The sequence below is a fragment of the Gellertiella sp. DMC107 genome (genome assembly GCF_056313605.1).
The window spans coordinates 453,075-509,793 of record NZ_JBQUZZ010000003.1 but is presented as its reverse complement, the minus strand read 5'-3'; the positions used below and the strand labels follow the sequence as shown (position 1 = coordinate 509,793).

Genomic DNA, 56,719 nt, shown 5'->3' with positions numbered 1-56,719 from the left:
AAGTGGTATCAGCCACGTTGAGATGGCTATTGGCAAGAGGGGCCGCTATGACGAATGTGTTGAATTCCGAATTCACCGCCTATGTAAACTACCTCAAGAACAAGGGGTTGGGCTCCGCGTATAATGTGGCCTTCAATCACACGACGATTTCGGTCAATCTCGAGGGCCTGAAGGACAATATGGCGCAGTACAATGCGGCCAAGAATGCACTGGGTCTGCTGTCCAAGTTCTCCGGCCTGAGCTTTGTTCTCACCACGTCTTCGGCCGCTGACATTATGACGGACAACCGCGATTCGAGCGGCGCCTACGCCACCCGCTACACGTCCGGCAACACGATCACCAAGTCGAATGTGAATGTGGCGACCAACTGGGTCAGCGACTGGAGCATCGGTGAATATGGCGTACAGACCTTCATCCACGAGTTCGGCCATGCCCTTGGCCTGAACCATGGGGGTCCTTACAACGGCAATGGCAGCTACGATACGGATGCCATCTTCAACATCGATACCTGGCAATATTCCATCATGTCCTATTTCACTCAGGACAATTACGACAATGCCAGCTACCTCTATCTGCTCGGTCCGATGATCGGCGATATCAAGGCTCTGAACGACCTCTACGGTCGCCTGGCCGTCAACACCGGCAACACGGTCTATGGTCGCGGCGAGACGGTTTACAGCGGTTGGACCGATTTCGGCAGGTATAGCCAGTCGACGTACTGCGTGAATGACACCGGCGGTATCGATCTTCTCGACTATTCCAACACCTATACGAACAACCTGATCGATCTGCGGGCGGGCTATTTCTCGAACGTCAATGGTTACAAGGGCAACGTATCGATCTCGCTCGGCACCGTTATCGAGAACGCCTATGGTGGTTCCGGCAACGACACGATCATGGGCAACGCCGTGGGCAACGTTCTGCGTGGCAATGCCGGCGCAGACACGCTTTATGGCTTTGCAGGAAATGACGCGCTGCGTGGCGGCGACGGCAACGATGCTCTCGTCGGCGGCCTTGGCGCAGATCTCCACGATGGCGGTGCGGGCATCGATACCGCCTATTACAGCGACTCTACGGTTGGCCTGCGGGTCAGCCTGCTGAGCCCGTCCACCAATACCGGTATTGCCGCCGGTGACACCTATATCAGCGTCGAGAATATCTATGGCAGCGGCTATAACGATACGCTGATCGGGGATAATTTCGCCAACACGCTGTGGGGCGCGAATGGCAATGACTATCTCTACGGTAACGGCGGCAACGATGCCCTGAACGGTGGCGCGGGCAGCGATTATCTCGTCGGTGGCGATGGCAATGATGCCCTGGTGGGCGGTGCGGGCCTCGACCGTCTCTTCGGCGGAAGCGGCGCGGACAGTTTCGTCTTCACGCTGACCTCCGATTCCACGGCATCGAGCACGGGCCGCGATATCATCTATGATTTCAGCTTCGCCCAGGGTGACCGCATCGATCTGCGCCTCATCGATGCCAACACCCGCGTTGCCGGAAATCAGGCATTCACCTACATCGGCACCGCAGCCTTCACCGGTGTGGCGGGCCAGCTGCATGTGGAAATGTCGGGTGGCAACACCTACGTCTTCGCCGACGTGAACGGTGACCGCATCGCCGATTTTGCGATCACCATCTCCGGCGTGAACGCACTGTCGTCCCTGAATTATTACCTCTGATCCCTCTTGCCGGGCCTCAGGGCCCGGCATTCCCCTTCGCGGGGACAGGCGCATGCGATTGCGCCTCCATCAGTTTTCAGTCGAATTCGCTGATTGACGAATGACTAAAATAAAAATACCTTTCCAGCCATGTTTGCTTGAAGGTATTTTTTATGGTCAATGTTTTGAATCCTACGTTCAGCGCCCTTGTGGACTATCTGAAGCAGGCCGATGACGGCTATTCCCTTGCTTTCGATCACACGACCATCAGCTGCGATCTCGAGGGACTGAGGGACTATCCGGAGCAGTATGACTGCGCGCTGCTGGCGCTTCAGATCATCACCGCCGTGACCGGCATAAGATTCACGCAAACAAGCGGCGTAAAGGCCGATATCACCTTCGACAACGAGGATTCCGGTGCATACAACATGCACGTGGAGACCACGTACACCCATATCGTGTCGACCATGGTCAATGTGGAGAAGACCTGGATGGACACGGCTCCCGAGGGTGAGCAGTGGTCTCTCGGCTCCTACGGCTTGCAGACCTTCATTCATGAAATTTGCCATGCGCTGGGACTGAACCACCCCGGCAACTATAATGGCTCTGCCAGTTACGATACCGACCGCAAGTTCGATATCGATACGTGGCAATACACGATCATGTCCTATTTCAGCCAGCCGAACTATTCGCAGAACCAGGCAAGCTTCCAGCATCTGATTTCACCGATGATCGCCGACCTGAAGGCGCTTCGCGATTTGTACGGCCCGCTTGCCGTCAATGAGGGCGATACGGTTTACGGCCATGGAGAAACAGTGTGGAGGGGCCTGACCGACCTCGGTGCTCACCCGCAGTCCACCTACTGCATCAACGACACCGGTGGTTACGATGTGCTCGATTACAGCAATCTCGACACGAATAATCTGATCGACCTTCGCCCGGGATACTTTTCAAATCTCAATGGGTTGAATGGCAACGTCTCGATCGCGCTGGAAACCTTTCTGGAAGAGGCGCGCGGCGGCGGCGGAAACGATACGATCAACGGCAACACCGTCGGCAATCTTCTTTTCGGGATGAAAGGCAACGATATTCTTTCCGGCTTTGAGGGCGACGATTACCTTGTCGGCGGCGACGGTGTGGATAGCTTCGACGGTGGAGCGGGCACGGATACGGTCGTCTATTCCGATGCGACAGCTGCCGTCATCGTCGATCTCCTCAATGCCGCCGCAAACAAGGGCCTGGCGGCGGGTGAGAAGCTTGCCTCTGTCGAGAATCTGATCGGTTCGGATTTCGCCGATCAGTTTGCTGGCGACACCGGAGACAATGTCCTGGAAGGCGGTCTTGGCGCGGACAAACTGGATGGGCGTCTCGGCAAGGATACAGCCAGTTACGAGCATGCCCTCCAGGCGGTCGTTGCAAGCCTCGCGGACACCACGTTGAACAAGGGGGAGGCGAGCGGCGATAGCTATCAATCCATCGAAAATCTGCGCGGATCTGATTTCGATGACGAATTGAGGGGCGATGCTGGCGACAACGAGCTGGAAGGCGGCGACGGAGCGGACAAACTTATCGGCGGCGGCGGTTCGGATACCGCGAGCTACGAGAACGCCTCGAAAGGTGTGTCGGTCAACCTCCTCAAGCCGGCCGGCAATACGGGAGAAGCCAAGGGCGACACCTATCTGGACGTGGAGAACCTGATAGGCAGCAGCTATGACGATAGTCTCACCGGCAATGGCGGCGCAAACAGCCTGTCGGGCGGTGATGGCAGCGACAAACTCGACGGCGGCGACGGCAACGATGTCTATATCTTGGAAGACGGCGCCGACACCGTTGCCGACAGTGGCGGTCTCGATACCGTCACGTCGACCATCTCCCGAAGCCTGCAGATCTATGCGACCATCGAAAATCTCACGCTGATCGGGCCCGGCGCCCTGGATGGCACGGGCAATAGCCTTGCAAATGTCATTATCGGCAACGACGCCGCCAATCGGCTGGACGGGGCGGCTGGCAGCGACCGGCTGATCGGGGGCGGCGGCAACGATACCTATATTCTGGGCGCCGAGAATGACGTGCTTGTCGATACCGCCGGCATCGATCTGATCACGACCACAATCAGCCGCAGCCTCGCGGCCTATACCGTCATCGAAAACCTCACTCTCGCCGGTTCCGACAATATCAACGGAACGGGCAATGCGCTGAATAACATCCTTGTCGGCAATGCTGGGGCAAACAGCCTCGACGGCGGTGCGGGGAAGGATAGCCTGAACGGGGGCGCTGGCAACGATACCTATGTGCTCGGCGCGGACAATGACACGGTTCTCGACAGCGCGGGGATCGATACGATCACCAGCACGATAAACCGCACTCTGAAGGACTACACTTCGGTCGAAAATCTCACACTTCTCGGCAGCGATAACATCAGCGGGACCGGCAATGCTCTGGACAATATCCTCACCGGAAACGCGGGAGCCAATCGTCTGGAGGGCGGGGCTGGAAAGGACACGCTGAACGGAGGGGCTGGGAACGACATTTTCGTGCTGGGGGCAGACGGGGATACGGTCATCGACAGCGCCGGAACGGATACGATCCTGTCCACGGTCACGCGCACGCTCGCCTCCTATCAGACCATCGAAAATCTGACCCTCCTGGGCACCGATACGGTCAACGCCACCGGAAATGCACTCTCCAACGCGCTGATCGGCAATACTGCGGCGAACCGGGTCGACGGCGGTCTGGGCAATGATGTCCTGACGGGCGGAGCGGGGAGGGACTCCTTTGTCTTCAGCAGCGCCTTCGGTGCCAGAAATGCCGACGTCATCACTGATTTTTCGGTGCCGGACGATACGATCCTGATTGCGAGTAGAATCCTGTCCGGCATGCGCGCCGGCGTGCTCTCGGCAACAGCCTTTGCCGCCAATCTGACAGGCATCGCCACGCGGGCCACCGATCGGATCGTTTATGAAACGGATACCGGCAAGCTGTTCTACGACGCGAATGGAAGCGCGGCGGGCGGCAGCGTGCTCTTCGCGACCGTTTCGAAGAATCTTGCCTTGACCGCGCTCGATTTCGTTATCATCTAGACGTTTTTCACGGACAGGCTGACCTCCTGAAGAAGTTCGCCCTGCAAGAAATGGAAATGTCGATGTATTTCGTTCGCACCGCGACGAGCCGGGATGTGAAGGCCGTTCAGGAACTGCTGGTCGCTGCCTACAGGGATACATACGAGCCGCTGCATGGAGCAGAAAAAGTTGCTGAGCTGAACGCCGCGTGGAATGCGGAAAACGTGTTGCGCGATCTGCTCTCCGACACGGCTGGTGAATTTCTGGTAGCCGACAATGGTACCAGAATCGGGGGTATGGCTTATGCGACACCGTCCCGTACCAAGGCGCGGACCATCGGACTGGTGAAGCTTTATGTGCATCCCGAACTGAAACGGCAGGGCATTGGCCAGGCCTTGCTGGCCGAGGTCGAGACCTGCTTTCCGACGGCCGAAGCCTTGCGTTTGCAGGTCGATCTCGGCAATGCAGATGCCATTTCTTTCTATCATGCGCATGGTTTCACCATTGTCGGTCGCACCGAAAATTGCGGTACGGACGAATCGGGCATTCCGGCGCACCTCATGGAAAAGGCGCTCATTCCCTACGGCTAGGGCCCGTTCCTGCGCAGCTTCTGAAAAGCGGCGGGGAAATTGCTGGAATCACTGGACAACAGGCGGTCGTGGCGGCATAAGCGAGAAAGAGACAGACGAGCTGCGCCCAGTGCATGGCGCAGCCTGCGAAGGACAGCAATATGAAGTTTCTTCTGCAAATCTTCACCTGGTGGAACGGCCAGACGATCGGCACGCGTTTCCATACCTGGCGTCATGGCAAGCGGGTGGGGCAGGACGAACTGGGAAATGTCTATTACCAGGGCGGAAAGGACAGCGAAGGCCGAACCCGTCGTTGGGTCATCTACGCCGATTATGCCGAAGCCTCCGCAATTCCGCCCGGTTGGCATGGATGGATGCATCACCGCACGGATACGCCTCCCAGCGAAGAGAACTATGTTGCGCGCGAGTGGCAGAAGCCGCACCGGCCGAATCCGACCGGAACGCCGGCAGCTTACCGTCCTCAGGGCTCTCTCCTGGCCAGCGGCGAGCGTCCGCGTGTGACGGGCGACTATGACGCCTGGACGCCTGGCGCGTAATCCCGAGGGAGCGCGCGGGCGCGCTTCCAACGGAATGCCAAGGACGGCCGGATGAAGATTAAACCGACAAGATTGTGGAAAAACGGGCTGCCTCTTCTGGCAGCGGTCGCTTGTTGGGCACAGCCCGCAGACGCCGCACGGATCAGCAACCCCGTTGCCTCCTTCTCCGGGCTGGACAAGATCACCGGTCGCATCACCACCTTTGACGTCTATATCGGCGAAACGGTTCAGTTCGGCGCCCTTCAGGTCACGCCGCGCGCCTGCTACAATCGCGACGAGACCGAAACCCAGCACGTGGACGCTTTTGTCGAAGTCGACGAGATCACGCTGGATCGCAAGATCAAGCGCATTTTTACCGGCTGGATGTTTGCGGATAGCCCGGCATTGAACGCGATCGAACACCCGATCTTCGACGTCTGGCTCAAGGAATGTAAACAGAAGACCGATGTGCCGCCGCCGAAGGATCTGAAGATCCCGCCAAACGGTCCGCCAACGCCGCCCAAGAATCCGGAGAACCAGCCGCGTAGCGAAAGCGACGGTCAGCCAGCCCCCGCGCCAGATGCGCCGGTAGGCGGCGAGCCGCCTCCGGAATTTGTCGATCCCACGCCGCTGCCGCCGCTTCAGGACGGTACCAATGTGGATCCGCTGCCGCAGCCGCCGGACGCTGGCCAGGTGGAGTCCGATCTTCCGCCGCTTCCGGATGCCGATCCCGGGGTCGAACTGCCGCCGGAGTCCGTTCCTCAGGATGACCCGTTCGGCGGGCCTCTGCCGGATAATGGAGATTTCCCCCCGCCGCCGGATGGCCAGACCGGGCAGCCGGGAGGCGGAGAGGGTGGCGGCTTCCAGTAAGCCGCCCTCAGGCCTGATCGGTGTCTGAGACTTAATCGAACTTGATGTCAGCGTTTGACATGGCCGCCTCGAGCAGCTGCGCGTATTCCTGTTTCGGAACATCGACCGCACCGAACGTCTTCAGGTGTTCGGTGGTGAACTGCGTGTCGAGCAGCGTAAAGCCCCGGTCTCTCAGCCGCTCCACCAGCGACACGAGGCAGATTTTCGAGGCGTTTGTCCGGCGGGAGAACATGCTTTCCCCGAAAAAGGCGGAGCCAAGGGAAACGCCGTAAAGCCCGCCCACAAGCGCATCGCCTTCAAAAGCCTCTACGCTGTGGGCGTGCCCGTAGCGGTGAAGCGCCGTATAGAGACTTCTGATTGTTTCATTGATCCAGGTCGAGGGCCGATCGGGCGCTGCTGCAGCACAGCCCGCCATTACGGCTTCGAAAGCCGTGTTGACGCGGATATCGAAAGGCCGTTTGCGCATGACCTTTTCGAGGCTGCGCGAGATATGAAAGCTGTCGAGGGGAATGATGCCGCGCATTTCCGGCTCGACCCAGAAGAGCTCCGGGTCGTCTGCCGATTCCGCCATCGGAAACAGGCCGATGGAATAGGCGCGCAGCAGAACATCAGGCGTGATGGGCTGATATTCGCTGCGCTTTTTTCCCATGGCGTTCTCAGGCCGGGTTGTTGGCCAGATAGTGTTCAAGCCAATGGATATCATAATCCCCATTGGCAATATCCTGGTTCGAAACCAGTTCGCGGAACAACGGCAGCGTCGTCTTGATCCCGTCGACGACGAATTCGTCCAGCACGCGGCGCAGGCGCATCATGCATTCCACACGCGTCCGCCCGTGCACGATCAGCTTACCGATAAGGCTGTCGTAATAGGGGGGGATCTTGTATCCCGCATAGGCACCCGAATCCACCCGGACGCCAAGGCCACCGGGCGCATGGAAATGGGTGATCGTACCGGGCGACGGCACGAAGGTCCGCGGATCCTCCGCATTGATGCGGCATTCGATGGCATGGCCGGAAAAGGTGATCTCCTCCTGCGTGACCGAGAGGCCCCGTCCGGATGCCACACGGATCTGTTCATGCACGAGGTCGATGCCGGTAATGGCCTCGGTGATCGGATGTTCAACCTGAAGACGAGTGTTCATTTCGATGAAATAGAATTCCCCGTTTTCATAGAGAAACTCGACGGTACCGGCGCCGCGATATTTCAGCTTCTTCATGGCATCGGCACAGATCTGGCCGATCTTCATGCGCTGGTCCACGTTGAGGGCAGGGGAATTGGCCTCTTCCCAGACCTTCTGATGGCGCCGTTGCAGCGAGCAGTCGCGTTCGCCGAGATGGATGGCATTGCCTTCCCCGTCGCCCACCACCTGGATTTCGATATGCCGGGGCTTGCCCAGATATTTTTCCATGTAGACCGCGTCATTGCCAAAGGCGGCAGCAGCTTCGGCCCGAGCCGTAGAAATGGCTTCGTCCAGCTCTTCTTCCGTCTTCGCAACCTTCATGCCACGGCCACCGCCACCGGCAGTGGCCTTGATCAGCACCGGAAAGCCGATCTTGCGGGCCACGTCCAGTGCCTGTTCGGGCTTCACTTCGCCATCCGAGCCCGGGACGACGGGAATGCCCAGTTCCTGGGCAGTTTTCTTGGCCGTGATCTTGTCGCCCATAATGCGGATGTGGTCCGCGGTGGGGCCGATGAAGGTGATGCCATGGGCATCCAGAATTTCGGCGAATTTGGCATTCTCCGAAAGGAAGCCGTAGCCAGGATGCACCGCATCCGCACCGGTGATCTCACACGCTGCAACGATCTGGTGAATGTTCAGATAGCTGTCGCGCGACGGGGGCGGACCGATACAGACGCTTTCATCGGCAAGGCGGACGTGCATGGCATCCGCGTCTGCGGTCGAATGCACGGCAACCGTCGGAATGCCCAGCTCCTTGCAGGCGCGCAGGACGCGAAGGGCAATTTCGCCGCGGTTGGCAATGAGGATTTTCGAAACCATGGCCAGAACGCCTTATTCGATCACGACGAGCGCTTCGCCGTATTCCACGGGACGACCGTCTTCTACCAGGATTTCCGTGACCTTGCCGGCACGCGGGGCCGGAATCTGGTTCATGGTCTTCATGGCTTCGATGATGAGAAGGGTCTGGCCTTCTTTCACGGTGGAGCCGATTTCGACGAAGGGACGCGCGCCCGGGGCCGGAGACATGTAGCACGTGCCGACCATCGGCGCCGAAACCACGTTCGCAGGATTGCGGGCGGGGGCAGCAGCGGCGGCCGGTGCCGCGGCCGCAGCGGGAGCCGCCGGGGCAGCAACCGCAGCCGGCGCTGCGGCCATCGGGGCCTGGATATAGTGGGGCGTCGCCGGCGTGCGCGATACGCGGATCCGGAGGTCGTCCTGTTCGACTTCGATCTCCGTGAGGTCCGTATCGTTCAGGATGTTCGCCAGATCGCGGATCAGCGTCTGGTCAATGCCGGATTTCTTGTCAGCCATGGATAATCCCTTTGTTCTTCTTATCGCGCGACATTGGCGAGCGCATGCAGCGCCAGAATGTAGCTGTATGGTCCGAAACCGCAGATGACGCCCTTTGAGACGGGTGCGGTCATTGTCTTGTGGCGGAACTCTTCCCGCGCATGAATGTTGGAAAGATGAAGCTCCACCACCGGAAGTCCGATGGTGCGGATCGCATCGTGCAGCGCTATGGATGTATGGCCATAGGCGCCCGGATTGATTGCTACACCGATGGCCTTGTCGGCCGCTTCGTGAAGCCAGTCTACCAGCACGCCCTCATGGTTCGTCTGGCGGAAGACCACCGCGAAACCCAGTTCCTTTCCGCATGCATGGCAGGCAGCCTCGATCTCGGCAAGCGTTTGCCCGCCATAGATTCCCGGCTCTCGCTTGCCCAGCATATTCAGGTTGGGACCGTTCAGCACATAAACTGATTGAGTCATACGATAATCCGACTGGTAACACGAAAGTCACCTATAGACCGCCTGTCCCGCAAGGGAAAGGGCCTTGCCCCGCTTGCAGCTTTGTCCACAAGCGGGGAGACCGGAAACGGGGCGGTGAAGCCGTGTATCAGCAGGTCGTCTTGCCGCAGGAGCGGACATTGGCGACCTTCGTGCTCAGTTCCTCGATGCCGATGGCGCCGAAAACGGGCTCGTTGCCGATGACATAGGAAGGCGTGCCGCTGACACCCAATTCCTGTGCGACCCGATAGGCTTCACGGATGGAATCGTCTGCCGGGCTCTTTTTCATCATCTCGCGGATTTCTGCTTCCGTAACGCCGAGCGAGCTTGCCACTTCGATCGCCCGTGCTTCGGTCGCCCGGCCGTGACCGCCAAGAAGCGCCTGGTGGAAATCATTGTACTTGTCCCGGTTCAGCTTGCGGAAAGCATCGGCGACGCGGTGCGCGGCGAGCGAATCCGGGCCCAGGATGGGGAATTCCTTCAGGACAAAGCGGATATTCTTGTCCTTCTCAAGCAGGGCGTTCATGTCGGGAAGCGCCTGTTTGCAATAACCGCAATTGTAGTCGAAGAATTCGACCACGGTCACGTCACCCTTCGGATTGCCCAGAGTGACGTCATCCGGGGCAGAGAAGATGGCATCCTTGTTGCGCTCGACGGCCTGCGTGCTGGCCTGCGCCTGCTCTTCCGCCTGCTTCTTCTCCAGTGCTGCCTGCGCTTCCTGAATGACTTCCGGATGGCTGATCAGATATTCACGGATGAATTCGCCGAATTCCTTCTTCTGCGCATCATCGAGCGCATAGGCAGCGAAGGGCGTGGCAGCGGCAAGGCCAAGCACCAGACAGGCGCCGCCCAGCAAAGACTTCAGTTTGAGAGCCATTCTTTCCTCGTTCCTAGAGATCGCAGGGGCCATCCGGCAACTATCGACTTCTATAGTCTCGTTTTATGCCCGCGCAAAACGAAAAGCGTTCGTGCGATGACCACTTCGCGGGAATGTGAAGGGCGCTCCAACGCTGCGATCCGATCGCGGTCGATGAACCGAAAGATGCATTGGAATCAGACATATATGCGGCAAACATGATTCTGGCGCTGAAGATATTGAATCAAAATCTGAATAAGATCGGGCAAAGAAAAAGGCCGCAACAGGTGCGGCCTTTTTGAGCAATTGTCAGGGGTGTGAAGCGATCAAAGGAAGCCGCGGCGCTGCCACCAGCCCGCCTTTTTCGGCTTGTCCGCCTCTTCTCCCGACTGCGAGGTGACCACCGGTTCGGAGCTTGCGACATTCGCGCCGCGATTGGCACGCGCAGGCTTGGCGTCTTCTTCTGCGGCGGGCTCGTCCTCAACAGCGCCGGCTGCAGCAGGCTCCTCTGGGGCGGCCGTAACCGGCGAAGTCTCTTCCGCCTGGGCTTCGGCTTCGGGCTGCGCCTCCGGGGTCGGTTCTGGTTCGACCGCAACAGCCTTCTTGCGGCTGCGGCGGGGCTTGGCGGGCTTCGCTTCCGCCACAACCGCCTCGACGCCCTCGACTGCTGCCGCAGCGTCCGACAGGTCGGTTGCGGCCTTCTCTGCAACCGCTTCAATCACTTCGGCTTCCGTCCGGTCTTCCGATGTCGCCGCCGCTTCCGATTCCTCCGAAGCGTCTGCGTCCTCGTCGTCCCCTCCGTCGGTCATGCCTTCGCCATTGACGCCATCCTCGCGGTTGCGTCGGCCGCCGCGCTTGCCCCGACGACGGCGCTTGCGACGCGGCTGATCGTCACCGTCAGCCGTCTTGGCCGAAGACCCGGATGCATCGCCATCGTTCTCGCTATCGCCCTCGGCTTCGTCCTCATCGCCATCCTCGGCGCTGCCGAAATCTGCATTGGACTGGTGCTCGGCCTGGAAACCGTTTTCCTCGCCCCGCTCGCCATTACCCTTTCCGCCACGCCGACGACGGCGGCGCTTGCGCTTGCGATTGCCATCGCTCTCGGCGCGCGCAGCCTGGCTGGTGTCCGATGCCTTCTCGACGACGACTTCCTCTTCGTCGGCCTCATCCTCGAAGACCACCGGTTCATCGTCTTCCGGCTCGGGCTCGAACTGGATCAGAGTTTCGATCTTTACGGGATTTTCAACCGGCTCGCCGCGTTCGATGGCGAAATGCTGGCTGCCCACATTGCCGTCCGCGCTGATCACGATGGAGACGCCGAAGCGCTTCTCGTAATCCGTGATGGTCGAGCGCTTCTGGTTGAGCAGATAGAGCGCAATATCCGGCGTGGTGCGCACGGTGATGTTATGGGTGGTGTTCTTCAGAAGATGTTCTTCGATGCCACGCAGCACATGCAGGGCGATCGACGACTGGGAACGGACATGGCCCGTGCCGCCGCAATGCGAGCAGACCTGGGTCGTGCTTTCCAGAACCGAGGCGCGAATGCGCTGGCGGGACATTTCCAGAAGGCCGAAATGCGAGATCCGCCCGACCTGGATGCGGGCGCGGTCGTTCTTCAGGCAATCTTTCAGGCGTTTCTCGACAGCGCGGTTGTTCCGCTTCTCTTCCATGTCGATGAAGTCGATGACGATAAGCCCGGCAAGGTCGCGCAGGCGCAGCTGTCGGGCTACTTCTTCCGCGGCCTCCAGATTGGTCTGGAGCGCCGTATCTTCGATGGAGTGCTCGCGCGTGGAACGGCCCGAGTTCACGTCGACAGCCACCAGCGCTTCCGTCTGGTTGATGATGATGTAGCCGCCGGATTTCAACGTGACCTGCGGCTGCAGCATGCGGTCCAGCTGGGCTTCGATGCCGTTGCGCGAGAAGATCGGGTGAATGTCGCGATAGGGCTGAACCACCTTGGCATGGCTCGGCATCAGCATCTTCATGAAGTCTTTCGCTTCACGATAGCCTTCCTCGCCGGCCACGATGATCTCGCTGATATCCTTGTTGTAGAGGTCGCGGATGGAGCGCTTGATCAGGCTGCCTTCCTCGTAGACAAGGCAGGGAGCCGTGGAGTTCAGCGTCAGCGTCCGGACATTTTCCCACAGACGCATCAGATATTCGAAGTCGCGCTTGACCTCGACCTTGGTGCGGTTGGCGCCAGCGGTGCGCAGGATGACGCCCATGCCCTGCGGCACTTCGAGTGCGCGGGCGATTTCCTTGAGGCGCTTGCGGTCCTGCGGATTGGTGATCTTGCGGGAAATGCCGCCGCCGCGGGCTGTGTTCGGCATCAGAACCGAGTAGCGGCCGGCCAGCGACAGATAGGTGGTCAGCGCAGCACCCTTGTTGCCACGCTCTTCCTTGGCGACCTGAACCAGCAAAATCTGCCGGCGCTTGATCACTTCCTGGATGCGATATTGCTTGCGGGGCTTGCGAACGATGCGATCCGGCACCTCTTCCATGGCGTCTTCTGCGCCCACGGATTCGATGACTTCCTTTTCGCCCTCGTCCTCGTCGTCGTCCTCATCCTCGTCGTCATTGCGCGGGCGGGCGTCTTCCGAGACGGAGTCGGTATCGACCATGGCGGCCATTTCGTCGGGGGTGGAGTCGTCGCCATCGATCGCTTCGGACGATGCGGCCTCGGCAGCCGGCGCGTCCTCCGTTTCGGCAACGGCTTCCTCGGTCACCTTCTTCTTGGCGCGCGTGCGCCGCGGCTTCTTCGGCTTTTCCACCTTCACTTCGACGGGGGCAGCCTCTTCGGCCTCGACGACCTCAACTGCTGCCTCGGCTGCAATCTCTACCGTTTCGGTCTCATCGGTGCCGTCGGATCCACCGAGATCGGTGCCGGTCTCGACATGTTCGATGTCATCGTCGCGGCGGTGTTCTTCGGCTTCCGCGCGGAGCAGGGCCTGACGGTCGGCCAGGGGGATCTGATAGTAGTCGGGATGAATTTCGGCAAATGCCAGGAAGCCGTGGCGGTTGCCGCCGTAGTCCACGAACGCCGCCTGAAGCGAGGGCTCCACGCGGGTAACCTTGGCAAGGTAGATATTTCCGCGGATCTGTTTCTTGTGCTGCGATTCGAAGTCGAATTCTTCTATGCGGTTCCCGCGAACGACAACGACGCGCGTCTCTTCCGAGTGAGACGCATCAATGAGCATTTTGTCTGCCATGTAACCTGTGCTCCTCGGCGCATCGGGCCGCGTGCATGCCTACCGGGCGTGAGAGCCCGATGGTGATATGCGACAGGTGATGCGCCGGAAATAAGAAATCCCGATGGAGAGGGGTGGCTGGCGGGCAGAAAAGCAGGGGCGGGGATTGTTTCACCCGAAGCGCTGCTCAACTGTGACAATATCTGCCGCGACACCATTTCGGTCCATACGAGACTGACTAAGTTTAGACCCTTTCGGGTCCGATGGATTGTGCTCCTTGGAGCGTTCGGTGGCTCGCCACCGAAAATTCTGTAAATCGGCTTTCGCCTGCGTTTTTGATCCAGTTCCGGAACCTTCGTGCCGTGACGGCTGATGAAGAGGGGTCAGATGGCGCCATTCGGTTGGCAGCCTTTTCGCCGCAATTCTATCCCGTTTACACTTTTTGTCCCTGTGTGCCTTGTATGTTCAAACCATGCCAATGGCAAGCGAAAAGCCTGTTTTGCCATATTATTGTAATAATTTCGCCCTTGCGGCATGCCAGCACTCGGCGGTCGAGATTTGGAATTGCGCTACGAATCCGCGATCATTGCTGGTAGGAAGACGCGATTTGCTTGGGTGGGGGAGTGCGATGAGGCGGTTTTGGGGCATTATGCTTGCGGCGGCGATGGGACTCGCTGCGGCGGCCCATACTCCCGTTCTGGCCAGCGAGACGCAAGCCGAAGCCGGCGTACAAGCGCTCGTTGCGTCGGATGTGCGACTCGCGGCGAAAGACGGGCGACTGTCGCTCGAGATGGATTTCGACAAGCCGCCGACCTTTTCCTTTCATTATGTCGACCAGCCGCCAAGACTGATCCTCGATCTGCCGCGGACCGTTTTCACCAAGCCTGACACGGAGGTTCACTCGACGGGGGTGGTGAAATCGGTGCGATACGGCACGATGTCCGAGGGGCAGGCGCGCATGGTGATAACCCTTGCCGCGCCGATGAAGGTGGTTCGGTCGGAAGCAAAGCCGCTGCCGTCCAACAAGGGTGCGGCGCTGATTGTCGAAGGCGAGACCGTTTCGCCGGAAGCCTTTCGCGCGCTTGTCGCCGCACAAACCTGGGCGGAAGAGCCTCCGTCCTCCCGCTCTGCCGGACAACCGGCACTGCTCAACTCGCCGGTGGCGGGCGAGCGGTTCCTGGTCGCCGTGGATGCCGGCCATGGGGGGATCGATACGGGCGCCACCAGCTCCGACGGCAAGACGGTGGAAAAGCATATCACCTTGCAATTTGCCCAGGCACTGGTCGCGGAGCTGAACCGCCAGCCGGGTGTTCACGCTTTCCTGACCAGGGATAAGGACGAATTTGTTTCCCTGAGCCGCCGCGTCGCCATCGCGCGCGAACATCAGGCCAATCTGTTCATCTCCCTGCATGCCGACAAGCTGAAGCAGGCCGATATCCGCGGTGCCACCGTCTACACGATTTCGGACCGGGCATCGGACACGCTGTCCGCTAGCCTGGCGGAGCGCGAGAACCTTTCGGACGAACTGGCCGGCATGGCCGCCAGCGACGAGCCGGAAGAGGTGGCCGATATTCTTCTCGACCTGACCCGCCGGGAGACCCAGGCCTTTGCGGTCACCTTTGCGGAACGCATCATCGACTCGTTCAAGGGGCAGGTGGAGCTGATCAATAATCCGCACCGTTCGGCCGGCTTCATCGTGCTCGGCGCGCCCGAAATTCCGTCCGTGCTCCTGGAGCTGGGCTTTCTTTCCAACCGCAAGGATGTTCAGCAGCTGACCGATTCCAACCGCCAGCAACTGGTTGCGCGGCTGCTGGCGCAGGCCATACTGGACTATCGCGCACCGGAAGGAGCCGCGGTCGGCCAGCGCAATTGACGAGGCTTCTGGGGAAAGACGAGTGCGACGGCGATGCAACATGCCGGCCGCAACTTCTAAACAATTTATGAACAAGGGGTTGATCAGCCCTAATTTCTGCACATTCCCCGCGACAGGATCGTGTCCGTTCAGCCCATGTCAGATCCAGGCGGATCGGCACGGGAGAGGCTAGGGAGCCGAGCACAAAAAGCCAGCGCTTTTCAAGGTTTGGTTTCATCCTATCCTTGCAATGCGCGGGGCTCCGTGCAAAAGCCCTTGAGAAACCCTTTGCAGGTGAACCTTCGAAACCTGCGGCAGCATTGGCATATCGGCAATGATCAGACTGATTGGCTACATCTTCGGCTTGTTTTCGCTGGTCGCCCTTATCGGGGCGGGCGCTGCGGCGATTTATCTGAAGCAATCGAAGTTGCCGGATTATGCAGTGCTGAAAAGCTATGCTCCGCCGGTCATGACCCGCATTCACGCGGGCAACGGTGCCCTGATTGCCGAATATGCGCGCGAACGCCGCCTCTTCATTCCGATCCAGGCGATCCCCGACCGCGTCAAGGCCGCCTTTCTTTCGGCGGAAGACAAGAATTTCTACGAACATCCGGGCATCGATATATCCGGTCTGGGTCGCGCCATTCTGGTGAACATCAAGGCGATGGGCAGCGGACGCCGTCCCGTAGGTGCCTCCACCATCACGCAGCAGGTCGCCAAGAACTTTCTGTTGACCGCAGACCAGACCTTCGACCGCAAGCTGAAGGAAGCCATCCTTTCCTTCCGCATCGAGCAGGCCTACTCCAAGGACAAGATCCTGGAGCTTTACCTGAACGAGATTTTCTTCGGCCTGAATTCCTATGGAATCGCGTCGGCGGCGCTCACCTATTTCGACAAGTCGGTGACGGATCTCACCATAGCCGAAACGGCCTATCTCGCCTCCCTGCCGAAGGGACCGTCCAACTACCATCCTTTCCGTCATCCAGAAGCAGCTCTCGAGCGCCGCAACTGGGTGATCGATCGCATGGTCGAGAATGGATATGTCACCCGTGCCGATGGCGAAGAGGCCAAGAAGCAGCCGCTCGGCGTGAGTGTGCGCCGCACCGGCAACTACATCATGGCGTCCGATTACTTCGCAGAAGAGGTCCGCCGTCAGGTCATGGCCCGTTATGGCGACAAGGCCCTGCTGGAAGGCGGGCTTTCCATCCGCACCTCGCTTGATCCGACCCTGCAGGCGAGCGCCACGCGAATCCTTCAGAACGCCCTCGTGACCTACGACCAGCGCCGCGGCTGGCGTGGGCCGGTGGCGACCATCGATGTTTCGGGAGATTGGGGCGAGCAGCTCGCCAAGCAGAACGGCTTCTACGACGTGCCGCAATGGAAGCTTGCCGTCGTCCTGTCCGCGGCCAAGGACGGGGTCGATATCGGCCTGCAGCCCCAGAAGGACGGCGCTGGCAAGGTCTTGCCCGGGCGGACCCTCGGCCGCATCAATCCCGATGACATGAAATGGGCCTACAGTTCGGCGCGCAAGGGCATCAAGAATGCGAAGTCTCCGGAAGGCGTGCTCAATCCGGGCGATGTGATCTTTGTCGAAGCATCCGGCGATGCCGGCGAGGGCACGCAGACCTACAAGCTCCGCCAGCCACCGAAGGTGCAGGGCGGCTTCGTGGTGATGGATCCGCATACGGGCCGCGTCCTCGCGCTGACCGGCGGCTTCTCCTACGCCCAGTCCGAATTCAACCGCGCCACCCAGGCCATGCGGCAGCCCGGCTCGTCCTTCAAGCCCTTCGTCTATGCCGCTGCGCTCGACAACGGCTATACCCCGGCCTCGGTGATCATGGACGCGCCGATCGAGGTCGTCTCCGGTGGCCAGGTCTGGCGGCCGAGCAACTACGAAGGGGAAAGCGCCGGCCCCTCGACGCTCCGCCTCGGCATCGAGAAATCCCGCAACCTGATGACCGTCCGCCTCGCCAATGACATGGGCATGGATGTGGTTGCCGAATATGCGGAACGATTTGGCATCTATGACAAGATGCTGCCGGTTCTCGCCATGTCGCTGGGGTCCGGGGAAACCACGGTCCTGCGGATGGTCTCCGCCTATTCGGTGATCGCGAACGGCGGCAAGCAGATCAAGCCCTCGCTGATCGACCGGATCCAGGATCGCTACGGCAAGACCATTTTCCGCCACGAAGAGCGTGGCTGCACGGAATGCAACGTGCCCAAATGGGATAACCAGCCGGAACCGGAACTGACCGACAACCGCCAGCAGGTTCTCGATCCCATGACCGCCTATCAGATCACCTCCATGATGGAAGGCGTGATCAAGCGCGGGACGGCCTATGGCCGCATCAAGCTCGACCGCGACGTGGCCGGCAAGACAGGCACGACCAACGATGAAAAGGACGCCTGGTTCGTGGGCTTTACTCCCGAACTGGTGGCCGGGCTTTACATCGGCTACGACACGCCCACGCCCCTCGGCCGTGGCATGACCGGTGGCCAGCTTGCGGCCCCCGTGTTCAACTCCTTCATGAACGAAGCGACCAAGGGCACGCCCCCCACCCATTTCATCGTTCCCGACGGCCTGACCCGCGTCGCCGTCAACCGCAAGACCGGCATGCAGGCGATGCCGGGAGATCCGGAAGCGATCGACGAATATTTCAAGCCCGGAACCGGTCCCGCCAACTCCTATCAGGTCATCGGCGCAGACATGACCCTGGCGCCCGACGAGGTCATCAAGGCCTCGCCGCAGGCGAACCAGGCGGTGACGTCGGGCGAGGGCGGACTTTTCTAGCCTTTTTCCATAGGCCCCGGGCTTGCGCGCGCGAGCGCGGTTCGGGGCTTTACATCGACGCCCCGCACAACTATTCACGGGGCTCAATTTTTCCCAGCTATCTGAGAACGGAATCATGCGAGCGGAAATCGAGAACATTGTTGATGACATCAAGCAGGCCGTAAGCCTGCTGAGGAGGCATCTTTGACTGGGATCAGGCGCTGAGACGACTGGACTGGTTGAATAACAAGGCAGAGGATCCCAACCTCTGGAACGACGCCCAGGAAGCCCAGAAGCTGATGCGCGAGCGCCAGCAGCTGGAAGACAGCGTCAAGGGCGTACGGCATCTGGAAACCCAGCTGAACGACAATATCGAACTCATCGCGCTTGGCGAGGAAGAGGGCGATCAGTCGGTGGTTGCCGATGCCGAGGCGGCTCTGAGGGAGCTGAAGGCCGAATCCGGCCGTCTTCAGGTGGAAGCGATGCTTTCCGGTGAGGCAGACGGCAACGATACCTATCTGGAAGTACATTCCGGCGCGGGCGGCACCGAGAGCCAGGATTGGGCCAACATGCTCCTGCGCATGTATACCCGATGGGCCGAAAAGCAGCGCTTCAAGGTGGAACTGCTGGAAGTGCATGACGGCGAAGAAGCCGGCATCAAGTCCGCAACGCTGCTCGTCAAAGGGCACAATGCCTATGGCTGGCTGAAGACGGAATCGGGCGTACACCGTCTTGTCCGTATTTCGCCCTATGACAGCAATGCGCGCCGTCACACCTCGTTCTCCTCCATCTGGGTTTACCCCGTGGTCGACGAGTCGATCCAGATCGACATCAACGAGAGCGATTGCCGCATCGATACCTACCGCTCGTCGGGTGCCGGCGGCCAGCACGTCAACACCACCGATTCGGCCGTGCGCATCACGCATATTCCGAGCGGCATCGTCGTGCAGTGCCAGCAGGAACGCTCGCAGCACAAGAACCGCGCCAAGGCGTGGGACATGCTGCGCGCCCGCCTCTATGAGGTCGAGCTGAAGAAGCGGGAAGATGCGGCCAACGCCGAAGCGGCCTCCAAGACCGACATCGGCTGGGGCCACCAGATCCGGTCCTACGTGCTTCAGCCCTACCAGCTGGTGAAGGATCTCCGGACGGGCGTCGAAAGCACGTCGCCTTCCGATGTTCTGGATGGTGACGTCAGTCCCTTCATGGAAGCCGCGCTCGCCCACCGCATCAGCGGCAAGGCGGACGCCGTGGCTGACATCGACTGATCCACCCCGCAACATGGTTTGCCTGGCCCCGGGACCTCACGGTTTCCGGGGCTTTTTTATGATGTTTGACATATCTAATATTATCATTCCCTGAAGCGCCGGCTTCGGTTACACTCGCTGTGCCGGATCGAAAACGGATCCGGCCGGGGACTGAAAAACCCGTCGAAGGCGGCCGGTGTCATTTATGACATTTCCCGGCTATAACGCTTCCCAGCCTATGGCCGGGGAGGCCCTGTCGTATGTCCAGCATTCTCCGGAATGTAAAGGGCAGGGCGGTCGTTCTTCGACGATCTTTTCAGCTCCCCGGCCGCCAGGGCAATCCCGCTCTGGCGGTTCGCCAAAAGGGGCTAAACCATGGATTTTCTGATTGAGTTCTACCGTTCTTCACCGGACTGGGTGAAGGCCGTCTGGGTGCTGAGCATCCCGGCCTTCGTCGTCTCAATGACGGCCTTGGTCCTCTGGTATCGCGTCGCTATGCGACGTCTCGAGCCTTCCGGGGGGAAACGTTCCGAAGTGCCTCAGGGAAAGGGAGACGATCCCGCCGCTCAGTAGCTGAACTGCTCCTGCAGGATGCGGTCGGACCAGGAGCGGTCCGGGTCGGAGAGAATCCGGGCGGTGCTATCGTTCGACTGGGCGATGCATACCCGGATCACCGATTTGACCTCCACATGATCGGCCACCGCATTCACCGGGCGTTTTTCCGGCTCCAGCACATGGATGTCGATCTTCACCTTGTCGGGCAGAAGCGCGCCGCGCCAGCGACGCGGGCGATAGGCGCTGACGGGCGTGAGCGCGATCAGCGGTGCCTCGAGCGGCAAAATGGGGCCATGCGCAGACAGGTTGTAGGCGGTGGAGCCGACAGGCGTCGCGGCCAGAAGCCCGTCGCAGATCAGTTCCGGCAGACGGACCTTGCCATCGATCTCCACTTGCAGCTTGGCTGCCTGATAGGATTGGCGAAAGACGGACACCTCGTTGATGGCCTGGGCCACCGTGGAGGCGCCGGTGGTATCGATAACCGACATTTCGAGCGGGTGAAACTTGTTCTCGACGGCGGCCTCGATCCGCTCCGCCAGGTTTTCGACCCGGTAATCGTTCATGAGAAATCCGACCGAGCCGCGGTTCATCCCATAGATGCGCTTGCCGGTATTCATGGTGTTATGGAGCGTCTGCAGCATGAAGCCATCGCCGCCGAGCGCCACAACCGTTTCCGCCTCCTGCACCGGCATATTGCCATAGATGGCTTCCATCTCCGCGAGCGCGGACTGCGCTACGTCGGTATGGGAAGCGACAAAGGCAATGGCATGGTTCGATTGCATGGGCGGTTCCTGATCCAATACCGGCAAAACCTACAGGCCAAGCCCCGGCCCCGGCAAGGCCCCTGCCGCCGTTTTCGGACCTCATCTCCTTGAAGCACCATGCAAAATAACCACATTTGCCAATAGGCCCTTTACTCAGGCCCGGAATCTGCTATTTGCCAAGCCACTGCCCTTGTAGCTCAGTTGGTAGAGCACCTGATTTGTAATCAGGGGGTCGCGGGTTCGAACCCTGCCGGGGGCACCATCTATCCTTCCCATCTACCGCTGTTACACTGTTGTTCGTGCAGCGACCTGCTGCCTTTATTCGCGAACGCTCCGGGGAATGTCCATTTTTTCCAAGGGCTTGCGTCGTATTCATGCAAAATCAAACGGGCTTGTCGCTTCCCGGAAGAGCATCCGACCACAGGCGTGAGCAGGCCTTCTCTCCAAACGCCAATCCTTCCGTCGCCAGGCATTTTGGACTAGTCGCTCAATTGGTTTGTCGGCTTCGCTGCTCAAGGCTAAGATTGCGCAACCTATAGGAGGTCTTCCAATGGTAAAATTCGTCGCAAATCGAAGTTTCGACTACAGCACGTTTTCCCTCTATGGGATGTTCGCCCATATTCGGGATACGAAGCAGGTCACCAATCTGGAAGTGGGCGGCAGCACCTACCCGAAGTCATTTGTTTACAACAATCCGGGCGCCAATGATTTTGCCGTCAGTGGGAAAGTCACCTTGAACGTGAATTTGGTAGGGCAGGTTTTCGGGACAGCCTACGCCTTCTCTTACGGCAGCTATTACGAAAGCGCGGGACATAAAGACTTTGTCGAGAATTGGGTCATTAGCGGATTGTCCATCGACGCGTCGCGGCTTTCCTCTGCCGCGACAACGGTTGGTACTACGGATGATGCCAACCTCTTCAAGCTGATTTTTGGCGGCAACGACACGGTCATTTTGTCCTCGGGGAATGATTTCTTTTGCGGATTTGCCGGCAACGATCTGATCAACGGCGGCAACGGGAATGACTTCCTGGCAGGAGACACCGGCAACGACCGCCTCTCCGGAGACATGGGCGCGGATATGCTCTATGGCGGCTCGGGGAGAGACGTCTTTGTGTTCAGCCACCAGCTGCAATCGACGGTAGCCTCATCCGGTCGCGACACGATATTGGATTTCCAGCGGGGCGCGGACCTGATCGATCTTTCCGGTATCGATGCGAATACGCGACTGAGTGGAGATCAGAAGTTTGTCCTCTCCACCGCTACGGGCAAACATACCAACGCTGTCTGGGCTGTCCAGTCAGGAACCAGCACGATCGTCTACGGCGATACCAATGGTGATGCGAAAGCGGATTTTTCCATTCTTGTTCAGGGGATTACCAAGCTGGCAATAACGGATTTCATTCTCTGATACGGAGTGAACCTTTGGCCGACAATCCTGTCGGCCAAGCGCGGCTTTGCAGCAAAGACCGCCGATGTTCGGACAAGAGCGGCTCCGCGGAGCGGGCAGGGGAATCCTCAGGCCATCGAAAATGCGGCCTTAAGTTCGAAGGATATAGAGAGCTAAGCTTCGGAGAAGGCTCGGACGGACTGTCTTGACTGGCCGGAACGCGGTTTCCGGCCATCGTGGCGCGGAACTGTCCAATCAGTGTTTCGGAATGATGAGGTCGGTTACGGCAACGGACGTCAGACCCTCTTCATAGCCGGCGTCCGCATTCTTGCGCGTCTCGTCATCGCCCCAGGCGCGAACCAGTTTTTCCAGCGACTCGTCCTTCGACTTCAGAATGATCGCCAGATGGTATTTGCTGTCGCAGCTTTTTTCGCAGTTGAAGTGAAGCACGCCCGCTGCCTTGATCGTGCCGTCCGCTGCAATGAACACGGCACCCCGTTCGGTGGCGCTATGCTGGCGGAAGGCCGCAAACCGGAAGAGGCCGGGCGCCACTTCAAGCCGGTCGTCGCCTCCGGCACCCGTCACTTCAGAAACGACGTCAGAGAGGGGCATTTTTACGCCCAGCCAGCGAACTTTCTGCTTGCCCGTAAAGCGGGGAAGCGCCGCGTTGAAACTCTTGGTCCAGACAAGGTTGTTGGTGTTACCGCAGGCGGTAATCGTCTTCAGGCTGCAGGTCTTCTCGGCAGCCTGCGCCGACGCACACAAGGCGAGGGTGAAGGCGATGATCAGGCTCTTGGTCTTGTACATGGGGTCCTCCGCATAGGTTCGGCGCAACTTGCCTGAACCCACGCGGCGTGAAAAGGCCAGCAACTCCAAAGCAGGCCCTTACATCGGCTCTCCACCAAGATTGACCGATCCGGCATGCGAAGGCCTAGCGGTCCTCGCGGGTCTTCAGGGAATCGCCCAGATTTTTCTTGCGGGGATCCTTCAGGTTTTCGCCCACCGCGTCCCTGTCACGGTCCGGGTCGTCCTTTGCTTTGAGATATCCCCGGGGGCGGTTTTCCTGGGGACCTTCCCAGCGTGGCCATTGATCCGTGGTTCCCGGGGGGGCGTTTGAGTGCGGGCTATCGCTCATTGTACCATCTCCTTCTTCGTCGCTTTGAAAACGGGGAGAGGGCGATTCGGGTTCCCCGGCGTGTCCGGTTGGCCAATGGGCAGGCGCGGAGAGCCCGTTCAGGGGCCGATCCGCTGGCTTGTCCTCCATAGCGACAGGCGAGTCAGCTTTTATTAAAAGCTTTGCCTAATAATAAGCCTGTAACGTCAGGAAAGACCGCGTTTTATGTTGAGCAGCCTGAGATCGAAACTTAAGCAGCGCTTCGCTGGAGCCGGCATTTCCTATTATATTCCTTCATTATTGTTTTGTATCGCAATTATAAGCGGGCTGTTGCTTGTCGATGCCGATCGTCGGAAACAGTATCAGACGGCGGAGCGACTGGAAGCCAGCAAGCACCTGGCCGATATTACCGCCCGGCTCGACTTCAAGATCATGACCAGCGCCAATCTCGTTGAGGGTTTGGTAACGGTGATGGGTGTCAGGCCGGTCGTCGATCAGGAGGAGTTCGGCAAGCTTGCACAAAGCATATTCGCCCGCCCCTCTGCCTTGAAGGTGCTGGCAGCGGCACCGGACATGGTGGTCCGGATGATATATCCCTATGCGCCCAACAAGCAGGCCATCGGTCTCGATTACACCCAGCGAGCAGATCAGAAAGCCGGCGTACTGGCCGCCCGCGACACGCGCTCCATGGTGTTGAACGGACCTATCAACCTGGTGCAAGGGGGGACGGGATTGATCGCCCGCTATCCCGTTTTCCGCCAGCCGTCGGGCGATTTCTGGGGAATTGTATCTGCCGTCATCGATCTCGACCGGCTCTATGCGGACAGCGGTCTCAACGGAGATGGGCTCGACATCACGGTTTACCGGTTCGACGAAACCGGCAAGCGCGTGGTCTTCTACGGCGAACCGTCCATCCTCGCCGGTCAACCCGTGAAAGTGTCGATGATGGTCGGCATGAACACATGGCATCTCGCCTCTGTTCCGAAAGGGGGCTGGGGGCAGTATGCCGGTGACCTGAATCGATTCCGCATGTACGCCCTGCTGGTGGCGCTTGCCATCATCCTGCCTTTGGCCTGGGCGGCCATGTTGACCAAGCAGCGTTACGCCCACATGCAGGTGCTGCGGCACCGTCAGCAACAGCTGGACGCGCTTTCGCAACGCCTTGGGCTCGCTCTGACCGCCTCTCGCATCGGCGTCTGGGAGTTCATTCCCTCGACAAACACGCTTATCTGGGACCAGCGCATGCGCGAGCTCTACGGCGTGGATCCCGCGAAGCCCGTCTGCGAGTATAGCGACTGGCGAGCCGCGCTGCATCCGGACGACCTGGCGGAAGCCGAAACAGCCTTCGCCAACAGTCTCGAAGAACAGGCCCCGTATAATTCAGAATTCCGCGTTATCGATGCAGGCGGCGGGGTGCGTTATATCCGGGCGCATGGTGGCGCTTTCCGAGGCGCCGCCGGCGAACTGCGGATGATCGGCGCGAACTGGGACATTACGGATGACGTCATGATGCAGAGCGCATTGCGCGACGCCCGTGACCAGCTGGAACACCAGTCGCTTCACGATGCCCTGACCGGGCTGCCGAACCGGCGCTATCTGGAACGGCTTCTGAATGAGGCGACCGCAGAGGAAGGCATGGGACTGATCCATGCCGATCTCGATCGCTTCAAGGAAGTGAACGATACCTTCGGACATCGAACCGGCGACGGCGTTCTGACCGAAGCGGCCCGGCGCATCAAATCCATGATCCTGCCCGGCGAAATTGCCTCCCGCATCGGGGGAGACGAATTCGTTATCGTGACGCGGGGCCGCCAGGCGGAACACCGTGCGCGCGCCATCGCCGAAGCAATCGTTAAAGCCCTGGGTGAACCCATCATTTTCGACGGCGACCTGTGCCGCATCGGCTGCAGCGCCGGTGTAGCGGTTCAGACATTCCGGCACGAAAATCCGATGCAGTTGCTCGGAAATGCCGACATCGCGCTGTATGAGGCGAAGCGGCGTGGCCGCAATCGCTTTGAATTTTTCTCCGATGGTCTGCGGGAAATTGCCGTTCAGGGCAAGAAAATGGCGGATGAACTGGTGCTCGCCCTTGAGCGGGATGAATTCGTGCCATTCTTCCAGCCGCAGTTCGACGCAGTGACATTGGACGTGGTCGGTGCGGAAGCCCTAGCCCGATGGAATCACGATGTTCGCGGTCTGCTCACCCCCGCAGCCTTTCTTTCGGTGGCGGAATCGTCAAACCGGGTCGCCGATATCGATGCGGTCATTTTCGAGAAAGCCCTGTTTCACTTGGCCCGATGGCGCTCCAACGGCTTCGATATTCCCTCGGTCTCCGTGAATATCTCCGCCCAGCGCCTTGCCGACGAAAGACTGTTCCAGTCCCTCCAGGGAATGGCCTTCTCGCCCGGTTCGATTTCCTTCGAGCTGCTCGAGACCATCTATTTCGACGATCCGGACGCGACGCTGAAAGATGCCGTACGGCGGCTGAAGGCCGCAGGGATCGATATCGAGATTGATGATTTCGGCTCCGGCCGCGCAAGCATCGTAAGCCTTCTCGAGCTTGCGCCGAAGCGCCTGAAGATCGACAGGAAGCTTGTGGCACCCATCCGCGAATCCCGATCCCAGCGGGACCTGCTGGCCTCCATCATCGACATAGGCCGATCCCAGGGGATTGAAATCGTTGCGGAGGGCGTGGAGACAATGGAGCACGCCGCGATCCTGCGCGACCTTGGCTGCCACGTGCTGCAGGGCTATGCCCTTGCCCGTCCCATGCCGGCCAGCGCCATGCTGAGCTTCCTTCGGGACTGGCGGGAACGAAAGGTCAACCTGTTGGCCGCCGGCTGAGGGGCAGATCTATTTCAAGGCAACCCCATTGACGATCAGCGTGCCCCGCAATCGGTCGATCAGATCACGGCGGGCCTCGGACCAGACATTGGTCTTTGCCCAGTAGGAAATCTTCAGCGTGGTCTTTTCAGCGGTCAGATCTTCGGAAAATACGCGGGGAGCCGGCATGGTTTCCACTCGCTCGTCGGCCTTGATGACCTCGAGCAACAGCATTTTCACCTTTTGCAGGTCGCTGTCGTTGGCCACGGCAATCGAAAGCTCCTGAAGCCGTTGCGGCCTTCGGCTGTGATTGGTGATGGGCACGTTCCACAGGATCGAATTGGGTGCGAGCAGATAAAGTCCCTCCGCCGTCTTCAACTCGGTCGCAAACAGGCCGACTTCCATGACCGTGCCTGAGATGGCCGGGGTGGCGATGAACTCCCCGACACGAAGCGGCCGCAGGACCAGAAGCATGATTCCCGCGGCAATATTCTGCAAAGTCCCCTGAAGCGCCAAACCGATGGCGAGGCCGGCCGCGCCGAGAGCCGCAACGATGGAGGTGGTCTGCACGCCGAACTGTCCAAGGACCGTCACGAAAACCAGCGTCATCACGCCGTATCGGATCACATTGGAAAAGAATTGCGCTAGCGTGAGGTCGACGCCATCGAACCGGGAAACCGCCTCGTAAAGCCAGCGGCTGAGGACCCGCGACACGATCCATCCGACAATCAGCAGGATGATCGCGCCGATGACGGACAGGGAATAATGGACCGTGAGTGCCGCCAGTTGATTGAATGCCGTCCGGGTGGCGGCGATGAACGTCGCACCTTCGAAATCCATGCCAGAAATATCTCCGCACCGATAAAGACTTGCGGCGGTTCGGGTGCCCGCCTGCGAAGAAAGGGAATGGCTGGGATCGCAAAAGGTTCCCCGCCAGCAATCCTCAATCCTTGCTGGCAGCAGCCTTATCCGGGTCGTCCGTTGCACGGGCAGCGGGTGAAGCCAGAGCGAAAAGGCCGCCGGCCAGAATCAGCAGGGCGCCGTAATAGGTGGCGTTGTCAGGACGCTCGTTGAAGAACAGGAAACCCCAGAGCGGCGCCCAGAGAAGCCCGGTATATTCGAAGGAGGCAACCACGCTGGCGCGCGCGATGCGGTAGGCCTGGGTCAACAGCACCACGCCAAAGGCGGCAATGACCCCACAGGAGGCGATCAGCAGGAAATCCCGCAGCGTCGGCATGGTCCAGGGGCGCACCAGAAAATTGATCGAAGGGTGGCTGGCGCTCTCTATGCCCGCCAGATGGAGGCAAAGTGCCAGCATGAGTGCGCCGGCGAGGTAGACGGCATTTTGATAGAACGCCATGACCGATGCCTTTTCCGACCCTCCGAGCATGCGGGCCATGAGCATGGAAAGCGCATAGGTTGCCGCCGAGAACAGGGATAGAAATGCCGCCGGTTCAAAAAGCCCGGCGCCGGGGCGCAGCATGACGATCACGCCGGCAAAGCCGATGCCGACGGCCGAGATTCGGCGCCAGCCGATGGTCTCTCCAAGCAGCGGTATGGCCATCGCCAGGGTAAAGAGGGGCACGGTGAAATAAAGGGCGACGGCATCCGCAAGTTTAAGCGCCGGGAACGCCATATAATAGGCCGTGTAGGCAAAGAGCATGACCGCCGAACGCGTGACAAGCGGCTTGAAGTTTCGCGACAACAAGGCCGAAGGGCCGGCTTCCCACCACACCATGGCCAGCAGGATCGGCATCGAGACGATGCATCGGATCGAAACCACCTCCGTCAAGGCATAGGACCCCGACACGGCCTTGACGATGGCGTCCTGTGTCGAAAACACAAAAACCCCGAGGCACAAGGAGGCAACGCCCAGAAGGGTTCGGTTTTGCATGCAAAGATCCTTGGGAAGAAAAAGGCGAGACGGCGACTATACGCAGAATAGGCAGGCTTGCGACTGATTCCGCCGTCAAATGCGACATCATTTGACCGCATCCGACAAGCCCGATCCCGTTGACGAAACACCGGTCTGTCCGGTCGTGTAAACGTTACCCCGACTGTTCCGTGCGCCCCTCAATTGACGATTGTCATTCCCGGCCGTCTTTTTTGGCCCGAGCCCCTTTTTTGAAAGGTGCAAGTCTGGACAGACCGGCGATTGGCCGGCTACGCCCGCAACCTGCTAACAGAAAGGAGCCACCGATGGACGTCCGGGATTCAAACGGAACCATTCTCAACGAGGGCGACAACGTCACCCTGATCAAAGATCTCAAGGTGAAGGGCACGTCTGAAACCCTGAAACGCGGCACGATGATCAAGGGCATTCACCTGACCGACGATCCCGCCGAAGTCGAATGCCGGCATGCCAAGATCAAAGGCCTGGTTCTGCGCACGGAATTTCTCAAGAAGGCCTGATCAGGGGCAGGGGGCGCACAGCGGGTCAGCCCTTTCGCTCCATCACCAGGGGCTTGCCCCCTTCCTCCTTCGACTTTTCAAAATGGCCGGGGGACGTTTCTTCGAGCGAAAGCGAACTGCCGTCTTCCCCGAGCAGGTCGAGCGACAGGCCGTTCAACTGATACCGGAAAAGCTTGAGGTTGGTCACCGCCGGGTCGCAGTCACCGGAGGGTGACAGGGGATAGCTGTCGCCATCCGCCTTTGCGCGAGAGAGGGCGAGGGTACAGAGCGTTTTGCCTGCCGGCCGCTTCAGCTCCCATTGGCCTTCCAGTTCCTTGGCCGTCGGGATTCGGTCTATATCCGCCGGCGGCTCATGCAAGAGGAGGACAGACGGCTCTTCCACACTGCGATGCGGGCTGCCTTCCTGCTCCTCGAAGTGGATCAGCACCTTGCGCAAGGGGTCGAGGAAAACGAGCGCGCCATTGTCCCCGAAGTTCCAAGCAGCCGCATCGGCGAGCGCCTGGACTTTGCCGGCGCATGAATTTTCTGCCCCTTCCAGAGCGTACCCGCCGATTGCACCCTCTTTCGAGAGGGTAAGGGTGCAACCCGCCGCACCATCTGCCAGCGCTGCCAGCCAACGACCGGTCATGGCCTCGACAATTCCGGGATCCATATCCTGTGCCAGCGCGGCGGGGCCGGCTGACACAAATATCGCCACGGACAGGATCGCTGTTCGCCCCATGTCACTCCACTTGCCCTGCATGCGCTTCCTCCCTTTCATGCCGGGCAAGCCGGCTATTTTGCGAGATAGGTCCGTGCGGCATAAAGTGAGATGGCGGCCGCGTTCGAAACATTGAGCGATTTGATTGCGCCCGGCATGTCGAGCCGGGCCAGCGCCGTCACGGTTTCCCGGGTTTTCTGCCGCAATCCCTTGCCTTCATTGCCAAGCACAAGCGCGATACGATCGCCCGAGAACGTGCTCTCCAGCGGTTGCGGACCTTCCGAATCGAGGCCAATCGTCGTGAAGCCCAACGCATGCAGTTCGCCCAGCGCCTCCGCAAGATTGGTGATCTGGACATACGGAATCATCTCGAGCGCACCGGAGGCGGACTTGGCCAGCACCCCGGATTCGGTCGGGCTGTGCCGCATGGTGGTGATGACTGCGCCACAATCGAAAGCGACGGCCGAGCGCATGATGGCGCCCACATTATGCGGATCGGTCACCTGATCCAGGACGAGAAGAAGAGGGCTGTCCTTCAGGGCTTCCAGGCGCCGGACGGGCAGAGGCCTTGTTTCCAGCATCACGCCCTGATGGATCGCATCGGGTCCGAGTACCTTGTCGATATCCCCGGGCGCGACCATGTCCACGGGAAAGGGCAAGGCATCCGGGGAGCCTATGTCCAGCCGTGCGAGAGCGTTCTGCGTGATCGACAGCCGAATATTCTTCCGCTCGGGATTCTGGATCGCCGCGCGAACCGTGTGAAGGCCGTACAGAAAAACCTGTTCGGGTGCGAGCGGTGGCGGGCTCCAGTCCTTCTGGCCACGGCGCTTCGCGGGTGCTGGGGTGGGAATCTCCCCGCGTTCGCGCTTCTGGTCGCGATGCTGACGGCGGAGATTGGCGTAGTGGGTGTCCTTTGCGGACCGGTCTTCCGGGGGCTTTTTGCTCATGCCGTCTTATAGTCTTCCGTTCTTCGCACGCAAAGCCCCGGTGTTCCGGGCTTTTGAAATCCCTCCAAGATTTTTTCCGGAAATTTGCAGCAGGAGCGTGTTGACAGATGGAAACGAGACAGTCATATACGCGGCGCAGATCGAACGGGGCGCCACTCACCGAAGCGCTTTTCGATCCGCGTAAAGCTTGGTTTGATCCGGTTGGAACGGAGAGATGCCCGAGTGGTTAAAGGGGACGGACTGTAAATCCGTTGGCTCAGCCTACGTTGGTTCAAATCCAACTCTCTCCACCATTCCTTCTCGTGATCAGAAACCGCCGCGGGTATAGCTCAATGGTAGAGCAGCAGCCTTCCAAGCTGAATACGCGGGTTCGATTCCCGCTACCCGCTCCAATATCCTCGATAAAGATTTGTTTTTGTGACCGTTTCTGCGGATGCGCTTAGGTCGTGTCCGATGGCGGCGGCGCTTTTCATTTATGGCTTGCGCATTGCGCCCGAAAGCCTTAAACGGCTCACCCAAACCGGTTCGCCGGGCCACCCTCACGTTCACTAGGAAGCATTCAAATGGCAAAGAGTAAGTTTGAGCGCACTAAGCCGCACGTTAACATCGGCACGATTGGCCACGTTGACCATGGCAAGACGTCGCTGACGGCAGCGATCACGAAGTATTTCGGTGAATTCAAGGCCTACGACCAGATCGACGCCGCACCGGAAGAGAAGGCCCGTGGGATCACCATCTCGACGGCCCACGTCGAATACGAGACGGCCAACCGTCACTATGCGCACGTTGACTGCCCCGGCCACGCCGACTACGTCAAGAACATGATCACCGGTGCTGCCCAGATGGACGGCGCGATCCTGGTTTGCTCGGCTGCCGACGGCCCGATGCCGCAGACCCGCGAGCACATCCTGCTCGCCCGTCAGGTTGGCGTTCCGGCAATCGTGGTATTCCTGAACAAGGTCGACCAGGTTGACGACGCCGAACTTCTCGAGCTCGTCGAGCTGGAAGTTCGTGAACTTCTGTCGTCCTACGACTTCCCCGGTGACGACATTCCGATCGTCAAGGGTTCGGCTCTGGCCGCTCTGGAAGACTCCAACAAGACGATCGGTGAAGACGCGATCCGCGAGCTGATGGCTCAGGTTGACGCCTACATCCCGACGCCGGAACGTCCGATCGACCAGCCCTTCCTGATGCCGATCGAAGACGTGTTCTCGATCTCGGGCCGCGGCACCGTGGTGACCGGCCGCGTCGAGCGTGGCGTTGTGAAGGTTGGTGAGGAAATCGAAATCGTCGGCATCCGTCCGACGACGAAGACGACCTGCACGGGCGTTGAAATGTTCCGCAAGCTGCTCGATCAGGGCCAGGCTGGCGACAACATCGGCGCACTGCTTCGCGGTGTGAACCGTGACGGCGTCGAGCGCGGCCAGATTCTCTGCAAGCCGGGCTCCGTGAAGCCGCACAAGAAGTTCAAGGCCGAAGCCTACATCCTGACGAAGGAAGAAGGCGGCCGTCATACGCCGTTCTTCACGAACTACCGTCCGCAGTTCTACTTCCGTACGACTGACGTGACCGGCATCGTGACGCTTCCGGAAGGCACGGAAATGGTTATGCCTGGCGACAACGTGACCGTTGACGTCGAGCTGATCGTTCCGATCGCGATGGAAGAAAAGCTGCGCTTCGCTATCCGCGAAGGCGGCCGTACCGTCGGCGCAGGCATCGTTGCCTCCATCATCGAGTAATCGTCTGCCACAAGGCTGATGGTTCTGACCCCGCCGGAAACGGCGGGGTTTTTGTTTTGTGTCCCCGAGTGATAGACCTTGAGCCCATTTGCACGGTTGCCGGGTCTTCACCATCCCGTTCGGCGCTCGCTTCAACGGCCCTGCAAGCGCTCTCAGAATAAGTCGTTTCTCTCCCGCCGGGCCATCGGCGATGCTCCCGCCAACAGCACGGAGGATCGCTTTCATGGGACAGGGCATTGCACGAATCTGGAGAGGGCGAACGCGCCCGGACAAAGCGGACCTCTATCAAGCCTATCTTTACGAGAATGGCGTGAAGAAGCTGAAAGCCCTGGGAGCCACCGAAGTGCAGATGCTGCGCGAGAACCGGGAGGAAGAATGTCACTTCATGGTGATATCCTGGTGGCCGACCCGGGAGGCGATGACCAGCTGGGCCGGCGACGATCCCAATCGTATCCGCCATCTGGAGCGTGACGCCGAGCTGCTGTTGGAGTTGCCCGCAGCGGTACAGATTCTGGATTTGGTTCAAGAACTGGTGTGAGAAGGATCAAAGGGCGGGGCTCGGCGAGTCTCTCCGCGGTGACATCGCCTGTTGAGCAAAGTGCAGAAAGTTTCTGATTATCTTCACAAAGGTGCTTGCCATCCTCATGCAAACTGAATAGAAACCGCCTCGTTCCGGCAGCGACAGGCTGAGGAGCGAAGGACTAGGGGTATAGCTCAGTTGGTAGAGCGGCGGTCTCCAAAACCGCAGGTCGGGGGTTCGAGCCCCTCTGCCCCTGCCATTTCAACAGGCTTGTTCACCGTGGAGCGCGGGCAACGTGCTGCTTTACGGTGGATTTTGTCGTTGGTTTGGGATTTGATCGATCGTTAGATGGCGGTTCCCTCTTGTGAAAAAGGGAATCGGCGTCTATGTAGGGTTTAACAGACACGCGGTGCGTGGGGCTGACATAGTCAGCTTTACGCGCCGTAATGGCGTGGGAAGTCAATGGCATCGAAAACCAACCCTTTTGCGTTTCTGCAGCAGGTTCGCTCCGAAGCGTCCAAAATCACCTGGCCGTCGCAGCGCGAGACAATGATCTCCACGGCCATGGTTCTGGTCATGGTGGTGTTGGCGGCTCTATTCTTCTTCGCCTCCGACCAGCTTATCGGTTGGCTCGTCAGCCTCGTGCTGCGTGTTGGCAACTAATCGGGCGGAGATGAACATGGCAGCGCGCTGGTATATCGTCCACGCATATTCGAATTTTGAGCGCAAGGTTGCGGAATCGATCGAGGAGAAGGCTCGCCAGAAGGGCTTGAGCCACCTCTTCGAAAAGATCCTCGTGCCGACCGAAAAGGTCGTTGAGGTGCGTCGCGGCCGCAAGGTGGACAGCGAGCGGAAGTTTTTCCCGGGCTATGTCCTCGTTCGCGCCAACCTGACCGATGAGGCCTATCACCTCATCAAGAACACGCCGAAGGTCACCGGGTTCCTCGGTTCCGACAACAAGCCGGTCCCGATTCCCGATTTCGAAGCCGAGCGCATCCTGGGTCAGGTCCAGGAAGGTGTCGAGCGGCCGAAATCCTCGATTTCCTTCGAAATCGGCGAACAGGTTCGTGTTTCGGATGGTCCTTTCGCTTCCTTCAACGGCATCGTTCAGGATGTTGACGAGGAGCGGTCGCGCCTGAAGGTGGAAGTGTCGATCTTCGGACGCGCCACCCCGGTCGAACTGGAATATGGTCAGGTCGAAAAGGTCTGACCCCGGGCCCAAGGGCCCGAACCCCCGCGTGGAAGATCTTCCATCCTAGCCTGATGGGCAAGGGATCGAACCACGCAACCGCAGCCGCCGGGATCTCCCGGCAAAATGGCCGGGCAACCGGCTGACAATGAAAGGCAGAGAAATGGCTAAGAAGGTAGCAGGCCAGCTCAAGCTGCAGGTCAAGGCAGGATCGGCAAACCCGTCCCCGCCGATCGGCCCGGCGCTTGGTCAGCGTGGCATCAACATCATGGAATTCTGCAAGTCGTTCAACGCAGCGACGCAGGAAATGGAAAAGGGTATGCCGATCCCGGTCGTCATCACCTACTACCAGGACAAGTCCTTCACCTTCGTGATGAAGCAGCCGCCGGTATCCTACTTCCTCAAGAAGGAAGCCAAGATCACCTCCGGTTCCAAGACCCCGGGCAAGGCCAAGGCCGGCTCGATCACCAAGGCTCAGATCCGCACGATCGCTGAAGCCAAGATGAAGGATCTCAACGCGGCTGACGTTGACGGCGCAATGGCAATGGTCGAGGGCTCTGCCCGCTCCATGGGCCTGGAAGTGGTAGGTTGATCATGGCTAAGCTCGCAAAGCGCATTCAGAAGATCCGCGAAGGCGTTGATCCGACTAAGCTCGTCGCTCTCTCCGACGCCATTGCAATGGTGAAGGAACGCGCCGTCGCCAAGTTCGACGAAACCATCGAAGTCGCCATGAACCTCGGCGTCGACCCGCGCCACGCAGACCAGATGGTCCGCGGCGTGGTCAACCTGCCGAACGGCACGGGCCGTACGGTTCGCGTCGGCGTTTTCGCCCGTGGCGCCAAGGCTGACGAAGCCCGCGCTGCCGGTGCTGACGTCGTCGGCGCGGAAGACCTGGTCGAAATCGTGCAGGGCGGCAAGATCGAATTCGACCGCTGCATCGCAACCCCGGACATGATGCCGCTCGTCGGCCGTCTCGGTAAGGTTCTCGGCCCGCGTGGCATGATGCCGAACCCGAAGGTCGGTACGGTAACCATGGACGTCGCCGGTGCCGTCAAGGCATCCAAGGGCGGCGCCGTAGAGTTCCGCGTCGAGAAGGCTGGTATCGTCCATGCCGGTATCGGCAAGGCTTCCTTCGACGCCAAGGCGCTCGAAGAGAACATCAAGGCCTTCGCTGATGCCGTCATCAAGGCAAAGCCGGCTGGCGCCAAGGGCACCTACGTCAAGCGCGTGGCGATTTCCTCGACCATGGGCCCGGGCGTCAAGGTCGATCCGTCCTCGGTCAACGCGTAAGCGTCGATCCGTTCGGACAGCGCGTCAGCGTCCGAAAGAATTCCGGCTTCGGCCGGTAAACAGATTTCCGGCCTCCGGGCCGGAAATTTCCGGATCAAAAGTCCGGAACTCCTGTCCGAGATTGCAGGTGGCTCTGCCTTAATGACTGAGCCTGCATGAGACGGGTAAGAAGCGGAATTTCATCCACGTGACGTGGAGGAACAATCCGGTTCGAACCTAGGTTGCCTTGTGTCCGCCGGCCGATGAGGAAAGCGCGCGAGGGGACAGGATCCTCAAGCGTCGTCCGGGATCCTGATTTCAGGTCTCGGGAGGCATAAGTAAACCCGGCAGGGCCGAACATGTTCGGTTCTGTCAACTGGAGATAGGCAGTGGAAAGAGCGGAAAAACGCGAATTCGTCACGGAACTGAACGAAGTCTTCAAGGCTTCGGGCTCGGTTGTCGTGGCCCGCTATGCCGGTATCACCGTTGCGCAGATGAACGATCTTCGTTCGAAGATGCGTAATGCTGGCGGTACCGTCAAAGTCGCGAAAAACCGCCTGGCCAAAATTGCTCTTCAGGGCACGGAGTCCGAAGGGATGTCAGATCTCTTCAAGGGCCAGACGCTGATCGCTTACAGCGTCGACCCGATCGTGGCTCCGAAAATCGCCATGGAATTCGCCAAGACCAACGACAAGCTCGTTGTTCTCGGTGGTGCCATGGGGGCAACCACGCTCAACGCCGAAGCAGTCAAGTCGCTTGCGACCCTGCCTTCGCTGGACGAGCTGCGTGCAAAGCTGCTGGGCATGATTCAGACCCCGGCAACCCGCATCGCCACGGTTGTCAGCGCACCGGCAAGCCAGCTTGCTCGCGTGTTCGCCGCATATGCCAAGAAGGACGAAGCCGCTTAAGGCGGATTTTCGCTGTAAATCAACAATACGGTTCGAACCGAATTTCAAGGAACTAAGACAATGGCTGATCTCGCAAAGATCGTAGAAGACCTCTCCTCGCTGACCGTCCTGGAAGCTGCTGAGCTGTCCAAGATGCTTGAAGAAAAGTGGGGCGTTTCCGCTGCTGCTCCGGTAGCTGTTGCTGCCGTTGCTGGCGGTGCAGCTGCTGCTCCGGCTGAAGAAGAAAAGACCGAATTCGACGTGATCCTGGTTGACGCTGGCGCCAACAAGATCAACGTCATCAAGGAAGTCCGCGGCATCACCGGCCTCGGCCTCAAGGAAGCCAAGGACCTGGTCGAAGGCGCTCCGAAGCCGGTCAAGGAAGCCGTTTCCAAGGCTGAAGCTGCCGACCTCAAGAAGAAGCTTGAGGACGCTGGCGCCAAGGTTGACGTCAAGTAATATCGAAATGCCCGGGAGAGCGGCGACGCTCTCCCGGTATTTCCAAGAAAACATTACCCAAGAGCCCGGTGAAAAAGGCTCTTGGGTAATGGGTTCTTCGGCCAGGGGCTGGACCGGTTGCATGGGTTCCCCACAGTGCCATTCGACAGACAAGTGAAGACCCATTCGTTGATGGAGCCGACTGGCCAGCGGTATCCGTCTGTTGCAGGCCCGGATGCAAATTAATAAGGAGCGACGATGGCTCAGACCCTTTCGTTTAACGGTCGCAGGCGCGTACGCAAGTTTTTTGGAAAAATTCCAGAAGTAGCAGAAATGCCAAACCTCATCGAGGTTCAGAAGGCATCTTATGATCAGTTCCTCATGGTGGACGAGCCGAAGGGTGGCCGTCCTGACGAGGGGCTGCAGACTGTATTCAAGTCGGTTTTCCCGATCACGGATTTCTCCGGCGCTTCCATGCTGGAATTCGTGTCCTACGAGTTCGAGCCACCGAAGTTCGACGTCGAGGAATGCCGTCAGCGCGACCTGACCTATGCGGCGCCCCTGAAGGTGACGCTGCGCCTCATCGTGTTCGATATTGACGAGGATACCGGCGCGAAGTCCATCAAGGACATCAAGGAACAGTCGGTATACATGGGCGACATGCCGCTCATGACCAACAACGGTACCTTCATCGTGAACGGCACCGAGCGCGTGATCGTGTCCCAGATGCACCGTTCGCCGGGCGTCTTCTTCGACCACGACAAGGGCAAGAGCCATTCGTCCGGCAAGCTGCTCTTCGCCGCGCGCGTGATCCCGTATCGCGGTTCCTGGCTCGACATCGAGTTCGACGCCAAGGATATCGTCTATGCCCGTATCGACCGTCGCCGCAAGATTCCGGTGACGTCGCTGCTGATGGCACTCGGCATGGATGGGGAAGAGATCCTCAACACCTTCTACACGAAGGCCATGTATGAGCGCGACGGCAAGGGCTGGCGCATTCCCTTCCAGCCGGACGTGCTGAAGGGCACCAAGACCGTCACCGACATGATCGACGCCGACACCGGCGAAGTGGTTGTCGAGGGTGGCAAGAAGCTGAACCCGCGTCTGATCCGCCAGCTGCAGGAAAAGGGCCTCAAGGCGCTGCGCGCCTCCGACGAGGACCTGTACGGCAACTACCTGGCCGAAGATATCGTCAACTATGCGACCGGTGAAATCTACCTGGAAGCCGGCGACGAAATCGACGAGAAGACCCTGAAGGTCATCCTCGATCAGGGCATCGAGGAAGTTCCGGTTCTCGGCATCGACCACATCAATGTCGGCGCCTATATCCGCAACACGCTTGCGGCCGACAAGAACGAGAACCGCCAGGACGCGCTGTTCGACATCTACCGCGTCATGCGTCCGGGCGAACCCCCGACCATGGAATCCGCGGAAGCCATGTTCACCTCGCTGTTCTTCGATGCGGAGCGCTATGATCTCTCGGCCGTTGGCCGCGTGAAGATGAACATGCGCCTCGACCTCGATGCGGCCGACACCGTGCGCGTCCTGCGCAAGGAAGACATCCTGGCCGTGGTCAAGATGCTGGTCGAACTGCGTGACGGCAAGGGCGAGATCGACGATATCGACAACCTCGGCAACCGTCGTGTCCGCTCGGTCGGCGAGCTGATGGAAAACCAGTATCGTCTGGGTCTTCTCCGCATGGAGCGTGCGATCAAGGAACGTATGTCCTCGATCGAAATCGACACGGTCATGCCGCAGGATCTCATCAACGCCAAGCCGGCAGCGGCTGCGGTGCGTGAATTCTTCGGCTCCTCGCAGCTGTCGCAGTTCATGGACCAGGTAAACCCGCTTTCGGAAATCACCCACAAGCGCCGTCTTTCTGCACTTGGCCCGGGTGGTCTGACCCGCGAGCGCGCCGGCTTCGAAGTCCGCGACGTTCATCCGACCCACTACGGTCGTATCTGCCCGATCGAAACGCCGGAAGGCCCGAACATCGGTCTGATCAACTCGCTCGCAACCTTCGCCCGCGTCAACAAGTACGGATTCATCGAAAGCCCGTACCGCAAGATCGTGGACGGCAAGGTGACGAACGACGTCGTCTACCTGTCGGCGATGGAAGAAGCGAAGTACCACGTCGCCCAGGCGAACTCGGTTCTCAACGAAGACAACACCTTCTCTGAAGAATTCGTCGTTTGCCGTCATGCCGGTGAAGTGATGCTCGCTCCGCGCGACAACATCAACCTCATGGACGTTTCGCCGAAGCAGCTCGTTTCGGTCGCGGCCGCGCTCATTCCGTTCCTTGAGAACGACGACGCGAACCGCGCGCTCATGGGCTCGAACATGCAGCGTCAGGCCGTTCCGCTGGTTCGTGCCGAAGCTCCGTTCGTCGGCACCGGCATGGAGCCGGTCGTTGCCCGCGACTCCGGCGCCGCTATTGCTGCCCGCCGCGGTGGCGTGGTGGACCAGGTGGATGCGACCCGTATCGTTATCCGCGCAACCGAAGACCTCGATCCGTCGAAGTCGGGCGTTGACATCTACCGCCTGCAGAAGTTCCAGCGTTCCAACCAGAACACCTGCGTCAACCAGCGCCCGCTGGTTACCGTCGGCGACATTCTGAACAAGGGCGACATCATTGCGGACGGTCCGTCGACCGACCTCGGCGATCTGGCCCTCGGCCGCAACGCGCTCGTCGCGTTCATGCCGTGGAATGGCTACAACTACGAAGACTCGATCCTGCTCTCCGAGCGCATCGTGAGCGACGACGTGTTCACCTCCATCCACATCGAGGAATTCGAAGTGATGGCGCGTGATACCAAGCTTGGTCCGGAAGAAATCACCCGCGACATTCCGAACGTTTCGGAAGAAGCGCTGAAGAACCTCGACGAAGCCGGCATCGTCTACATCGGCGCCGAAGTTCAGCCGGGCGACATCCTGGTCGGCAAGATCACCCCGAAGGGCGAAAGCCCGATGACGCCGGAAGAAAAGCTTCTGCGCGCCATCTTCGGCGAAAAGGCCTCCGACGTCCGCGATACGTCCATGCGCATGCCTCCGGGCACGTTCGGCACCGTCGTGGAAGTCCGCGTCTTCAACCGTCACGGTGTGGAGAAGGACGAGCGCGCGATGGCCATCGAGCGCGAGGAAATCGAGCGTCTCGCCAAGGACCGCGACGACGAACAGGCGATCCTGGACCGCAACGTCTATGGCCGTCTGATCGACATGCTGCGCGGTCACAATGCCGTCGCCGGTCCGAAGGGCTTCAAGAAGGGCACCGAGCTTTCCAACGCCGTGATCTCGGAGTATCCGCGTTCGCAGTGGTGGATGTTTGCCGTCGAGGACGAGAAGGTCCAGGGCGAGATCGAAGCGCTCCGTGGCCAGTACGATGAATCCAAGTCGCGCCTTGAACAGCGCTTCATGGACAAGGTCGAGAAGGTCCAGCGTGGCGATGAAATGCCTCCGGGCGTCATGAAGATGGTCAAGGTCTTCGTCGCCGTGAAGCGCAAGATCCAGCCGGGCGACAAGATGGCCGGCCGTCACGGCAACAAGGGTGTCGTGTCGCGCATCGTGCCGATCGAGGACATGCCGTTCCTCGAGGACGGTACCCATGTCGACGTGGTGCTGAACCCGCTCGGCGTGCCGTCGCGCATGAACGTGGGCCAGATCCTTGAAACCCATCTGGGCTGGGCTTGCGCAGGCATGGGCCGCCAGATCGGCGACATGCTGGAAGCCTATCAGGCCGGCGGTTCGATCGAGCCCCTGCGTGAGACGGTCAGCAAGGTCATCGGCAATGGTCCGAAGGGTGAGCCGGTCAACGACTACGACGACGGTTCGCTGGTTCGTCTGGCCGAACAGTGGCGCCGCGGCGTCACCATCGCGACCCCGGTCTTCGATGGTGCTGTCGAGAAGGACGTCAACGAGATGCTGAAGATGGCGGGGCTCAAGGAGTCCGGTCAGTCGACGCTCTATGACGGCCGTACCGGCGAACAGTTCGACCGTCAGGTGACCGTCGGCTACATCTACATGCTGAAGCTGAACCACCTCGTGGACGACAAGATCCACGCCCGTTCGATCGGCCCGTACTCGCTCGTGACCCAGCAGCCGCTGGGTGGCAAGGCGCAGTTCGGCGGCCAGCGCTTCGGGGAAATGGAAGTCTGGGCACTCGAAGCCTACGGCGCCGCCTACACGCTGCAGGAAATGCTGACCGTGAAGTCGGACGACGTGGCCGGCCGTACCAAGGTCTACGAAGCGATCGTCCGTGGCGACGACACCTTCGAAGCCGGTATTCCGGAAAGCTTCAACGTTCTGGTCAAGGAAATGCGGTCGCTCGGCCTCAGCGTGGAGCTGGAAAACTCCCGCGTCGACGATCCGGCCAACGGCCAGACGCTGCCCGACGCAGCCGAGTAAGAACAAAGGACGGCGCGCGTCTCTCCGGCGCGCGCCATCTCCCGTTTTCCGCCGAAAAGGCGAGGGGCGGGATATCGCCGCAATTTGCGGTTATCACATGTTCCAAGCGACGGTGAGGCTCCCGGGAAATGGCCGGAACCGTTCGCAAGCTAGGGCCCCGAGCCCAAGAAGGAGACAGGCATGAACCAAGAGGTCATGAATCTTTTCAATCCGCAGATGCCTGCGCAGACCTTCGATTCCATCCGGATCTCGATTGCGTCGCCGGAGAAGATTCTCTCCTGGTCTTACGGCGAGATCAAGAAGCCGGAGACGATCAACTATCGCACGTTCAAGCCGGAACGCGATGGTCTGTTCTGCGCGCGCATTTTCGGGCCGATCAAGGACTACGAATGCCTGTGCGGCAAGTACAAGCGCATGAAGTACAAGGGCATCATCTGCGAAAAGTGCGGCGTTGAAGTCACGCTGTCGCGCGTTCGCCGTGAGCGCATGGGCCATATCGAGCTCGCAGCGCCGGTTGCCCATATCTGGTTCCTGAAGTCGCTTCCCTCGCGCATCTCGACCCTGCTCGACATGACGCTGAAGGATGTCGAACGCGTTCTCTATTTCGAGAACTACATCGTGACCGAGCCGGGCCTCACCTCGCTCAAGGAAAACCAGCTACTCTCGGAAGAAGAGTATATGCTGGCCGTCGACGAGTTTGGTGAAGACCAGTTCACCGCCATGATCGGCGCCGAAGCGATCTACGAGATGCTGGCCAGCATGAACCTCGAGAAGATCGCCGGCGACCTGCGCGTCGAGCTTGCTGAGACCACCTCGGATCTCAAGCAGAAGAAGCTGATGAAGCGCCTGAAGATCGTCGAGAACTTCATCGAATCCGGCAACCGCCCGGAATGGATGATCATGAAGGTCGTCCCCGTGATCCCGCCGGACCTGCGCCCGCTGGTTCCCCTGGATGGCGGTCGTTTCGCGACCTCCGACCTGAACGATCTCTATCGTCGCGTGATCAACCGTAACAACCGCCTGAAGCGCCTGATCGAACTGCGCGCGCCGGGCATCATCATCCGCAACGAAAAGCGCATGCTCCAGGAATCCGTGGACGCGCTCTTCGACAACGGCCGCCGCGGCCGCGTCATCACCGGCGCCAACAAGCGTCCGCTGAAGTCGCTTTCCGACATGCTGAAGGGCAAGCAGGGCCGCTTCCGTCAGAACCTGCTCGGCAAGCGCGTCGACTATTCCGGCCGTTCGGTCATCGTGACCGGTCCGGAACTGAAGCTGCACCAGTGCGGTCTTCCGAAGAAGATGGCGCTGGAACTCTTCAAGCCGTTCATCTACGCCCGCCTCGACGCGAAGGGTTATTCCTCGACCGTCAAGCAGGCCAAGAAGCTGGTTGAAAAGGAAAAGCCGGAAGTCTGGGATATCCTCGACGAGGTCATCCGCGAGCATCCGGTTCTCCTGAACCGCGCGCCGACGCTGCACCGCCTGGGCATCCAGGCCTTCGAACCGATCCTGGTCGAAGGCAAGGCCATCCAGCTGCATCCGCTCGTCTGCACCGCCTTCAACGCCGACTTCGACGGCGACCAGATGGCCGTTCACGTGCCGCTGTCGCTCGAAGCCCAGCTCGAAGCCCGCGTGCTGATGATGTCGACCAACAACATCCTGCATCCGGCCAACGGCGCGCCGATCATCGTGCCCTCGCAGGACATGGTTCTCGGCCTCTATTATCTCTCGATCCTGAACCAGAACGAGCCGGGCGAAGGCATGGCCTTCTCCGATATCGGCGAGCTGCATCACGCCCTTGAAAACAAGGTCGTGACCCTGCACTCGAAGATCCGTGGCCGCTTCAAGACCGTGGATGCCGATGGCAATGCGGTTTCGAAGATCTATGAAACCACGCCGGGCCGTATGCTCATCGGCGAACTTCTGCCCAAGAACGTCAACGTCCCCTTCGACACCTGCAACCAGGAAATGACCAAGAAGAACATCTCCAAGATGATCGACACGGTCTACCGTCACTGCGGCCAGAAGGACACGGTCATTTTCTGCGACCGCATCATGCAGCTCGGCTTCGCCCATGCCTGCCGCGCCGGCATTTCGTTCGGCAAGGACGACATGGTCATTCCGAACACCAAGGCCAAGATCGTCGGCGACACCGAAGCCCTGGTGAAGGAATACGAACAGCAGTACAACGACGGTCTGATCACCCAGGGTGAGAAGTACAACAAGGTCGTCGATGCCTGGGGCAAGGCCACCGAAAAGGTTGCCGAAGAAATGATGGCCCGCATCAAGGCCGTCGAATTCGACGACAATGGCCGTCAGAAGCCGATGAACTCGATCTACATGATGTCCCACTCCGGTGCCCGTGGTTCGCCGAACCAGATGCGCCAGCTGGGCGGCATGCGTGGCCTGATGGCCAAGCCGTCGGGTGAAATCATCGAGACCCCGATCATCTCGAACTTCAAGGAAGGCCTGACCGTGAACGAGTACTTCAACTCGACGCACGGCGCCCGTAAGGGTCTCGCAGACACCGCCCTGAAGACCGCGAACTCGGGCTACCTGACCCGCCGTCTCGTCGACGTGGCACAGGATTGCATTGTGACGCACGTGGATTGCGGCACCGATACCGGCCTCACCATGACCGCCATCGTCGATGCCGGTCAGGTCGTTGCCTCGCTCGGCGCCCGTATCCTCGGTCGTACGGCTCTCGATGACATCGACAACCCGCTGACCGGCGAACGGATCGTCGATGCGGGCCAGATGATCCTCGAGCCCCACGTGATCGATATCGAGAAGTGCGGCATTCAGTCTGTCCGCATCCGTTCTGCTCTGACCTGCGAGATCCAGACCGGCGTTTGCGGCGTCTGCTACGGCCGCGACCTGGCCCGTGGTACGCCCGTCAACATCGGTGAAGCTGTGGGCGTCATCGCCGCACAGTCGATCGGTGAACCGGGGACCCAGCTCACCATGCGTACCTTCCACCTGGGTGGTACCGCGACGGTGGTTGACCAGTCGTTCCTCGAAGCGTCGTATGAAGGCACGGTGCTGATCAAGAACCGCAACATGCTGCGCAACTCCGATGGTAACCTGGTTGCCATGGGCCGCAACATGGCTGTCACGATCCTGGACGAACGTGGCGTTGAGCGGTCTTCGCAGCGTGTGGCCTACGGTTCGAAGGTCTTCGTGGATGACGGCGACAGGGTGAAGCGCGGTCAGCGTCTCGCCGAGTGGGACCCCTATACCCGCCCGATGATGACGGAAGTCGCCGGTACGGCTCAGTTCGAGGACGTCGTGGACGGTATCTCGGTTCTGGAATCCACCGACGAATCCACCGGTATCACCAAGCGTCAGGTTATCGATTGGCGTTCGACCCCCCGTGGTCAGGACCTCAAGCCGGCCATCGTCCTCAAGGATGCCAGCGGCAACATCGTCAAGCTGCCCCGTGGCGGCGATGCTCGCTACATGCTTTCCGTGGATGCCATCCTCTCGGTCGAACCGGGTACGAAGGTATCCCAGGGCGACGTGCTGGCCCGTGTTCCGCTGGAAAGCGCCAAGACCAAGGACATCACCGGTGGTCTGCCGCGCGTGGCAGAACTGTTCGAAGCGCGCCGTCCGAAGGATCATGCGATCATCGCCGAAATCGATGGTACGATCCGCTTCGGCCGCGACTACAAGAACAAGCGCCGCGTGATCATCGAGCCGGCTGAAGATGGCGTCGAGCCCGTCGAATATCTCATCCCGAAGGGCAAGCCCTTCCACTTGCAGGATGGCGATTACATCGAAAAGGGCGACTACATCCTCGACGGCAACCCGGCACCGCATGACATTCTGGCGATCAAGGGCGTGGAGGCACTCGCTTCCTACCTCGTGAACGAAATCCAGGAAGTCTATCGTCTGCAGGGCGTGGTCATCAACGACAAGCACATCGAAGTGATCGTCCGCCAGATGCTCCAGAAGGTGGAAATCACCGATGCGGGCGACTCTCAGTACATCGTCGGTGACAATGTCGACCGCATCGAGCTGGAAGACGTGAATGACCAGTTGATCGAAGTAGGCAAGAAGCCGGCTTCGGGCGATCCGGTTCTTCTCGGCATCACCAAGGCCTCGCTGCAGACCCCGTCCTTCATCTCGGCGGCTTCCTTCCAGGAAACCACCAAGGTGCTCACGGAAGCAGCGATTGCCGGCAAGACCGACACGCTGCAGGGCCTCAAGGAAAACGTCATCGTCGGCCGCCTTATCCCGGCCGGTACCGGTGGAACCATGACCCAGATCCGCCGTATTGCGACCCAGCGCGACGAGCTCATCCTCGAAGAGCGCCGCAACACGACTGGTGCAGGCGTGGCGACCCCGATGCTCCAGGAGCTCAACGAGCAGCCGGCAGCCGAATAAGCCGCCAGCGGTTCACGGAAAAAAGAAAATGCCCGGTGATGAGCCGGGCATTTTTGCGTCCGTATCAATATATGAAGAGAGAGCAGGTGAGGGCAGGGGCTTATGCCCGTGCCCGCCTAGCGGAACCGGATGATGGAGACCTCTCCTGTTAGCGCGCCCTTGTAGGCCGAGGCGTGCGGCTCTTCCTCCGGGATCTCGGTCAGCGAGCCGATCTGATCCAGATCCGCCTCTGCAAAGCCTTCCTCGGAAAGAGCGTTCAGCGTCTCGCGTACGGCGGTGTCGTCATCGGGTGCGGTCAGGAGAACATGGATCGGCGTGCCTTCCGTGTCGTTTTCTTCGTAGGCACGGCCGATGACGATGAACACCATCGGGCCTTCATTGAAGTTATCGTTGTCTGGTGAGGTAATCATCGAATTTTCCCGGGAATAGAGCGTTTGGTGTCTGGAGAACCGGGCAGGGCGCCGATAGGCTGCTGCCGGCAGGTGAGGACCAACGAACCGCGCAAACAGGCGGAACGGTCGGTGATTCTGGCAAAGGCGGCGGAGGTACGAAGATTCTCCCGTCGCCGGACCGGAGTTGACGATTCTTTAACCCGTTTTCGACCAAATGCCCATGCATATGACGCGGGGCTTTCGAATTTCACCCGCCAAAGGGGCGCAAAGCCCCCAAAACCGGCCGTTCCCGGGCCCTTCCCATAAGATAATTGCACACGACCCTTGACGCGGACGACCTAAAACAGTAGTACGCCGGTCATCGGAGCCCATGTGAGGCTGGCTGATCCGGAACGACACGGTCTGGACTTCGCCTCAAACAAGGTTCTTATACGCACGTTGAAGACACGAATGCTGCACGCACGACGCGGGAATACTGCGTCCTCTGCCTTTTGTGGTCCATCCGTAACAAGCGGATAGGGCCACGTTTTGCGCATGAGGACATCGTGTGAGCCACCGCCGGAAACGGCAGACAGAATTGCCCGTAAGGGTGCCGATTTAGATTTGCAAGGGATGGTTATATGCCTACCGTAAACCAGCTGATCCGCAAGCCGCGTCAGGCACAGGTAAAGCGCAACAAGGTTCCTGCCCTGCAGGAGAACCCGCAGAAGCGCGGCGTTTGCACCCGCGTTTACACGACGACCCCGAAGAAGCCGAACTCGGCACTTCGTAAGGTTGCCAAGATCCGCCTCACCAATGGCTTCGAAGTCATCGGTTACATCCCCGGCGAAGGTCACAACCTTCAGGAACACTCCGTCGTCATGATCCGTGGCGGCCGCGTGAAGGACCTTCCGGGTGTGCGTTACCACATCATCCGCGGCGTTCTCGACACCCAGGGCGTCAAGAACCGCAAGCAGCGCCGCTCCAAGTACGGCGCAAAGCGTCCGAAGTAATTCGCATTCGAGCACCGGGCGCTAGAATGGACGCGCCCGCCAATGCAACCCAAGTTTTGAGAGACAAAGAATGTCCCGTCGTCACAGTGCAGAAAAGCGTGAGATCAACCCGGATCCGAAGTTCGGTGATCTGGTCGTCACCAAGTTCATGAATGCCATCATGCTTCATGGCAAGAAGTCGGTAGCCGAAAGCATCGTCTACGGTGCGTTCGACGCCGTCCAGGCCAAGATGAAGCAGGAGCCGATCACGGTATTCCATCAGGCTCTCGACAACATCGCTCCGCATGTCGAAGTGCGTTCGCGCCGCGTTGGTGGTGCAACCTACCAGGTTCCGGTCGATGTCCGCCCCGAGCGCCGTCAGGCTCTCGCAATCCGCTGGCTGATCGCCGCTGCCCGCAAGCGTAACGAGACGACCATGGTTGAGCGCCTGTGCGGCGAACTCATGGACGCCGCGAACAACCGTGGCAGCGCCGTGAAGAAGCGCGAAGACACGCACAAGATGGCTGATGCCAACCGTGCGTTCTCGCACTATCGCTGGTAATCGACGAACCCTTCCAAGAGGCAGCTCCCAATGGCTCGCGAATATAAAATCGAAGACTACCGCAATTTCGGTATCATGGCGCATATCGACGCTGGCAAGACCACGACGACCGAGCGCATCCTGTATTACACCGGCAAGTCCCATAAGATCGGCGAAGTCCATGACGGCGCTGCGACCATGGACTGGATGGAGCAGGAGCAGGAACGCGGCATCACCATCACGTCTGCTGCCACCACGACCTTCTGGAAGGGCCGTGACGGCAAGATGCGCCGCTTCAACATCATCGACACCCCCGGCCACGTGGACTTCACCATCGAAGTCGAACGTTCGCTGCGCGTGCTCGACGGTGCCATCGCTCTCCTCGACGCCAATGCCGGCGTTGAGCCGCAGACGGAAACCGTATGGCGCCAGGCCGAGAAGTACCATGTTCCGCGCATGATCTTCTGCAACAAGATGGACAAGACCGGCGCCGACTTCTACCGCTCGGTCGAGATGATCAAGTCGCGCCTCGGTGCGATCCCGGTTGTCTGCCAGCTGCCGATCGGCGCTGAAAGCGACTTCAAGGGCGTCGTCGACCTGATCGAGATGAACGCTCTCGTCTGGCGCGATGAATCGCTCGGCGCCCAGTGGGATGTCGTTGAGATCCCGGAAGACATGAAGGCTGATGCCGAAAAGTGGCGTGAGCTGATGATCGAAACCGCCGTCGAAGCTGACGAAGCTGCGATGGAAGCCTATCTCGAAGGCGTCTATCCGGACAACGAACAGCTCCGCGCTCTGATCCGCAAGGGCACCATCGAGGTGAAGTTCCACCCGATGTTCTGCGGCACCGCCTTCAAGAACAAGGGCGTTCAGCCGCTGCTCGACGCCGTGGTCGACTTCCTGCCGTCGCCGGTCGATATTCCGGCGATCAAGGGTATCGACGTGAAGACCGAAGCTGAAACCGAGCGTAAGGCATCTGACGATGAGCCGCTCGCCATGCTCGCCTTCAAGATCATGAACGACCCCTTCGTCGGTTCGCTCACCTTCGCCCGTATCTACTCCGGCAAGCTCGAAAAGGGCACGTCGGTCATGAACACGGTCAAGGAAAAGCGTGAGCGCGTCGGCCGCATGCTGCAGATGCACTCCAACTCCCGTGAAGACATCGAAGAAGCCTTTGCTGGCGACATCGTTGCTCTCGCCGGCCTCAAGGAAACCACCACCGGCGACACGCTCTGCGATCCGCTGAAGCAGGTTATCCTGGAACGCATGGAATTCCCCGAGCCGGTCATCCAGATCGCCATCGAGCCGAAGTCCAAGGGCGACCAGGAAAAGATGGGCCTCGCGCTCAACCGTCTGGCTGCCGAAGATCCGTCCTTCCGCGTGAAGACCGACGAGGAATCCGGCCAGACCATCATCGCCGGCATGGGCGAACTTCACCTGGACATCCTGGTGGACCGCATGCGCCGCGAATTCAAGGTTGAAGCAACCGTCGGTGCGCCGCAGGTGGCTTACCGCGAAACCATCACCCGCTCTTGCGAAGAAGATTACACGCACAAGAAGCAGACCGGTGGTACCGGCCAGTTCGCTCGCGTCAAGATCATCTTCGAACCGAACGAAGAAGGCGAAGACTTCAAGTTCGAATCCAAGATTGTCGGTGGTTCGGTTCCGAAGGAATACATCCCGGGCGTCCAGAAGGGCATCGAAAGCGTTCTGTCTTCCGGTCCGCTCGCTGGCTTCCCGATGCTCGGCATCAAGGCAACCCTGATCGACGGCGCGTTCCACGACGTCGACTCCTCGGTTCTCGCCTTCGAAATCGCGTCCCGTGCATGCTTCCGTGAAGCCGCCAAGAAGGCGGGTGCACAGCTGCTCGAGCCGATGATGAAGGTGGAAGTCGTGACCCCGGAAGATTATGTCGGCGACGTCATCGGCGACCTGAACTCCCGTCGCGGCCAGATCCAGGGCCAGGAACAGCGCGGCATCGCGATCGTGATCAATGCTCACGTGCCGCTGGCAAACATGTTCAAGTACGTGGACAACCTGCGCTCCATGTCGCAGGGCCGTGCACAGTACACCATGATCTTCGACCACTATGCGCCGGTCCCCACGAACGTCGCTAACGAAATCCAGGCGAAGTACTCCGGTCAGAAGTGACCGGGGGCTTCGGCCTCACAAGAAACTGAAGTTTGACCCCCCTGGGGACTGAAACAAAACGGAGAGCCGAAAATGGCAAAGAGTAAGTTTGAGCGCACTAAGCCGCACGTTAACATCGGCACGATTGGCCACGTTGACCATGGCAAGACGTCGCTGACGGCAGCGATCACGAAGTATTTCGGTGAATTCAAGGCCTACGACCAGATCGACGCCGCACCGGAAGAGAAGGCCCGTGGGATCACCATCTCGACGGCCCACGTGGAATACGAGACGGCCAACCGTCACTATGCGCACGTTGACTGCCCCGGCCACGCCGACTACGTCAAGAACATGATCACCGGTGCTGCCCAGATGGACGGCGCGATCCTGGTTTGCTCGGCTGCCGACGGCCCGATGCCGCAGACCCGCGAGCACATCCTGCTCGCCCGTCAGGTTGGCGTTCCGGCAATCGTGGTATTCCTGAACAAGGTCGACCAGGTTGACGACGCCGAGCTTCTCGAGCTCGTCGAGCTGGAAGTTCGTGAACTCCTGTCGTCCTACGACTTCCCCGGCGACGACATTCCGATCGTCAAGGGTTCGGCTCTGGCCGCTCTGGAAGACAGCAACAAGACGATCGGTGAAGACGCGATCCGTGAGCTGATGGCTCAGGTTGACGCCTACATCCCGACGCCTGAGCGTCCGATCGACCAGCCCTTCCTGATGCCGATCGAAGACGTGTTCTCGATCTCGGGCCGCGGCACCGTGGTGACCGGCCGCGTCGAGCGTGGCGTTGTGAAGGTTGGTGAGGAAATCGAAATCGTCGGCATCCGTCCGACGACGAAGACGACCTGCACGGGCGTTGAAATGTTCCGCAAGCTGCTCGATCAGGGCCAGGCTGGCGACAACATCGGCGCACTGCTTCGCGGTGTGAACCGTGACGGCGTCGAGCGCGGCCAGATTCTCTGCAAGCCGGGCTCGGTGAAGCCGCACAAGAAGTTCAAGGCCGAAGCCTACATCCTGACGAAGGAAGAAGGCGGCCGTCATACGCCGTTCTTCACGAACTACCGTCCGCAGTTCTACTTCCGTACGACTGACGTGACCGGCATCGTGACGCTTCCGGAAGGCACGGAAATGGTTATGCCTGGCGACAACGTGACCGTTGACGTCGAGCTGATCGTTCCGATCGCGATGGAAGAAAAGCTGCGCTTCGCTATCCGCGAAGGCGGCCGTACCGTCGGCGCAGGCATCGTTGCCTCCATCATCGAGTAATTGAACCGGACCGGTTTTTTGAAGCGGGGGCACTTGCCAAGGTGTCCCTGCATCTTTAGGGAAACCGGTCCAGTTAAACATAAGTTAATGTGTGCCTTATACGAGGGCACGCGGTAAACACGAGCAAGGACAAGTCGAATGAACGGCCAGAATATCCGCATCCGCCTGAAGGCGTTTGATCACCGGGTTCTCGATGCCTCCACGCGCGAAATCGTGTCGACGGCCAAGCGCACTGGTGCAAGCGTGCGCGGCCCGGTGCCGCTTCCGACCCGGATTGAGAAATTCACCGTGAACCGGTCGCCCCACGTCGACAAGAAGAGCCGCGAGCAGTTTGAGATGCGTACCCACAAGCGTCTTCTCGACATCGTTGATCCGACACCGCAGACGGTCGATGCGCTGATGAAGCTCGATCTGGCCGCCGGTGTCGACGTCGAAATCAAGCTTTAAGGCCAGGGCCTTAAGGGAAGGAATGAACCGATGCGTTCAGGTGTGATTGCACAGAAGGTGGGAATGACCCGCGTCTACAACGACGCTGGCGAGCATATCCCGGTAACAGTATTGCGCGTGGAGAACTGCCAGGTGGTAGCCCAGCGCACTCAAGACAAGAATGGCTATACCGCAGTTCAGCTCGGTGCAGGCCAGTCCAAGGTCAAGAACACGTCGAAGGCTCTCCGCGGTCACTTTGCGACCGCTTCCGTAGAGCCCAAGGCGAAGCTCGTTGAATTCCGTGTCTCGGAAGACAACCTGATCGACGTCGGCGCTGAGCTGACGGCTGCCCACTTCATCGCCGGCCAGCTGGTCGACGTCACGGGCACCTCGATCGGTAAGGGCTTTGCCGGCGCTATGAAGCGCCACAACTTCGGCGGTCTTCGTGCCACCCACGGCGTGTCGGTCTCGCACCGTTCGCATGGTTCGACTGGTAACAACCAGGATCCGGGCAAGGTCTGGAAGGGCAAGCGCATGGCTGGTCACATGGGCCAGACCCGCGTCACCACCCAGAACCTCGAAGTGGTATCCACCGATAGCGATCGTGGGCTCATCCTGGTGAAGGGCGCAGTGCCCGGCTCCAAGGGTTCCTGGATCGTTGTCCGTGACGCCGTGAAGTCGGGCACGCCGGAAGGCGCTCCGCGTCCGGCCGGCCTCCGCGCAGCAGCAGAATAAGGGAGCCGCACTATGGATCTCACCGTCAAGACCCTCGAGGGCAAGGACGCCGGTACGGTTTCCCTTTCGGACGCCATCTTCGGCCTCGAACCCCGTGAAGACATCCTCGCCCGTATGGTTCGTTGGCAGCTCGCCAAGAAGCAGCAGGGCACCCACAAGACCAAGAGCCGTTCGGAAGTTTCGCGCACCGGCGCGAAGATGTACAAGCAGAAGGGTACGGGCCGCGCCCGCCATCACTCCGCTCGTGCACCGCAGTTCCGCGGCGGCGGTCGTGCTCATGGCCCGGTTGTTCGCAGCCACGCCCATGACCTGCCCAAGAAGGTCCGCGCCCTGGCTCTTCGCCATGCGCTGTCCGCCAAGCTTCGCTCCGAAGGCCTGATCGTCGTCGATCAGCTGGTCGCTGCCGAAGCCAAGACCAAGGCCCTCGTGAACGCATTCGCTTCGCTGGGTCTCAACAATGCCCTTTTCATCGGTGGCGCCGAAGTTGACAGCAACTTCAAGCTCGCTGCCCAGAACATCCCGAATGTGAATGTTCTGCCGGTTCAGGGCATCAACGTTTACGACATCCTGCGTTGCGGCAAGCTCGTGCTTTCCAAGGCTGCGGTTGAAGCTCTGGAGGAGCGGTTCAAATGACTGATCTGCGTCACTACGATGTGATCGTATCCCCGTCGATCACGGAAAAGTCGACCCTGGTCTCCGAGCACAACCAGGTTGTCTTCAACGTTGCCAAGGGCGCAACGAAGCCGGAAATCAAGGCTGCCGTTGAAGCTCTCTTCGGTGTCAAGGTAACGGCCGTCAACACCCTTCTCCGCAAGGGCAAGACGAAGCGGTTCCGCGGCATCGCCGGCCGTCAGAGGGACGTCAAGAAGGCAATCGTTACGCTTGCCGAAGGACAGTCCATCGACGTGTCCACCGGACTCTAAGGGATTAAGAAAATGGCATTGAAAAATTTCAATCCGACCACGCCCAGCCAGCGCCAGCTGGTTATTGTGGACCGTTCCGGTCTCTACAAGGGCAAGCCGGTCAAGAAGCTGACCGAAGGTCTGACTTCGAAGGGCGGCCGCAACAACTACGGTCGCATCACCGTCCGCTTCCAGGGTGGTGGTCACAAGCGCACCTACCGTCTGGTGGATTTCAAGCGCCGCAAGTTCGACATCGAAGGCACCGTTGAACGCCTGGAATATGACCCGAACCGCACCGCTTACATCGCGTTGGTGAACTACGCTGACGGCGAACAGGCCTACATCCTCGCTCCTCAGCGTCTCGCTGCCGGCGACAAGGTCATCGCTTCGGACAAGGCTGTCGACGTCAAGCCCGGCAACACCATGCCGCTCGCTTACATCCCGGTCGGCTCCATCATCCACAATGTGGAAATGAAGCCGGGCAAGGGCGGTCAGATCGCCCGCTCCGCCGGTGCCTATGCGCAGCTCGTCGGTCGTGACCAGGGCATGGCAATCCTTCGCCTGAACTCGGGTGAACAGCGCCTGGTGCACGGCTCTTGCCTTGCTTCCATCGGTGCTGTATCGAACCCGGATCACGCCAACATCAACGACGGCAAGGCCGGTCGTTCCCGTTGGCGCGGCAAGCGTCCGCATGTTCGCGGCGTCGTCATGAACCCGGTTGACCACCCGCACGGCGGTGGTGAAGGCCGCACCTCCGGTGGCCGTCACCCGGTTACCCCGTGGGGCAAGCCGACCAAGGGCAAGCGTACCCGTTCGAACAAGTCTACCGACAAGTTCATCATGCGCTCGCGCCACCAGCGTAAGAAGTAAGAGAGGAAGTCTCCAATGGCTCGTTCAGTTTGGAAAGGTCCGTTTGTTGACGGCTATCTTCTCAAGAAGGCTGAGAAGGTTCGTGAAGGCGGTCGTGCGGAAGTGATCAAGATGTGGAGCCGTCGCTCCACGATCCTGCCGCAGTTCGTTGGCCTGACGTTCGGCGTCTACAACGGCAACAAACACGTCCCGGTCAGTGTCTCTGAGGACATGGTCGGTCACAAATTCGGTGAATTCGCTCCCACCCGTACCTACTACGGTCACGGCGCGGACAAGAAGGCGAAGAGGAAGTAACGATGGCCAAGGCTAAAGCCGAACGCCGGCTGAAGGACAACGAGGCGCAGGCAGTTGCGCGCACGATCCGTGTCAGCCCCCAGAAGCTCAACCTGCTTGCTGCGATGATTCGCGGCAAGAAGGTTGACCGGGCTCTCGCCGAGCTCGAATTCTCGCGCAAGCGCATTGCTGAAACGGTTCGCAAGACCCTTCAGTCCGCGATCGCCAATGCCGAGAACAACCATGATCTCGACGTCGACTCCCTGATCGTCGCCGAGGCCTATGTCGGCCGCTCCATCGTCATGAAGCGCTTCCATGCCCGCGGCCGTGGCCGTGCATCGCGCATCGAGAAGCCCTTCTCGCACCTGACGATCGTCGTCCGTGAAGTGGAAGCCAAAGGGGAGGCCGCATAATGGGTCAGAAAATCAATCCGATCGGCTTCCGCCTCGGCATCAACCGCACCTGGGATAGCCGCTGGTTCGCAGACAATGCGGAATACGGTCAGCTTCTTCATGAAGACCTGAAGATCCGCACCTACCTGATGAACGAGCTGAAGCAGGCCGGCATTGCAAAGGTCGTCATCGAGCGTCCGCACAAAAAGTGCCGCGTCACGATCCACTCGGCTCGTCCGGGTCTGATCATCGGCAAGAAGGGCGCAGACATCGAGAAGCTTCGCAAGAAGCTGTCCGAAATGACCAATTCCGAAACGCACCTCAACATCGTCGAAGTGCGCAAGCCGGAAGTAGACGCGACCCTCGTTGCCCAGGGCATCGCCCAGCAGCTCGAGCGCCGCGTGGCGTTCCGCCGTGCCATGAAGCGCGCCGTTCAGTCGGCCATGCGTCTCGGCGCAGAAGGCATCAAGATCACCTGCGCCGGCCGTCTCGGCGGTGCTGAAATCGCCCGTACGGAATGGTATCGCGAAGGCCGCGTTCCGCTTCACACGCTGCGCGCCGATATCGACTACGGCACGGCTGAAGCAGAAACCGCCTATGGTATCTGCGGTATCAAGGTCTGGATCTTCAAGGGTGAAATCCTTGAGCACGATCCGATGGCCTCCGAGCGCCGCGCCATGGAAGGCGATGCTCAGGGTCCGGCAAGCCGCGAACGTGGCGACCGCCGCCGCGACAACGCTTGATTAGCGCTGGCGAAAGATAAGTTCGGAGAAACAAGAAAATGTTGCAGCCAAAGCGTACCAAGTACCGCAAGCAGTTCAAGGGCCGCATCAAGGGTGTGGCCAAGGGCGGTTCCGACCTGGCTTTCGGCGAATTCGGCCTGAAGGCTCAGGAGCCGGATCGCGTGAATGCCCGCCAGATCGAAGCGGCTCGTCGTGCGATCACCCGTTACATGAAGCGTGCAGGCCGTGTATGGATCCGGGTATTCCCCGATGTTCCGGTCACCGCCAAGCCGACTGAAGTGCGTATGGGTAAGGGTAAGGGTTCGGTCGAATACTGGGCATGCAAGGTCAAGCCCGGCCGTATCATGTTCGAGATCGACGGCGTCAGCGAGGAAATCGCTCGTGAGGCTCTGCGTCTCGGCGCTGCCAAGCTCTCGGTCAAGACGCGCTTCGTACAGCGCATTGCAGAGTAAGGAATAAGCCCATGAAAGCCGCAGACGTTCGCGCCATGAGCGCCGACCAACTCAAGGACGAGCTTGCCAAGCTGAAGAAGGAGCAGTTCAACCTGCGCTTCCAGAAGGCGACCGGCCAGCTCGAAAAGTCCTCGCGCATCGAAGAAGTCCGTCGTGACATCGCGCGCGTAAAAACCATTGCCCGCCAGAAGGCGGCAGAAGCCAAGGCCTAAGGACCGAATAATATGCCTAAACGCATTCTGCAGGGCGTTGTCGTCAGCGACAAGAACGAAAAGACCGTCGTGGTCCGCGTTGAGCGTCGCTTCGCTCACCCGCTTCTTCAGAAGACTGTCCGTCGTTCGAAGAAGTACAAGGCGCATGACGAGAACAACCAGTGCAAGGTCGGCGATGTCGTATCCATTCAGGAATGCGCGCCGATCTCCAAGGACAAGTGCTGGACGGTGATCAACGTCCAGGCCTGAATTCAGCGGAAGTTTCAGCCGGCGCACTTGCACTTGGCTGAAATATCTGTATGAAGCACGGACTTAGAGCAAAGGACGCTCGGCAACGAGCGTTCTTTTGCTTTGAATGTAGCAAATAAGCCGGAACAGGGGGGCTTGCCCAACGTCCCGTCAGCCAAGACGGTGCGGCGGCTCGTCCCAACCGGTCCGGTAAACAACAAGAAGGCGACCTGATATGATTCAGATGCAAACAAACCTCGACGTGGCGGATAATTCCGGCGCACGTCGTGTCATGTGCATCAAGGTGCTGGGCGGTTCCAAGCGTAAGTATGCTTCCATCGGCGACATTATTGTCGTTTCCATCAAGGAAGCTATTCCGCGTGGCCGCGTGAAGAAGGGTGATGTGATGAAGGCGGTTGTCGTTCGCACCGCCAAGGACATCCGTCGTCCCGACGGCAGCGTCATCCGCTTCGATAACAACGCAGCAGTTCTTATCGACAACAAGAAAGAGCCGATCGGCACCCGTATCTTCGGACCGGTTCCGCGCGAACTCCGCGCCAAGAACCACATGAAGATCATTTCGCTGGCTCCGGAAGTACTCTAAGGGAGCGATGACGATGCAAAAGATTCGCAAGGGCGACAAGGTCGTCGTACTCACCGGCAAGGACAAGGGCCGCACCGGGGAAGTCATTCAGGTTATGCCGAAGGAAGATCGCGCCGTCGTACGCGGCGTCAATCTCGTCAAGCGCCATCAGCGCCAGACCCAGACGCAGGAAGCTGGCATTATCACCAAGGAAGCGTCGCTTCACCTGTCCAACCTCGCCATCCAGGACAAGGACGGCAAGCCGACTCGCGTTGGCTTCAAGGTTGTTGACGGCAAGAAGGTTCGCGTGGCCAAGCGTTCGGGAGAAGTGATCGATGGCTGAGGCAAAGTATGAGCCGCGGCTCAAGAAGGAATACGTATCCCGCATCCGCAAGGCCATGCAGGAGAAGTTCAGTTACGCCAACGAGATGATGATCCCGAAGATCGACAAGATCGTCATCAACATGGGCGTGGGCGAAGCAACGGCAGACTCCAAGAA

53 protein-coding genes, 4 tRNA genes and 1 pseudogene (1 of these 58 running past the window's edge) are annotated in these 56,719 nt (G+C 59.7%); 44 read left to right on the top strand and 14 right to left on the bottom strand.

Going from position 1 to position 56,719, the window contains the following annotated elements; translation table 11 throughout:
* Positions 1–47: 47 nt before the first annotated feature.
* From ACT54B_RS13180 to ACT54B_RS13160, 5 genes and pseudogenes are all read left to right on the top strand, one after another.
* Positions 48–1,682, top strand: a complete 1,635-nt coding sequence (locus tag ACT54B_RS13180) for a M10 family metallopeptidase C-terminal domain-containing protein (RefSeq protein WP_476045423.1) — start codon at positions 48–50, stop codon at positions 1,680–1,682.
* Between the two features lie 152 nt (positions 1,683–1,834).
* The gene (locus ACT54B_RS13175; protein ID WP_476045421.1) at positions 1,835–4,741 is read left to right on the top strand and encodes a M10 family metallopeptidase C-terminal domain-containing protein; all 2,907 of its coding nucleotides are present in this window, start codon (positions 1,835–1,837) and stop codon (positions 4,739–4,741) included.
* Between the two features lie 62 nt (positions 4,742–4,803).
* Complete coding sequence (locus tag ACT54B_RS13170; RefSeq protein ID WP_476045419.1) at positions 4,804–5,310, top strand: N-acetyltransferase family protein; 507 nt, start codon at positions 4,804–4,806, stop codon at positions 5,308–5,310.
* Positions 5,311–5,450: 140 nt separating this feature from the next.
* Positions 5,451–5,846: an NADH:ubiquinone oxidoreductase subunit NDUFA12 gene (locus ACT54B_RS13165; protein WP_476045418.1), complete on the top strand. Its 396-nt coding sequence runs from the start codon at positions 5,451–5,453 to the stop codon at positions 5,844–5,846.
* A 51-nt stretch (positions 5,847–5,897) separates the two neighbouring features.
* Positions 5,898–6,305: pseudogene (locus ACT54B_RS13160) on the top strand (DUF2155 domain-containing protein); the annotation flags it as partial.
* Between the two features lie 421 nt (positions 6,306–6,726).
* On the opposite strand, the gene aat reads toward ACT54B_RS13160, so the two are convergent.
* The 6 genes from aat to ACT54B_RS13130 form a co-directional block, all read right to left on the bottom strand.
* Positions 6,727–7,344, bottom strand: coding sequence for a leucyl/phenylalanyl-tRNA--protein transferase (gene aat / locus ACT54B_RS13155; protein ID WP_476045417.1), 618 nt, complete (start codon positions 7,342–7,344; stop codon positions 6,727–6,729).
* 7 nt (positions 7,345–7,351) lie between these two features.
* On the bottom strand, positions 7,352–8,695 hold the full coding sequence (gene accC / locus ACT54B_RS13150; RefSeq protein ID WP_476045416.1) for an acetyl-CoA carboxylase biotin carboxylase subunit: 1,344 nt from the start codon (positions 8,693–8,695) through the stop codon (positions 7,352–7,354).
* Positions 8,696–8,707: 12 nt separating this feature from the next.
* On the bottom strand, positions 8,708–9,187 hold the full coding sequence (gene accB / locus ACT54B_RS13145; protein WP_476045414.1) for an acetyl-CoA carboxylase biotin carboxyl carrier protein: 480 nt from the start codon (positions 9,185–9,187) through the stop codon (positions 8,708–8,710).
* A 20-nt stretch (positions 9,188–9,207) separates the two neighbouring features.
* A complete protein-coding gene (gene aroQ / locus ACT54B_RS13140; RefSeq protein WP_476045412.1) occupies positions 9,208–9,645 on the bottom strand; it encodes a type II 3-dehydroquinate dehydratase in 438 nt (145 codons plus the stop codon).
* 127 nt (positions 9,646–9,772) lie between these two features.
* Positions 9,773–10,540, bottom strand: coding sequence for a DsbA family protein (locus ACT54B_RS13135; protein ID WP_476045411.1), 768 nt, complete (start codon positions 10,538–10,540; stop codon positions 9,773–9,775).
* 305 nt (positions 10,541–10,845) lie between these two features.
* Entirely contained in the window at positions 10,846–13,728 is a 2,883-nt protein-coding gene (locus ACT54B_RS13130; protein WP_476045409.1) for an Rne/Rng family ribonuclease, read from the bottom strand.
* Positions 13,729–14,335: 607 nt separating this feature from the next.
* Here ACT54B_RS13130 and ACT54B_RS13125 point away from each other — a divergent pair.
* From ACT54B_RS13125 to ACT54B_RS13110, 4 genes are all read left to right on the top strand, one after another.
* Positions 14,336–15,580, top strand: a complete 1,245-nt coding sequence (locus ACT54B_RS13125; protein WP_476045408.1) for an N-acetylmuramoyl-L-alanine amidase — start codon at positions 14,336–14,338, stop codon at positions 15,578–15,580.
* A 313-nt stretch (positions 15,581–15,893) separates the two neighbouring features.
* Positions 15,894–18,350, top strand: a complete 2,457-nt coding sequence (locus ACT54B_RS13120; RefSeq protein ID WP_476045407.1) for a penicillin-binding protein 1A — start codon at positions 15,894–15,896, stop codon at positions 18,348–18,350.
* A 115-nt stretch (positions 18,351–18,465) separates the two neighbouring features.
* A protein-coding gene (gene prfB, locus ACT54B_RS13115; protein ID WP_476045405.1) for a peptide chain release factor 2 occupies positions 18,466–19,594 on the top strand; the annotation gives its coding sequence in 2 pieces (ribosomal slippage) (positions 18,466–18,534 and positions 18,536–19,594; 1,128 coding nt in all).
* A 354-nt stretch (positions 19,595–19,948) separates the two neighbouring features.
* On the top strand, positions 19,949–20,146 hold the full coding sequence (locus ACT54B_RS13110) for a hypothetical protein (RefSeq protein WP_476045404.1): 198 nt from the start codon (positions 19,949–19,951) through the stop codon (positions 20,144–20,146).
* Here ACT54B_RS13110 and ACT54B_RS13105 read toward each other — a convergent pair.
* The gene (locus ACT54B_RS13105) at positions 20,140–20,910 is read right to left on the bottom strand and encodes an NAD kinase (protein WP_476045403.1); all 771 of its coding nucleotides are present in this window, start codon (positions 20,908–20,910) and stop codon (positions 20,140–20,142) included. The two genes, ACT54B_RS13110 and ACT54B_RS13105, sit on opposite strands and share 7 nt — an antisense overlap.
* Positions 20,911–21,078: 168 nt before the next feature.
* Between ACT54B_RS13105 and ACT54B_RS13100 the strand changes: the two genes are divergently transcribed.
* Together ACT54B_RS13100 and ACT54B_RS13095 are read left to right on the top strand one after the other, a co-directional pair.
* Positions 21,079–21,154, top strand: a tRNA-Thr gene (locus ACT54B_RS13100).
* 288 nt (positions 21,155–21,442) lie between these two features.
* A complete protein-coding gene (locus tag ACT54B_RS13095) occupies positions 21,443–22,300 on the top strand; it encodes a calcium-binding protein (protein WP_476045401.1) in 858 nt (285 codons plus the stop codon).
* Between the two features lie 234 nt (positions 22,301–22,534).
* On the opposite strand, the gene ACT54B_RS13090 is transcribed toward ACT54B_RS13095, so the two are convergent.
* Entirely contained in the window at positions 22,535–23,086 is a 552-nt protein-coding gene (locus ACT54B_RS13090) for a hypothetical protein (protein ID WP_476045400.1), read from the bottom strand.
* Positions 23,087–23,210: 124 nt separating this feature from the next.
* Positions 23,211–23,414: a hypothetical protein gene (locus ACT54B_RS13085; protein WP_476045398.1), complete on the bottom strand. Its 204-nt coding sequence runs from the start codon at positions 23,412–23,414 to the stop codon at positions 23,211–23,213.
* A 309-nt stretch (positions 23,415–23,723) separates the two neighbouring features.
* Between ACT54B_RS13085 and ACT54B_RS13080 the strand changes: the two genes are divergently transcribed.
* Positions 23,724–26,237, top strand: a complete 2,514-nt coding sequence (locus tag ACT54B_RS13080; RefSeq protein ID WP_476045397.1) for a bifunctional diguanylate cyclase/phosphodiesterase — start codon at positions 23,724–23,726, stop codon at positions 26,235–26,237.
* A 9-nt stretch (positions 26,238–26,246) separates the two neighbouring features.
* Here the strand turns inward: ACT54B_RS13080 and ACT54B_RS13075 are convergent, their stop codons facing one another.
* A complete protein-coding gene (locus tag ACT54B_RS13075) occupies positions 26,247–27,056 on the bottom strand; it encodes a mechanosensitive ion channel family protein (RefSeq protein ID WP_476045396.1) in 810 nt (269 codons plus the stop codon).
* 103 nt (positions 27,057–27,159) lie between these two features.
* Entirely contained in the window at positions 27,160–28,110 is a 951-nt protein-coding gene (locus tag ACT54B_RS13070) for a DMT family transporter (protein ID WP_476045395.1), read from the bottom strand.
* Positions 28,111–28,415: 305 nt separating this feature from the next.
* Here ACT54B_RS13070 and ACT54B_RS13065 point away from each other — a divergent pair, with 305 nt between their 5' ends.
* The gene (locus ACT54B_RS13065) at positions 28,416–28,628 is read left to right on the top strand and encodes an alkylphosphonate utilization protein (RefSeq protein ID WP_476045394.1); all 213 of its coding nucleotides are present in this window, start codon (positions 28,416–28,418) and stop codon (positions 28,626–28,628) included.
* A gap of 25 nt (positions 28,629–28,653) precedes the next feature.
* Here the strand turns inward: ACT54B_RS13065 and ACT54B_RS13060 are convergent, their stop codons facing one another.
* Both ACT54B_RS13060 and ACT54B_RS13055 read right to left on the bottom strand, forming a co-directional pair.
* A complete protein-coding gene (locus tag ACT54B_RS13060) occupies positions 28,654–29,370 on the bottom strand; it encodes an AprI/Inh family metalloprotease inhibitor (RefSeq protein WP_476045393.1) in 717 nt (238 codons plus the stop codon).
* Between the two features lie 32 nt (positions 29,371–29,402).
* Positions 29,403–30,275 carry a TrmH family RNA methyltransferase gene (locus ACT54B_RS13055; protein WP_476045392.1) on the bottom strand — a complete coding sequence of 291 codons (873 nt, stop codon included), beginning with the start codon at positions 30,273–30,275 and terminating at the stop codon, positions 29,403–29,405.
* 208 nt (positions 30,276–30,483) lie between these two features.
* Here ACT54B_RS13055 and ACT54B_RS13050 point away from each other — a divergent pair.
* The 13 genes from ACT54B_RS13050 to rpoC all read left to right on the top strand — a co-directional run bounded on the left by ACT54B_RS13050 (position 30,484) and on the right by rpoC (position 45,101).
* A tRNA-Tyr gene (locus tag ACT54B_RS13050) sits at positions 30,484–30,568 on the top strand.
* Between the two features lie 25 nt (positions 30,569–30,593).
* Positions 30,594–30,667, top strand: a tRNA-Gly gene (locus ACT54B_RS13045).
* Between the two features lie 171 nt (positions 30,668–30,838).
* Positions 30,839–32,014 (top strand): elongation factor Tu, encoded by a 1,176-nt coding sequence (tuf, locus tag ACT54B_RS13040; RefSeq protein ID WP_476045377.1) that lies wholly within the window; start codon positions 30,839–30,841, stop codon positions 32,012–32,014.
* A gap of 223 nt (positions 32,015–32,237) precedes the next feature.
* Positions 32,238–32,552, top strand: a complete 315-nt coding sequence (locus ACT54B_RS13035) for a hypothetical protein (RefSeq protein ID WP_476045390.1) — start codon at positions 32,238–32,240, stop codon at positions 32,550–32,552.
* Positions 32,553–32,717: 165 nt separating this feature from the next.
* A tRNA-Trp gene (locus ACT54B_RS13030) sits at positions 32,718–32,793 on the top strand.
* A gap of 203 nt (positions 32,794–32,996) precedes the next feature.
* On the top strand, positions 32,997–33,197 hold the full coding sequence (secE, locus tag ACT54B_RS13025) for a preprotein translocase subunit SecE (RefSeq protein ID WP_476045389.1): 201 nt from the start codon (positions 32,997–32,999) through the stop codon (positions 33,195–33,197).
* A gap of 16 nt (positions 33,198–33,213) precedes the next feature.
* Positions 33,214–33,744, top strand: a complete 531-nt coding sequence (nusG, locus tag ACT54B_RS13020; protein WP_183368539.1) for a transcription termination/antitermination protein NusG — start codon at positions 33,214–33,216, stop codon at positions 33,742–33,744.
* A gap of 142 nt (positions 33,745–33,886) precedes the next feature.
* On the top strand, positions 33,887–34,315 hold the full coding sequence (rplK, locus tag ACT54B_RS13015) for a 50S ribosomal protein L11 (protein ID WP_183368538.1): 429 nt from the start codon (positions 33,887–33,889) through the stop codon (positions 34,313–34,315).
* Positions 34,316–34,317: 2 nt separating this feature from the next.
* Positions 34,318–35,013, top strand: coding sequence for a 50S ribosomal protein L1 (gene rplA, locus ACT54B_RS13010; RefSeq protein ID WP_476045388.1), 696 nt, complete (start codon positions 34,318–34,320; stop codon positions 35,011–35,013).
* A 368-nt stretch (positions 35,014–35,381) separates the two neighbouring features.
* A complete protein-coding gene (rplJ, locus tag ACT54B_RS13005) occupies positions 35,382–35,900 on the top strand; it encodes a 50S ribosomal protein L10 (RefSeq protein ID WP_476045387.1) in 519 nt (172 codons plus the stop codon).
* 60 nt (positions 35,901–35,960) lie between these two features.
* On the top strand, positions 35,961–36,338 hold the full coding sequence (rplL, locus tag ACT54B_RS13000) for a 50S ribosomal protein L7/L12 (RefSeq protein WP_476045385.1): 378 nt from the start codon (positions 35,961–35,963) through the stop codon (positions 36,336–36,338).
* 237 nt (positions 36,339–36,575) lie between these two features.
* Entirely contained in the window at positions 36,576–40,718 is a 4,143-nt protein-coding gene (gene rpoB, locus ACT54B_RS12995; protein ID WP_476045383.1) for a DNA-directed RNA polymerase subunit beta, read from the top strand.
* 180 nt (positions 40,719–40,898) lie between these two features.
* Positions 40,899–45,101, top strand: coding sequence for a DNA-directed RNA polymerase subunit beta' (gene rpoC, locus ACT54B_RS12990; protein ID WP_476045382.1), 4,203 nt, complete (start codon positions 40,899–40,901; stop codon positions 45,099–45,101).
* Between the two features lie 116 nt (positions 45,102–45,217).
* Here the strand turns inward: rpoC and ACT54B_RS12985 are convergent, their stop codons facing one another.
* Complete coding sequence (locus ACT54B_RS12985) at positions 45,218–45,511, bottom strand: transcriptional regulator (RefSeq protein ID WP_476045381.1); 294 nt, start codon at positions 45,509–45,511, stop codon at positions 45,218–45,220.
* Positions 45,512–46,113: 602 nt separating this feature from the next.
* On the opposite strand from ACT54B_RS12985, the gene rpsL reads away from it, so the two are divergent.
* The 18 genes from rpsL to rplE all read left to right on the top strand — a co-directional run.
* Entirely contained in the window at positions 46,114–46,485 is a 372-nt protein-coding gene (rpsL, locus tag ACT54B_RS12980) for a 30S ribosomal protein S12 (RefSeq protein WP_003507760.1), read from the top strand.
* Positions 46,486–46,555: 70 nt separating this feature from the next.
* Positions 46,556–47,026: a 30S ribosomal protein S7 gene (gene rpsG / locus ACT54B_RS12975; RefSeq protein ID WP_476045380.1), complete on the top strand. Its 471-nt coding sequence runs from the start codon at positions 46,556–46,558 to the stop codon at positions 47,024–47,026.
* A gap of 30 nt (positions 47,027–47,056) precedes the next feature.
* Positions 47,057–49,156 (top strand): elongation factor G, encoded by a 2,100-nt coding sequence (fusA, locus tag ACT54B_RS12970; RefSeq protein ID WP_476045378.1) that lies wholly within the window; start codon positions 47,057–47,059, stop codon positions 49,154–49,156.
* Positions 49,157–49,228: 72 nt separating this feature from the next.
* Positions 49,229–50,404 (top strand): elongation factor Tu, encoded by a 1,176-nt coding sequence (gene tuf / locus ACT54B_RS12965; RefSeq protein ID WP_476045377.1) that lies wholly within the window; start codon positions 49,229–49,231, stop codon positions 50,402–50,404.
* Between the two features lie 138 nt (positions 50,405–50,542).
* Entirely contained in the window at positions 50,543–50,851 is a 309-nt protein-coding gene (gene rpsJ, locus ACT54B_RS12960) for a 30S ribosomal protein S10 (RefSeq protein WP_006728688.1), read from the top strand.
* A 30-nt stretch (positions 50,852–50,881) separates the two neighbouring features.
* Entirely contained in the window at positions 50,882–51,565 is a 684-nt protein-coding gene (gene rplC, locus ACT54B_RS12955; protein ID WP_476045375.1) for a 50S ribosomal protein L3, read from the top strand.
* 12 nt (positions 51,566–51,577) lie between these two features.
* Positions 51,578–52,198 carry a 50S ribosomal protein L4 gene (rplD, locus tag ACT54B_RS12950; protein ID WP_476045374.1) on the top strand — a complete coding sequence of 207 codons (621 nt, stop codon included), beginning with the start codon at positions 51,578–51,580 and terminating at the stop codon, positions 52,196–52,198.
* Positions 52,195–52,488: a 50S ribosomal protein L23 gene (locus ACT54B_RS12945; protein WP_476045373.1), complete on the top strand. Its 294-nt coding sequence runs from the start codon at positions 52,195–52,197 to the stop codon at positions 52,486–52,488. The genes rplD and ACT54B_RS12945 overlap by 4 nt, the downstream gene beginning before the upstream one ends.
* A 12-nt stretch (positions 52,489–52,500) precedes the next feature.
* The gene (gene rplB / locus ACT54B_RS12940) at positions 52,501–53,337 is read left to right on the top strand and encodes a 50S ribosomal protein L2 (RefSeq protein ID WP_476045372.1); all 837 of its coding nucleotides are present in this window, start codon (positions 52,501–52,503) and stop codon (positions 53,335–53,337) included.
* Positions 53,338–53,352: 15 nt separating this feature from the next.
* Positions 53,353–53,631, top strand: a complete 279-nt coding sequence (gene rpsS / locus ACT54B_RS12935) for a 30S ribosomal protein S19 (RefSeq protein ID WP_476045370.1) — start codon at positions 53,353–53,355, stop codon at positions 53,629–53,631.
* Positions 53,632–53,633: 2 nt separating this feature from the next.
* On the top strand, positions 53,634–54,023 hold the full coding sequence (gene rplV / locus ACT54B_RS12930) for a 50S ribosomal protein L22 (RefSeq protein WP_476045368.1): 390 nt from the start codon (positions 53,634–53,636) through the stop codon (positions 54,021–54,023).
* Entirely contained in the window at positions 54,023–54,745 is a 723-nt protein-coding gene (rpsC, locus tag ACT54B_RS12925; RefSeq protein ID WP_476045367.1) for a 30S ribosomal protein S3, read from the top strand. The genes rplV and rpsC overlap by 1 nt, the downstream gene beginning before the upstream one ends.
* 38 nt (positions 54,746–54,783) lie before the next feature.
* On the top strand, positions 54,784–55,197 hold the full coding sequence (rplP, locus tag ACT54B_RS12920; RefSeq protein WP_183366352.1) for a 50S ribosomal protein L16: 414 nt from the start codon (positions 54,784–54,786) through the stop codon (positions 55,195–55,197).
* Positions 55,198–55,208: 11 nt separating this feature from the next.
* Positions 55,209–55,409 (top strand): 50S ribosomal protein L29, encoded by a 201-nt coding sequence (gene rpmC, locus ACT54B_RS12915; protein WP_476045365.1) that lies wholly within the window; start codon positions 55,209–55,211, stop codon positions 55,407–55,409.
* 12 nt (positions 55,410–55,421) lie between these two features.
* Positions 55,422–55,658: a 30S ribosomal protein S17 gene (gene rpsQ, locus ACT54B_RS12910; RefSeq protein WP_183366350.1), complete on the top strand. Its 237-nt coding sequence runs from the start codon at positions 55,422–55,424 to the stop codon at positions 55,656–55,658.
* Between the two features lie 214 nt (positions 55,659–55,872).
* Positions 55,873–56,241, top strand: a complete 369-nt coding sequence (gene rplN / locus ACT54B_RS12905; protein WP_007770138.1) for a 50S ribosomal protein L14 — start codon at positions 55,873–55,875, stop codon at positions 56,239–56,241.
* 13 nt (positions 56,242–56,254) lie between these two features.
* On the top strand, positions 56,255–56,563 hold the full coding sequence (rplX, locus tag ACT54B_RS12900; RefSeq protein ID WP_476045363.1) for a 50S ribosomal protein L24: 309 nt from the start codon (positions 56,255–56,257) through the stop codon (positions 56,561–56,563).
* Positions 56,556–56,719: the beginning of a 50S ribosomal protein L5 gene (rplE, locus tag ACT54B_RS12895; protein ID WP_476045361.1), read on the top strand. The gene runs 394 nt beyond the window's last position; the window shows 164 of its 558 coding nt (coding positions 1–164); the start codon lies at positions 56,556–56,558; its stop codon lies off the right edge, out of view. Before rplX ends, rplE begins: the two co-directional genes overlap by 8 nt.

Bases quoted from the DNA above. Each gene is read 5' to 3' on its own strand.
- ACT54B_RS13180 (WP_476045423.1), top strand. From the start codon at position 48: ATGACGAATGTGTTGAATTCCGAATTCACCGCCTATGTAAACTACCTC.
- ACT54B_RS13175 (WP_476045421.1), top strand. From the start codon at position 1,835: ATGGTCAATGTTTTGAATCCTACGTTCAGCGCCCTTGTGGACTATCTG.
- ACT54B_RS13170 (WP_476045419.1), top strand. From the start codon at position 4,804: ATGTATTTCGTTCGCACCGCGACGAGCCGGGATGTGAAGGCCGTTCAG.
- ACT54B_RS13165 (WP_476045418.1), top strand. From the start codon at position 5,451: ATGAAGTTTCTTCTGCAAATCTTCACCTGGTGGAACGGCCAGACGATC.
- aat (WP_476045417.1), bottom strand. From the start codon at position 7,344: ATGGGAAAAAAGCGCAGCGAATATCAGCCCATCACGCCTGATGTTCTG.
- accC (WP_476045416.1), bottom strand. From the start codon at position 8,695: ATGGTTTCGAAAATCCTCATTGCCAACCGCGGCGAAATTGCCCTTCGC.
- accB (WP_476045414.1), bottom strand. From the start codon at position 9,187: ATGGCTGACAAGAAATCCGGCATTGACCAGACGCTGATCCGCGATCTG.
- aroQ (WP_476045412.1), bottom strand. From the start codon at position 9,645: ATGACTCAATCAGTTTATGTGCTGAACGGTCCCAACCTGAATATGCTG.
- ACT54B_RS13135 (WP_476045411.1), bottom strand. From the start codon at position 10,540: ATGGCTCTCAAACTGAAGTCTTTGCTGGGCGGCGCCTGTCTGGTGCTT.
- ACT54B_RS13130 (WP_476045409.1), bottom strand. From the start codon at position 13,728: ATGGCAGACAAAATGCTCATTGATGCGTCTCACTCGGAAGAGACGCGC.
- ACT54B_RS13125 (WP_476045408.1), top strand. From the start codon at position 14,336: ATGAGGCGGTTTTGGGGCATTATGCTTGCGGCGGCGATGGGACTCGCT.
- ACT54B_RS13120 (WP_476045407.1), top strand. From the start codon at position 15,894: ATGATCAGACTGATTGGCTACATCTTCGGCTTGTTTTCGCTGGTCGCC.
- ACT54B_RS13110 (WP_476045404.1), top strand. From the start codon at position 19,949: ATGGATTTTCTGATTGAGTTCTACCGTTCTTCACCGGACTGGGTGAAG.
- ACT54B_RS13105 (WP_476045403.1), bottom strand. From the start codon at position 20,910: ATGCAATCGAACCATGCCATTGCCTTTGTCGCTTCCCATACCGACGTA.
- ACT54B_RS13095 (WP_476045401.1), top strand. From the start codon at position 21,443: ATGGTAAAATTCGTCGCAAATCGAAGTTTCGACTACAGCACGTTTTCC.
- ACT54B_RS13090 (WP_476045400.1), bottom strand. From the start codon at position 23,086: ATGTACAAGACCAAGAGCCTGATCATCGCCTTCACCCTCGCCTTGTGT.
- ACT54B_RS13085 (WP_476045398.1), bottom strand. From the start codon at position 23,414: ATGAGCGATAGCCCGCACTCAAACGCCCCCCCGGGAACCACGGATCAA.
- ACT54B_RS13075 (WP_476045396.1), bottom strand. From the start codon at position 27,056: ATGGATTTCGAAGGTGCGACGTTCATCGCCGCCACCCGGACGGCATTC.
- ACT54B_RS13070 (WP_476045395.1), bottom strand. From the start codon at position 28,110: ATGCAAAACCGAACCCTTCTGGGCGTTGCCTCCTTGTGCCTCGGGGTT.
- ACT54B_RS13065 (WP_476045394.1), top strand. From the start codon at position 28,416: ATGGACGTCCGGGATTCAAACGGAACCATTCTCAACGAGGGCGACAAC.
- ACT54B_RS13060 (WP_476045393.1), bottom strand. From the start codon at position 29,370: ATGCAGGGCAAGTGGAGTGACATGGGGCGAACAGCGATCCTGTCCGTG.
- ACT54B_RS13055 (WP_476045392.1), bottom strand. From the start codon at position 30,275: ATGAGCAAAAAGCCCCCGGAAGACCGGTCCGCAAAGGACACCCACTAC.
- tuf (WP_476045377.1), top strand. From the start codon at position 30,839: ATGGCAAAGAGTAAGTTTGAGCGCACTAAGCCGCACGTTAACATCGGC.
- ACT54B_RS13035 (WP_476045390.1), top strand. From the start codon at position 32,238: ATGGGACAGGGCATTGCACGAATCTGGAGAGGGCGAACGCGCCCGGAC.
- secE (WP_476045389.1), top strand. From the start codon at position 32,997: ATGGCATCGAAAACCAACCCTTTTGCGTTTCTGCAGCAGGTTCGCTCC.
- nusG (WP_183368539.1), top strand. From the start codon at position 33,214: ATGGCAGCGCGCTGGTATATCGTCCACGCATATTCGAATTTTGAGCGC.
- rplK (WP_183368538.1), top strand. From the start codon at position 33,887: ATGGCTAAGAAGGTAGCAGGCCAGCTCAAGCTGCAGGTCAAGGCAGGA.
- rplA (WP_476045388.1), top strand. From the start codon at position 34,318: ATGGCTAAGCTCGCAAAGCGCATTCAGAAGATCCGCGAAGGCGTTGAT.
- rplL (WP_476045385.1), top strand. From the start codon at position 35,961: ATGGCTGATCTCGCAAAGATCGTAGAAGACCTCTCCTCGCTGACCGTC.
- rpoB (WP_476045383.1), top strand. From the start codon at position 36,576: ATGGCTCAGACCCTTTCGTTTAACGGTCGCAGGCGCGTACGCAAGTTT.
- rpoC (WP_476045382.1), top strand. From the start codon at position 40,899: ATGAACCAAGAGGTCATGAATCTTTTCAATCCGCAGATGCCTGCGCAG.
- ACT54B_RS12985 (WP_476045381.1), bottom strand. From the start codon at position 45,511: ATGATTACCTCACCAGACAACGATAACTTCAATGAAGGCCCGATGGTG.
- rpsL (WP_003507760.1), top strand. From the start codon at position 46,114: ATGCCTACCGTAAACCAGCTGATCCGCAAGCCGCGTCAGGCACAGGTA.
- rpsG (WP_476045380.1), top strand. From the start codon at position 46,556: ATGTCCCGTCGTCACAGTGCAGAAAAGCGTGAGATCAACCCGGATCCG.
- fusA (WP_476045378.1), top strand. From the start codon at position 47,057: ATGGCTCGCGAATATAAAATCGAAGACTACCGCAATTTCGGTATCATG.
- tuf (WP_476045377.1), top strand. From the start codon at position 49,229: ATGGCAAAGAGTAAGTTTGAGCGCACTAAGCCGCACGTTAACATCGGC.
- rpsJ (WP_006728688.1), top strand. From the start codon at position 50,543: ATGAACGGCCAGAATATCCGCATCCGCCTGAAGGCGTTTGATCACCGG.
- rplC (WP_476045375.1), top strand. From the start codon at position 50,882: ATGCGTTCAGGTGTGATTGCACAGAAGGTGGGAATGACCCGCGTCTAC.
- rplD (WP_476045374.1), top strand. From the start codon at position 51,578: ATGGATCTCACCGTCAAGACCCTCGAGGGCAAGGACGCCGGTACGGTT.
- ACT54B_RS12945 (WP_476045373.1), top strand. From the start codon at position 52,195: ATGACTGATCTGCGTCACTACGATGTGATCGTATCCCCGTCGATCACG.
- rplB (WP_476045372.1), top strand. From the start codon at position 52,501: ATGGCATTGAAAAATTTCAATCCGACCACGCCCAGCCAGCGCCAGCTG.
- rpsS (WP_476045370.1), top strand. From the start codon at position 53,353: ATGGCTCGTTCAGTTTGGAAAGGTCCGTTTGTTGACGGCTATCTTCTC.
- rplV (WP_476045368.1), top strand. From the start codon at position 53,634: ATGGCCAAGGCTAAAGCCGAACGCCGGCTGAAGGACAACGAGGCGCAG.
- rpsC (WP_476045367.1), top strand. From the start codon at position 54,023: ATGGGTCAGAAAATCAATCCGATCGGCTTCCGCCTCGGCATCAACCGC.
- rplP (WP_183366352.1), top strand. From the start codon at position 54,784: ATGTTGCAGCCAAAGCGTACCAAGTACCGCAAGCAGTTCAAGGGCCGC.
- rpmC (WP_476045365.1), top strand. From the start codon at position 55,209: ATGAAAGCCGCAGACGTTCGCGCCATGAGCGCCGACCAACTCAAGGAC.
- rpsQ (WP_183366350.1), top strand. From the start codon at position 55,422: ATGCCTAAACGCATTCTGCAGGGCGTTGTCGTCAGCGACAAGAACGAA.
- rplN (WP_007770138.1), top strand. From the start codon at position 55,873: ATGATTCAGATGCAAACAAACCTCGACGTGGCGGATAATTCCGGCGCA.
- rplX (WP_476045363.1), top strand. From the start codon at position 56,255: ATGCAAAAGATTCGCAAGGGCGACAAGGTCGTCGTACTCACCGGCAAG.